The organism is Microbispora sp. CA-135349, assembly GCF_050947365.1.
Lineage (GTDB): Bacteria > Actinomycetota > Actinomycetes > Streptosporangiales > Streptosporangiaceae > Microbispora.
The window spans coordinates 6893210-6948869 of the sequence record NZ_CP192001.1 but is presented as its reverse complement, the minus strand read 5'-3'; the positions used below and the strand labels follow the sequence as shown (position 1 = coordinate 6948869).

Annotated in this window: 52 protein-coding genes and 1 pseudogene (2 of these 53 cut by a window edge); 20 read left to right on the top strand and 33 right to left on the bottom strand. The window is 72.0% G+C overall.

Going from position 1 to position 55660, the window contains the following annotated elements:
- Positions 1 to 1521: the 5' portion of a serine/threonine-protein kinase gene (locus tag ACQPZZ_RS31970; RefSeq protein ID WP_432925218.1), read on the bottom strand. The gene continues 837 nt to the left of window position 1, outside the view; only the first 1521 of its 2358 coding nucleotides appear in the window; the start codon lies at positions 1519 to 1521; the stop codon falls past the left edge of the window.
- 72 nt (positions 1522 to 1593) lie between these two features.
- Positions 1594 to 2241 carry a pyridoxamine 5'-phosphate oxidase family protein gene (locus tag ACQPZZ_RS31965; protein WP_432925216.1) on the bottom strand — a complete coding sequence of 216 codons (648 nt, stop codon included), beginning with the start codon at positions 2239 to 2241 and terminating at the stop codon, positions 1594 to 1596.
- 67 nt (positions 2242 to 2308) lie between these two features.
- On the opposite strand from ACQPZZ_RS31965, the gene ACQPZZ_RS31960 reads away from it, so the two are divergent.
- On the top strand, positions 2309 to 3742 hold the full coding sequence (locus ACQPZZ_RS31960; protein WP_432925214.1) for a PLP-dependent aminotransferase family protein: 1434 nt from the start codon (positions 2309 to 2311) through the stop codon (positions 3740 to 3742).
- Here the strand turns inward: ACQPZZ_RS31960 and ACQPZZ_RS31955 are convergent.
- The 3 genes from ACQPZZ_RS31955 to ACQPZZ_RS31945 form a co-directional block, all read right to left on the bottom strand.
- Positions 3720 to 4259: a hypothetical protein gene (locus ACQPZZ_RS31955; RefSeq protein ID WP_363645865.1), complete on the bottom strand. Its 540-nt coding sequence runs from the start codon at positions 4257 to 4259 to the stop codon at positions 3720 to 3722. The genes ACQPZZ_RS31960 and ACQPZZ_RS31955 overlap by 23 nt on opposite strands.
- Positions 4260 to 4456: 197 nt before the next feature.
- The gene (locus ACQPZZ_RS31950) at positions 4457 to 6121 is read right to left on the bottom strand and encodes a sigma factor-like helix-turn-helix DNA-binding protein (RefSeq protein ID WP_432925212.1); all 1665 of its coding nucleotides are present in this window, start codon (positions 6119 to 6121) and stop codon (positions 4457 to 4459) included.
- A gap of 147 nt (positions 6122 to 6268) precedes the next feature.
- Positions 6269 to 8077, bottom strand: coding sequence for a substrate-binding domain-containing protein (locus ACQPZZ_RS31945; protein ID WP_432925210.1), 1809 nt, complete (start codon positions 8075 to 8077; stop codon positions 6269 to 6271).
- Between the two features lie 132 nt (positions 8078 to 8209).
- Here ACQPZZ_RS31945 and ACQPZZ_RS31940 point away from each other — a divergent pair, with 132 nt between their 5' ends.
- On the top strand, positions 8210 to 9019 hold the full coding sequence (locus tag ACQPZZ_RS31940) for a TrmH family RNA methyltransferase (protein ID WP_432925208.1): 810 nt from the start codon (positions 8210 to 8212) through the stop codon (positions 9017 to 9019).
- Here the strand turns inward: ACQPZZ_RS31940 and ACQPZZ_RS31935 are convergent.
- The 5 genes from ACQPZZ_RS31935 to ACQPZZ_RS31915 form a co-directional block, all read right to left on the bottom strand.
- Entirely contained in the window at positions 9006 to 9872 is an 867-nt protein-coding gene (locus ACQPZZ_RS31935; RefSeq protein ID WP_432925206.1) for a D-alanyl-D-alanine carboxypeptidase family protein, read from the bottom strand. The two genes, ACQPZZ_RS31940 and ACQPZZ_RS31935, sit on opposite strands and share 14 nt — an antisense overlap.
- The gene (locus ACQPZZ_RS31930) at positions 9865 to 10401 is read right to left on the bottom strand and encodes a DedA family protein (protein WP_432925204.1); all 537 of its coding nucleotides are present in this window, start codon (positions 10399 to 10401) and stop codon (positions 9865 to 9867) included. The genes ACQPZZ_RS31935 and ACQPZZ_RS31930 overlap by 8 nt, the downstream gene beginning before the upstream one ends.
- Before the next feature lie 265 nt (positions 10402 to 10666).
- On the bottom strand, positions 10667 to 14026 hold the full coding sequence (locus ACQPZZ_RS31925) for a BTAD domain-containing putative transcriptional regulator (protein WP_432925202.1): 3360 nt from the start codon (positions 14024 to 14026) through the stop codon (positions 10667 to 10669).
- A 170-nt stretch (positions 14027 to 14196) separates the two neighbouring features.
- The gene (locus tag ACQPZZ_RS31920; RefSeq protein ID WP_432925200.1) at positions 14197 to 15282 is read right to left on the bottom strand and encodes a lysylphosphatidylglycerol synthase domain-containing protein; all 1086 of its coding nucleotides are present in this window, start codon (positions 15280 to 15282) and stop codon (positions 14197 to 14199) included.
- 88 nt (positions 15283 to 15370) lie between these two features.
- Entirely contained in the window at positions 15371 to 16168 is a 798-nt protein-coding gene (locus ACQPZZ_RS31915) for a PIG-L deacetylase family protein (RefSeq protein ID WP_432925198.1), read from the bottom strand.
- Positions 16169 to 16329: 161 nt separating this feature from the next.
- Here ACQPZZ_RS31915 and ACQPZZ_RS31910 point away from each other — a divergent pair, with 161 nt between their 5' ends.
- Complete coding sequence (locus ACQPZZ_RS31910) at positions 16330 to 17460, top strand: glycosyltransferase family 4 protein (RefSeq protein WP_432925196.1); 1131 nt, start codon at positions 16330 to 16332, stop codon at positions 17458 to 17460.
- A 285-nt stretch (positions 17461 to 17745) separates the two neighbouring features.
- On the opposite strand, the gene cysS is transcribed toward ACQPZZ_RS31910, so the two are convergent.
- Positions 17746 to 19101, bottom strand: a complete 1356-nt coding sequence (cysS, locus tag ACQPZZ_RS31905; RefSeq protein WP_432925194.1) for a cysteine--tRNA ligase — start codon at positions 19099 to 19101, stop codon at positions 17746 to 17748.
- Positions 19102 to 19227: 126 nt separating this feature from the next.
- Between cysS and ACQPZZ_RS31900 the strand changes: the two genes are divergently transcribed.
- Positions 19228 to 19971: a DUF427 domain-containing protein gene (locus ACQPZZ_RS31900; protein WP_432925193.1), complete on the top strand. Its 744-nt coding sequence runs from the start codon at positions 19228 to 19230 to the stop codon at positions 19969 to 19971.
- A gap of 15 nt (positions 19972 to 19986) precedes the next feature.
- On the opposite strand, the gene ACQPZZ_RS31895 is transcribed toward ACQPZZ_RS31900, so the two are convergent.
- From ACQPZZ_RS31895 to ACQPZZ_RS31885, 3 genes are read right to left on the bottom strand one after another with little or no spacing between them, the layout of a single operon-like run.
- Positions 19987 to 20409, bottom strand: coding sequence for a type II toxin-antitoxin system VapC family toxin (locus ACQPZZ_RS31895; protein WP_432925191.1), 423 nt, complete (start codon positions 20407 to 20409; stop codon positions 19987 to 19989).
- The gene (locus ACQPZZ_RS31890; protein ID WP_432925189.1) at positions 20409 to 20660 is read right to left on the bottom strand and encodes a type II toxin-antitoxin system Phd/YefM family antitoxin; all 252 of its coding nucleotides are present in this window, start codon (positions 20658 to 20660) and stop codon (positions 20409 to 20411) included. The genes ACQPZZ_RS31895 and ACQPZZ_RS31890 overlap by 1 nt, the downstream gene beginning before the upstream one ends.
- A gap of 55 nt (positions 20661 to 20715) precedes the next feature.
- Positions 20716 to 21006 carry a hypothetical protein gene (locus ACQPZZ_RS31885; protein WP_363645878.1) on the bottom strand — a complete coding sequence of 97 codons (291 nt, stop codon included), beginning with the start codon at positions 21004 to 21006 and terminating at the stop codon, positions 20716 to 20718.
- 242 nt (positions 21007 to 21248) lie between these two features.
- On the opposite strand from ACQPZZ_RS31885, the gene ACQPZZ_RS31880 reads away from it, so the two are divergent.
- The 5 genes and pseudogenes from ACQPZZ_RS31880 to ACQPZZ_RS31860 form a co-directional block, all read left to right on the top strand.
- The gene (locus ACQPZZ_RS31880) at positions 21249 to 22727 is read left to right on the top strand and encodes an XRE family transcriptional regulator (RefSeq protein WP_363645879.1); all 1479 of its coding nucleotides are present in this window, start codon (positions 21249 to 21251) and stop codon (positions 22725 to 22727) included.
- A 7-nt stretch (positions 22728 to 22734) separates the two neighbouring features.
- A complete protein-coding gene (locus ACQPZZ_RS31875; protein WP_432925186.1) occupies positions 22735 to 23658 on the top strand; it encodes a phosphotransferase enzyme family protein in 924 nt (307 codons plus the stop codon).
- Between the two features lie 212 nt (positions 23659 to 23870).
- Positions 23871 to 24074: a cold-shock protein gene (locus tag ACQPZZ_RS31870; RefSeq protein WP_030511616.1), complete on the top strand. Its 204-nt coding sequence runs from the start codon at positions 23871 to 23873 to the stop codon at positions 24072 to 24074.
- 136 nt (positions 24075 to 24210) lie between these two features.
- Positions 24211 to 25881 carry an alpha-amylase family protein gene (locus ACQPZZ_RS31865; RefSeq protein WP_432925185.1) on the top strand — a complete coding sequence of 557 codons (1671 nt, stop codon included), beginning with the start codon at positions 24211 to 24213 and terminating at the stop codon, positions 25879 to 25881.
- 81 nt (positions 25882 to 25962) lie between these two features.
- Positions 25963 to 26457: pseudogene (locus ACQPZZ_RS31860) on the top strand (DUF998 domain-containing protein); the annotation flags it as partial.
- A 108-nt stretch (positions 26458 to 26565) separates the two neighbouring features.
- Here the strand turns inward: ACQPZZ_RS31860 and ACQPZZ_RS31855 are convergent.
- The 3 genes from ACQPZZ_RS31855 to ACQPZZ_RS31845 form a co-directional block, all read right to left on the bottom strand.
- A complete protein-coding gene (locus ACQPZZ_RS31855) occupies positions 26566 to 27600 on the bottom strand; it encodes a hypothetical protein (protein WP_432934703.1) in 1035 nt (344 codons plus the stop codon).
- Between the two features lie 57 nt (positions 27601 to 27657).
- Complete coding sequence (locus tag ACQPZZ_RS31850) at positions 27658 to 29040, bottom strand: dihydrolipoyl dehydrogenase family protein (protein WP_432934618.1); 1383 nt, start codon at positions 29038 to 29040, stop codon at positions 27658 to 27660.
- 103 nt (positions 29041 to 29143) lie between these two features.
- Positions 29144 to 30121 (bottom strand): malate dehydrogenase, encoded by a 978-nt coding sequence (locus ACQPZZ_RS31845; protein WP_363645883.1) that lies wholly within the window; start codon positions 30119 to 30121, stop codon positions 29144 to 29146.
- Positions 30122 to 30479: 358 nt separating this feature from the next.
- On the opposite strand from ACQPZZ_RS31845, the gene ACQPZZ_RS31840 reads away from it, so the two are divergent.
- A complete protein-coding gene (locus ACQPZZ_RS31840) occupies positions 30480 to 32324 on the top strand; it encodes a glycoside hydrolase family 6 protein (protein WP_432925182.1) in 1845 nt (614 codons plus the stop codon).
- Positions 32325 to 32417: 93 nt separating this feature from the next.
- On the opposite strand, the gene ACQPZZ_RS31835 is transcribed toward ACQPZZ_RS31840, so the two are convergent.
- The 6 genes from ACQPZZ_RS31835 to ACQPZZ_RS31810 form a co-directional block, all read right to left on the bottom strand.
- The gene (locus ACQPZZ_RS31835) at positions 32418 to 32594 is read right to left on the bottom strand and encodes a hypothetical protein (protein ID WP_169986612.1); all 177 of its coding nucleotides are present in this window, start codon (positions 32592 to 32594) and stop codon (positions 32418 to 32420) included.
- A 252-nt stretch (positions 32595 to 32846) separates the two neighbouring features.
- Complete coding sequence (gene dapD / locus ACQPZZ_RS31830) at positions 32847 to 33815, bottom strand: 2,3,4,5-tetrahydropyridine-2,6-dicarboxylate N-succinyltransferase (RefSeq protein ID WP_432925180.1); 969 nt, start codon at positions 33813 to 33815, stop codon at positions 32847 to 32849.
- 19 nt (positions 33816 to 33834) lie between these two features.
- Positions 33835 to 34503: a response regulator gene (locus ACQPZZ_RS31825; protein ID WP_432925178.1), complete on the bottom strand. Its 669-nt coding sequence runs from the start codon at positions 34501 to 34503 to the stop codon at positions 33835 to 33837.
- A gap of 20 nt (positions 34504 to 34523) precedes the next feature.
- Positions 34524 to 35654: a sensor histidine kinase gene (locus ACQPZZ_RS31820; protein ID WP_432925176.1), complete on the bottom strand. Its 1131-nt coding sequence runs from the start codon at positions 35652 to 35654 to the stop codon at positions 34524 to 34526.
- A gap of 119 nt (positions 35655 to 35773) precedes the next feature.
- A complete protein-coding gene (locus ACQPZZ_RS31815; protein ID WP_432925174.1) occupies positions 35774 to 35974 on the bottom strand; it encodes a DUF397 domain-containing protein in 201 nt (66 codons plus the stop codon).
- Positions 35967 to 36281 carry a Scr1 family TA system antitoxin-like transcriptional regulator gene (locus ACQPZZ_RS31810; protein WP_432934616.1) on the bottom strand — a complete coding sequence of 105 codons (315 nt, stop codon included), beginning with the start codon at positions 36279 to 36281 and terminating at the stop codon, positions 35967 to 35969. Before ACQPZZ_RS31810 ends, ACQPZZ_RS31815 begins: the two co-directional genes overlap by 8 nt.
- A gap of 256 nt (positions 36282 to 36537) precedes the next feature.
- Between ACQPZZ_RS31810 and ACQPZZ_RS31805 the strand changes: the two genes are divergently transcribed.
- The 6 genes from ACQPZZ_RS31805 to egtD all read left to right on the top strand — a co-directional run bounded on the left by ACQPZZ_RS31805 (position 36538) and on the right by egtD (position 41921).
- Entirely contained in the window at positions 36538 to 36864 is a 327-nt protein-coding gene (locus tag ACQPZZ_RS31805; protein ID WP_357016969.1) for a helix-turn-helix domain-containing protein, read from the top strand.
- A 181-nt stretch (positions 36865 to 37045) separates the two neighbouring features.
- Positions 37046 to 37705 carry a hypothetical protein gene (locus ACQPZZ_RS31800; RefSeq protein ID WP_432925172.1) on the top strand — a complete coding sequence of 220 codons (660 nt, stop codon included), beginning with the start codon at positions 37046 to 37048 and terminating at the stop codon, positions 37703 to 37705.
- A gap of 108 nt (positions 37706 to 37813) precedes the next feature.
- Positions 37814 to 38938: an ergothioneine biosynthesis glutamate--cysteine ligase EgtA gene (gene egtA / locus ACQPZZ_RS31795; protein ID WP_432925170.1), complete on the top strand. Its 1125-nt coding sequence runs from the start codon at positions 37814 to 37816 to the stop codon at positions 38936 to 38938.
- Positions 38935 to 40239 carry an ergothioneine biosynthesis protein EgtB gene (gene egtB, locus ACQPZZ_RS31790; protein ID WP_432925168.1) on the top strand — a complete coding sequence of 435 codons (1305 nt, stop codon included), beginning with the start codon at positions 38935 to 38937 and terminating at the stop codon, positions 40237 to 40239. The genes egtA and egtB overlap by 4 nt, the downstream gene beginning before the upstream one ends.
- Positions 40240 to 40242: 3 nt before the next feature.
- Complete coding sequence (egtC, locus tag ACQPZZ_RS31785; RefSeq protein WP_432925166.1) at positions 40243 to 40944, top strand: ergothioneine biosynthesis protein EgtC; 702 nt, start codon at positions 40243 to 40245, stop codon at positions 40942 to 40944.
- An 11-nt stretch (positions 40945 to 40955) separates the two neighbouring features.
- Entirely contained in the window at positions 40956 to 41921 is a 966-nt protein-coding gene (gene egtD / locus ACQPZZ_RS31780) for an L-histidine N(alpha)-methyltransferase (protein WP_432925164.1), read from the top strand.
- Here the strand turns inward: egtD and ACQPZZ_RS31775 are convergent.
- From ACQPZZ_RS31775 to ACQPZZ_RS31765, 3 genes are all read right to left on the bottom strand, one after another.
- Positions 41911 to 43257: a sensor histidine kinase gene (locus tag ACQPZZ_RS31775; protein WP_432925162.1), complete on the bottom strand. Its 1347-nt coding sequence runs from the start codon at positions 43255 to 43257 to the stop codon at positions 41911 to 41913. The two genes, egtD and ACQPZZ_RS31775, sit on opposite strands and share 11 nt — an antisense overlap.
- Positions 43258 to 43499: 242 nt before the next feature.
- Positions 43500 to 45890, bottom strand: coding sequence for an FtsX-like permease family protein (locus ACQPZZ_RS31770; RefSeq protein WP_432925160.1), 2391 nt, complete (start codon positions 45888 to 45890; stop codon positions 43500 to 43502).
- Positions 45884 to 46684, bottom strand: a complete 801-nt coding sequence (locus tag ACQPZZ_RS31765; RefSeq protein ID WP_432925158.1) for an ABC transporter ATP-binding protein — start codon at positions 46682 to 46684, stop codon at positions 45884 to 45886. The genes ACQPZZ_RS31770 and ACQPZZ_RS31765 overlap by 7 nt, the downstream gene beginning before the upstream one ends.
- Positions 46685 to 46794: 110 nt before the next feature.
- Here ACQPZZ_RS31765 and ACQPZZ_RS31760 point away from each other — a divergent pair, with 110 nt between their 5' ends.
- A complete protein-coding gene (locus tag ACQPZZ_RS31760; RefSeq protein WP_432925156.1) occupies positions 46795 to 48066 on the top strand; it encodes a sensor histidine kinase in 1272 nt (423 codons plus the stop codon).
- Positions 48054 to 48701, top strand: a complete 648-nt coding sequence (locus ACQPZZ_RS31755) for a response regulator (RefSeq protein ID WP_432925154.1) — start codon at positions 48054 to 48056, stop codon at positions 48699 to 48701. The genes ACQPZZ_RS31760 and ACQPZZ_RS31755 overlap by 13 nt, the downstream gene beginning before the upstream one ends.
- 107 nt (positions 48702 to 48808) lie before the next feature.
- On the opposite strand, the gene ACQPZZ_RS31750 is transcribed toward ACQPZZ_RS31755, so the two are convergent.
- Together ACQPZZ_RS31750 and ACQPZZ_RS31745 are read right to left on the bottom strand one after the other, a co-directional pair.
- The gene (locus tag ACQPZZ_RS31750; RefSeq protein WP_432925152.1) at positions 48809 to 49207 is read right to left on the bottom strand and encodes a PPOX class F420-dependent oxidoreductase; all 399 of its coding nucleotides are present in this window, start codon (positions 49205 to 49207) and stop codon (positions 48809 to 48811) included.
- An 18-nt stretch (positions 49208 to 49225) separates the two neighbouring features.
- Complete coding sequence (locus tag ACQPZZ_RS31745) at positions 49226 to 49885, bottom strand: DedA family protein (RefSeq protein WP_432925150.1); 660 nt, start codon at positions 49883 to 49885, stop codon at positions 49226 to 49228.
- Between the two features lie 266 nt (positions 49886 to 50151).
- Between ACQPZZ_RS31745 and ACQPZZ_RS31740 the strand changes: the two genes are divergently transcribed.
- Positions 50152 to 50376 (top strand): hypothetical protein, encoded by a 225-nt coding sequence (locus tag ACQPZZ_RS31740; protein WP_432925148.1) that lies wholly within the window; start codon positions 50152 to 50154, stop codon positions 50374 to 50376.
- Here ACQPZZ_RS31740 and ACQPZZ_RS31735 read toward each other — a convergent pair.
- The 5 genes from ACQPZZ_RS31735 to ACQPZZ_RS31715 form a co-directional block, all read right to left on the bottom strand.
- Entirely contained in the window at positions 50363 to 50893 is a 531-nt protein-coding gene (locus ACQPZZ_RS31735) for a DUF6789 family protein (RefSeq protein ID WP_432925146.1), read from the bottom strand. The two genes, ACQPZZ_RS31740 and ACQPZZ_RS31735, sit on opposite strands and share 14 nt — an antisense overlap.
- A 167-nt stretch (positions 50894 to 51060) precedes the next feature.
- On the bottom strand, positions 51061 to 51609 hold the full coding sequence (locus ACQPZZ_RS31730; protein ID WP_432925144.1) for a hypothetical protein: 549 nt from the start codon (positions 51607 to 51609) through the stop codon (positions 51061 to 51063).
- Positions 51610 to 51794: 185 nt separating this feature from the next.
- Complete coding sequence (locus ACQPZZ_RS31725) at positions 51795 to 52370, bottom strand: nuclear transport factor 2 family protein (protein WP_432925142.1); 576 nt, start codon at positions 52368 to 52370, stop codon at positions 51795 to 51797.
- Between the two features lie 159 nt (positions 52371 to 52529).
- Positions 52530 to 53483 (bottom strand): glycosyltransferase, encoded by a 954-nt coding sequence (locus ACQPZZ_RS31720; protein WP_432925140.1) that lies wholly within the window; start codon positions 53481 to 53483, stop codon positions 52530 to 52532.
- 76 nt (positions 53484 to 53559) lie between these two features.
- Positions 53560 to 54138, bottom strand: coding sequence for a D-glycero-alpha-D-manno-heptose-1,7-bisphosphate 7-phosphatase (locus tag ACQPZZ_RS31715; protein WP_432925138.1), 579 nt, complete (start codon positions 54136 to 54138; stop codon positions 53560 to 53562).
- 186 nt (positions 54139 to 54324) lie between these two features.
- On the opposite strand from ACQPZZ_RS31715, the gene ACQPZZ_RS31710 reads away from it, so the two are divergent.
- Positions 54325 to 55660 carry the 5' portion of a carbamoyltransferase family protein gene (locus tag ACQPZZ_RS31710; protein ID WP_432925136.1) on the top strand. The gene runs 305 nt beyond the window's last position, so 1336 of the gene's 1641 nt are visible here — the first part of the coding sequence; its start codon is at positions 54325 to 54327; its stop codon lies beyond the right edge, outside the window.

Here is a 55660-nt window from a genome sequence, read left to right as displayed (position 1 = left end):
GCTGGTCCTGACGGTGACCGTTCCGGTGCCGGTCGCGCCGTCCGTACCGGCTCCGGCCCGGTACGACAGCCCGCCGACACCGACGTCGGCGACCTTGAGGACCGAGGCGGAGGGCGACGGCGTCGGCGAGGGTGTGGGAGAAGGCGTGGCCCTGGGAGTCGAGGGGGGCGTCGGAGGGGGCGTCGGCGCGGACTCCGGGGTCGACGCCGCCGGGGACGGGCTCCGCACGGGCGCCTTCGCGGACGCCCGCGTGGGGGACGCCGTGGGTGATGCCGCAGGGGATGCCGCGGGAGATGCCGCAGGGGATGCCGCGGGAGATGCCGCGGGGGACGCGTGCGGGCTCTCCTGCCGCGTCTCCTCCGGTGCCGCGGAGGGAGCTTCGGCAGGGCTCTCCTCCGGGCCGGCCGGCGCCGCCGACGCGGCGGCGGGCACACCCGTGTTGCCGGGTCCCGTGTTCCCCGGGCCCGTGTCCTGCGACGCCGCGACGGTGCGGGTCCCGGCCGAGCCGAGGGCGTAGGCGCCGATGCCGCCGCCCGCGACCACCACGAGCACGGCCCCGGCGGTGAGCAGGACACCCCTGCTTCGCACCGACCGCAGCGCCGTGCCGAACAGCGAGGTGCCGGTCTCGACGGGACGCACCCGGCCCAGCGGGAACGTCGCGGCCAGGGTGGCGGCGAGCGCGGCCAGCCTGCGGCGGCCCCGCTCCTCCCACGCCGGGCCGTACGCCGCCACGGCGGCCCGCTCCAGTTCGGAGACGAACGCGGCGGCGCTCGCCGGCCTCAGCGCGGGGTCCTTCGCCATGCCGCGCGCGACCAGGTGCCGCAGCGGCTCGGGGACCTCCTCGACCGGTACGGGCGCCGTCATGTGCATGTGCCGCAGCACGGTGTGCCGGGTCGCCCGATACGGCCGGCGCCCGGTCAGGCACTCGAAGAAGACCGTGGTCGCGGCGTACACGTCGGACGCCGGCGTGGCGGCCGTGCCCGTCCACTGCTCGGGGGCCATGTACGGCGGGGTGCCGGCGGGGGCGCCGGGGGCTCCGCCGGCCCGCACGGCGATGCCGAAGTCGGCGAGCTTGCTCGTCCCGTCGGCGGCGACCAGCACGTTCTCGGGCTTGTAGTCGCGGTGGACGACGCCGGTGGCGTGCGCCGCCGCCAGGCCGAGCAGGGAGCCCTTCAGGACGGCGAGCGCGGCCTCGGGACCCGTCGGGCCCTGCTCGCGCAGCAGCGCCCGCAGGGTGGGGCCTTCGACCAGTTCCATGACGATCGCGGCGTACCGCCCGGTCTCCAGGTACTCGTAGAGCCGCACCACGTGCGGGTCGTCCAGCTCGACGAGCAGGCGGGCCTCCTGCCGGAAACGGGCGACGAACGCCTCGTCCCGGCGGAGATCCTCCGACAGGTACTTGATCGCGACCGTGGCGCCGGACTGCTCGTGAACGGCGAGGACGACGCGGCCGCCGCCTCCCGCACCCAGTTCACGCGTCACCGTGTAACCGGGCACATTCCAGTGCTCGGCGGAACTCATGAGGCCTCCCAGATCGAATAGGTCGGCCGCAGTGTCCGTGAAACCGCTTGCAATCCGCTTACACCAGCGCGTTCATGAGAGCGGCTGACGGTCCCTGACGTGGGCGGGGACCGGGATGCCGGGCGTGAGGCGAGGGTCGGGCTCCGGGGCGCCCCATGCCACGGTGAGCGGCAGCACGCCCGCCCAGACGGGCAGGTCGTAGTCCTCCTCGTCGTCCTTCGGCGGCCCCTGCCTGACCTTCACCGACGCCTCCTCCAAAGACAGGGCGACCACGGCGGTGGCGGCCGTCTCCTTGCGGTCCGGCGGGCGTACGACGTCCCACTGCCCGGGGGCGAGCTGCTCGGTGATCGCCCGCAGCCCGGCGAGCCTTTCGCCGGGGTCGTCCACCGTCCGCGCGAGGCCGTAGACCATGGCGGACCGGTAGTTCACCGAGTGGTGGAACGCCGAGCGCGCCAGCACGACGCCGTCGAGGTGGGTCACGGTGACGCAGACCGGGCCGCCGAGTGCCGCCCGGAGCGAGGTCGCGCCGGTGGAGCCGTGCAGGTAGAGCGTGTCACCGATCCGCCCGTAGCCGGTGGGGATCACCATGGGAGACCCGCCGGCCAGCACGCCGAGGTGACAGACGAGACCGGCGTCCAGGATCGCGTACAGGTCGGCGCGGTCGGTGCGAGCCCGTTCCTTCGAGCGATTCAGGGTGGTGCGGGCGGTTGTGGAGAGCATGTCCGTTACGTTAGGTCGAAGTGGACCGGTGGAACACGTCCACTCAGGACCCGTACCGGGAGACCACTTGCGTCCGACTGTCGATGTGCCGCTCACGGTGAACCGCGAATGCGCGGTGCCGCTCGCCGTCCAGGTGGCCGGCCAGTTGCGGGACGCCATGCGCGCCGGCGGGCTCAGGGCGGGGGAGCGGCTGCCGTCCACGCGGGGACTCGCCGCCCTGCTGGGGGTCAGCAGGACCGTCGTGACCGACGCCTACCAGCAGTTGTACGCCGAGGGGTGGCTGGACGGGCGGCACGGTTCCGGCACCTACGTGGCGGACGGCACGCTGCCGCACGAGAACGGACAGGCGCGGGCCGTCGGCGCTCCCGTCAGCGTTCCCGCCGGCGCTCCCTTCAGCGCACCCCTCAGCGCTCCCCGGCGCGCGCACCGGGAGGCGGCGCCCCGCGGAGTGGTGGACCTGCGGCCCGGCCGCCCGTGGGTGTCCGGGTATGACGAGACGGCCTGGCGGCGGGCCTGGCGCTCGGCCGGCGACCTCCCGCTGAACGCGTTCCCCGACCCCTACGGCCACCCGGAGCTGCGCGAACTGCTGGCCGAGCACCTGCGCAGGGCCAGGGCCGTGCCGGTGGGCGCGGGGAACGTCATGGTCACCCGGGGCACCGGCAACGGCCTCGACCTGATCGCGGCCACGCTGCTGCGCCCGGGAGACCGGGCCGGGGTGGAGGAGCCCGGCTGGCGGGCCGCCCGGCGGATCTTCGCCTCCCGGGGGGCGGAGGTCGTGCCCTGTCCGGTGGACGAGCAGGGTGTGATCGTCGAGGCGCTCCCCGACGACCTGCGGGTGCTCTACACCACGCCCGCGCACCAGTTCCCGGTCGGCGGCAGGCTGCCGATCCCGCGCAGGGAGCGGCTGCTCGCCTGGGCGCGCAGGACCGGCGCGATCGTCGTCGAGGACGACTACGACGCCGAGTTCCGCTACGACGTCGCGCCGCTGCCCGCGCTCTACGGGCTCGACCCCGGGCGGGTGGTGCTGCTCGGCACACTGTCGAAGTCGCTCGGCCCCGACGTCGGGCTCGGCTGGCTGGTCGCCCCCGCCGACCTGCTCGACGCCGTCGCCGAACGCCGGATGTACGTCGCCGACCGCACGTCGGGGCCGGTCCAGCGGGCCGTGACGACCCTGCTCGAACGCGGCGACCTCGACCGGCACCTGCGCAGGATGCGGCTGGAGTACGCCCGCAGGAGGGCGGCCATCGTCGAGGCGCTCGGGCCGTACGTGCGGGGCGACACGGCCGGGCTCCACGTCATGGTCACCCTGCCCGCCGGCGTGGTCCCCGGCCTCGTACGGCGGGCCGGGGAACGCGGCGTGCTCCTGGACACCACCGAGGCCCACCATCACGGGCCGACTCGGGTGCACGGCCTCGTGCTGGGTTACGGCTCGGCCTCCCGGGCCGACGTGCGGCGCGGGTGCGCGGTGATCCGGGAGCTCATGCCTGCTGAAGGAGCCTGAGCTCGCTCCTCGGCAGGGGAACCTCCAGGTTGAGCGCCTCCTCGCCGATGATGCGGGCGATGTCGATCGACCCCGGGTCGCCCTCCCTGGTGCCGGGCACCTGGGAGTGGCCGAAGTGCCCGCCCCGTGCCCACAGCCGTTTGCTGCGCTCGGCGGTCAGGGAGTGCGGATAGGGCAGCGGAGGCCCGGCCGGCCAGCGGCGCGGCACCTCCCAGGAGTCGAGCCAGGCCAGGATGTCGTCCAGGCCGTCGAGTTTGGTGTCGGTGAACGGTTCCCTCGCCGAGCCGATGACTTGGATCTGCACGCAGACCCGTCCGTTCCTGCCCCGATCCGCGGCGAGCCCGCCGCCCGCCCGGGTGGGCGGAAGCAACTGAACGATCTCCCCGGTCACCGGGTTCCACACCAGGTGGGAGGGCCGGCGGAGCTGGATCAGCCGCTGGGCGACGGACCTGGCCGAGACCCCTTGGGGATCGGCGGGCCAGATGAACCAGACGGTCCTCGGGGCTCCTCCGAGCATCGTTCCGGAGTCCCCGGGGGAGGGAAGTCGGCTTGCGCCGGGCAGCCATGCTTGGGCCACAATGCCCCCTCAAATCCTCGGTCGCGTGGTTTATCTCCTTTCGAGCTTTCGCTGACACCTGACGACGCCTGATTGTTACTCCTCGGTGCCGATCATCCAACGACCGTGTAACAAACGGTGGTTCTGTGACAGGTGCGTCAGGGAGAGGGAGCGGCCGCGGCGTCCGCGGCAGTAGGCGGGCCGTCGGACCCGCGCGGATGATCGGGACTGGGCGGCTCCGTGGCGTCCGAGGTGGCGTCCGAGGTGGGCTCGGGCGCCGGGTCGGCGTCGCCGTCCCCCTCCCGGCCGTCCCAGGCGACCCGGCACGAGGGCCGGCCGGCCGAGGACCGGAAGGTCACCACGCCCGTGCCCGGGACCCCGGGGTCGACGACGGAGAGCGTGACCCGGCCGCTCGCTCCCGCGCGGAGTCGGCCGTGCCGGGGGGAGACCGCGATCCCGCCCGAGGTGACGGCCGTCCACTCGATCACGGCGTTGCGCGCGGCCAGCGTGACCGACGAGGCCGTGGCCCCGCCCAGATCTCCGGGGCACAGCGCCGTCAGCGCCGGCCTGGGCGCGGGTCGCGTACGGGGGGGAGACGGCCGCGACCGCCCTGAGGGTGCGGGGGTGTGGGGCGGGGCGGTCGCGGCCGTTTGGGGGGAATCGTCCTGTGGGGCTGTCGTGTCGTCGGCGGGCGTCGGGGTGGCCTGGTCGCTCTCCTCCGGACCGAGCACGGGATCGCCGAGCACCGGATCGCCGGGGACCGGGTCCGCGGGCGTGGCCGTCGGGGATACGCGGATCGCCTTCAGAGGCTCGGCCTGGTCCTGCCCGGAGACCAGCGCGAGCCCGCCTGCCGTGGCGAACACGCAGGTGGCGGCGAGCATCACGGGGGCGGCCCGCAGCGGCCGGGAGCGGGCCCGACCGCGCCGCGCCCGCCTTCCGGCGGTCTTTCCGGTGGTCCCCCTTCCGGCGGTTCCCCTTCCAGCGGTCACAGGGAAGCCGCGCCGGTCGAGGAGGGCGGTGGCGCCGTCGCGCCGGTCGGCGTGGAGCGCGGCCTCGATCACCCGGCGGCGCAGTGAGAGCGGGGGGAAGGCGACAGGGATCATGTCGAGCAACCGCTCCGCCGACACGTGCCTGCCCCGGCCCTCGCGGCAGACCTCACAGGCCGCGATGTGCCCGCTGAGCCGCTTGCGCAGGGCGGAACCGAGAGGGCCGTCCCGCCAGGTGGAGCCCATGCCGTGGTCGACCAGCGCCGACAGCCCGGGGCAGTGGGCCCGGGCGACCCTGGCCAGCACGAGGGCCGAGGCGGCGTTCTCCAGGTGGTCGCGGGCCCGGGTGAGCCGCGCCGACACCTGCCGGGAGGTGAGGCCGAGGACCGATCCGACCTCGGCCGCCGTCAGCCCGTGCCGTACGGCGAGTTCGAGCACCTCGCGCTCGTGGCCGCCGAGTTCGCCCAGCGCCTCTCCCACCAGTGCGGCGAGCGGGGGGTCGGCGGACTCCTCCACCGCGATGACCGGCCCCGATCCCTCCTGAGCAGCCCTTTCTTGAGCGGCACTGTGGAACCGGGTCAGCGCGTACACCCAGGCCCGCAGCCGCGCTGGCTCCTTCAAGCGGTCCGCGCAGCAGGACGCGGCGACGAGCGCGCCGTGCACCGCCCGCGCCGCGGCGTCGAGGTCGCCCAGCAGCGAGTACGCGTAGTCGCTCAGCCTGTCGGCGTAGGCGTCGTACAGCGCGGCCGGGGCCTGGGCGTCGGTGCCGCCCCCGCGCCGCAGCGCCTCCAGCAGTCGATGGTCGTCGGCTCGCCCGACGCCGGGCCATGCGGGCAACGAACATTCCTCCCCGTGTGACGGAACCTGGTCTCGCCGGTCCCCACACGAGTGGGACGCCGTCCCCTCTGGCGTCGTTTACGGGTCGCACCGTCCTGCCCGGCAGCCATGCCCAACCGGCATGACCTGGGAAAACAGTTACTCCTGTTACTGCAGTCGACGCGCGATGCCCTTGAGGAAGATGTTGCGGATCTCCAGGACCGTCTGCGGGAAGTAGGCGGCGCCGCCGGTCGCCTTGGCGATGGAGGTCATCTGCGCCCGGTCCTCGTCCTTCTGGGTGTTGAACGAGATGATCAGAATGCTCACGGGCCGCTTCGGGTCGTAGGCGTCCTTGAGCTTGCGCAGGATGTCGGTGTTGGAGATGCCGCCGTTCGGGTCGTCGTTGCCGACGCCGTCGGTGAACAGCAGGATCGTGTTGACCTTGTCGGACTCGTACTCCTTGGTCATCTTCTGGTAGGCGGCCCAGAGGCTGTCGTTCAGGCCGGTGTTGCCCGTGGGGATGGCCTTCGCCCGGCTCAGCGCCCGAGAGATCAGTTCGCGACGGGTCACCCCGTTGACCTGCTGGGCCAGCGGCCCGATCTGCACGACGGGCTTCCAGTCGACGCCTTCGCCGCGCAGGTTGTCGGAGAAGGCCCACAGGCCCATCTCGGCCTTGTCCGGGAAGAGCTTCAGGCCCTCGACGGTGAGGTCGCTGATCGCGCGCATCCGGGTGACGCCGGTCTTGTCGGCGGGCAGCGCCATGGTCCCCGAGATGTCGATGAGGGAGAGCAGCCTGGTGCCGAGCTTGATCTGGTGCCACGCCTGGGAGAGGCGGGCGACGGTCGCCGCGTCCGGCAGCGGGATCGCGTCCGGCTTCCCGGCGTTCACGCCGTTGTCGGGCTTCAGCAGGCTGCCGCCCTTGCCATCGGGCGTGCGGAAACCGAAGTCCTGGACGGTCTTCCTGCCGTTCGGCGAGGTCATCTCGGTCGCGAGGGCCTGGGCGGCCTTGCGTGCCGCGGCGTCCTTCGCCGTGACGACGATCGGGTAGTCGAGGCTCACCGTGCCCTCGGCGGGATAGAGCGCGACCGCCGGGTTCGAGGGGGTCGTCGTCGTGTTGTACGACCACACGGCCTGCTCGGACGTCACGCCGACCGGGATGCGGGCGGCGGCCTTGGTCAGCGTGGCGAACATGCTGTCGGGGGTCGACACGGTGGATTCCGACAACTGGCGCAGCACGCCGACGAGCGTCTCCTCGCTGCCGCCTCCCTGCTTCAGCACGGCGGCCCCGGCCAGCAGCGCGCCGAGGCCGGCGGCGTTCTGCGTGGGGTCGAGCGCGAGCACGCGCACCTTCCGCGCCAGGCCGTCGGGATTGGCGGCGTTCGCCGCGCTCATCAGGCCGGTCCAGCTCGGGCTGAAGGCCGACTGGAGCTTGTCCGCGCCGGTCCTGGAGGCGGCCAGCACGACCGGGCTGCTGGCGGCGCTTCCGGCGGGCTCCGGCGCGTTCTTGACGCCGCTCAGCCACAGGCTGGAGTCGGGGATCCACAGGTCGGGATCCAGCTTGCCGCGGGTGGGGCCGGTGCCCGCCATCGCGTTCGCGACGTCGGCCGACTCGGCGGCCTTGACCGTGACGGCGACGCACTTGCCGTCGACGGCCCTGCCCGACTTGCCGAACCTGGTGGCGATCTTCTGCACGGCCGGGTGGATGTCGGGTGAGGCGACGACCGAGAGCTTGACCTTCTCGCCGGCGCAGCCCGGGCTCTTGTTCACCACGACGTACGCCGCCACGCCGAGGAGCACGGCCAGGGCGACCGCTCCGGCCAGCGGGACGAGCACCGTCCCCCGCCCGGCCCGCCGCCGCGGCGGCGGCGGCTGGTACTGAGGCTGGTGCTGAGGGTCGAAGCCGCCATCGAGTTCGTCTGTGCGGTGCCGTCCGCCCACGGTGCCCTCTCCGATGTCGACTGTCCGTAACAACTGCATAAAACAGGTTTACGGAACCATACTGGCAAGTCAGAGCAGGGTAAAACGCCGGTTTTGGTGCGGTTATGACGAGAAGTCATGGCTTGCCACTGACATGCGCGGGCGTCCCGCGCAGGCCGTACCCTTGGCCCCGTGGTCATTCCGGTCGAGGACGCCGCCGATCCGCGCCTGTCGGATTACGTGCGGCTGCGCGACGTCGATCTGCGCAAGAGCGTCGAGAGCGAACGCGGGCTGTTCGTGGCCGAGGGCGAGAAGGTCATCAGGCGGGCGATCGGCGCCGGTCACCCGGTGCGGTCGGTGCTGACCACGGCCAAGTGGCTCGACGTGCTCTCCGACGTCGTCGGGGAGGCCACCGTCTACCTGGTGTCCGACGAGGTGATGGAGGGCATCACCGGCTTCCAGGTGCACCGGGGCGCGCTCGCGGCGATGGAGCGCACCCCGCTTCCCGCGGTCGGCGAACTCCTCACGGCCGCGGGGCCGCGGATCCTGGTCCTGGAGGACCTGGTCGACCACGGCAACGTGGGGGCGATCTTCCGCTGTGCGGCGGCGCTCGGCGTCGGTGCGATCGTCCTGTCGCCGCGCTGCGCCGACCCCCTCTACCGCAGGGCCGTCAAGGTGTCGATGGGGGCGGTGTTCGCGATCCCGTACGCCCGGATGACCGACTGGCACGGCGGCCTGGCGGAGCTCAGGGCGGCCGGGTTCCGCCTGCTGGCGCTCACGCCGGACCAGTCGGCCGTGCCGCTGGACAAGGCCCCGTTGTCCGGCCGGGTCGCGCTGATGCTCGGCTCGGAGGGCGACGGGCTGTCGTCCCACTGGCTGCACGAGGCCGACCAGCCCGTCTGCATTCCGATGAGCTCCCGGGCGATGGATCTCGGCGTCGACTCCCTGAACGTGGTGGCCGCGGCCGCGATCGCCTGCCACGGCCTGCTCAGGGGAGTGTGACCTCCGCGCCGGCGCTCGCGCCGGTGTCCTGACCGGCCCAGTCGAGCAGCTTGCGCGCGGTGGCGAACCTGGCCTTGTCGCTGCGCTCGCCCAGCACGACCCCCACGTACGTGCGCCCGCCCCGAGGGGCGGCGAACGACAGGCAGTAGCCGGCCTGCTTGGTGAAGCCGGTCTTCAGCCCCACCGCCCCGTCGTCCAGCAGATCGTTGGTGTTGCGCCACACGTGGCCCCGGTGGAGGGCCGACTTCCGGACCACTCGTGTGGGCGTCCCCGCGATCGTCGCGATCACGGGGTCGCGCAGCGCGGCCACGGCCAGCGTCGCCTGGTCGCGGGCGGTCGAGTAGGCCTTCGACGGCAGCCCGTCGGGATTGGCGTAGCGGGTGTCGCGCAGGCCGAGAGCCCGCGCCGCGTCGTTCATCTTGCCGACGAACTTCGCCGTCCCCGGGCCGTACCGCTCGGCCAGGGCGTGGGCGGCGTCGGCTCCCGAGGGGAGCATGAGCCCGTAGAGCAGGTCGCGCACCGTGACGCGCTCGCCCGCCCGCAGGCCCGCCGTCGTGGCCCCGCCGGCCGCGGCGTGCCGTACGTCGGCCTTGGTCACGGTCAGCACGTCGTCCAGCCGGGCCTGCCGCCGGACCACGTAGGCGGTCATGATTTTGGTCAGGCTCGCGATCGGCACCCGGCGCGTCTCACGCTTGGCGAACTGGACCGTTCCGTCCGCGGCGTCCACCAGGTAGGCCTCACGGGCCGTGACCGACGGTGTTTCGGCGGCCCCAGACACGGCCTGAGCGGGCGCGGCCGCGGTCCCTGCCGTCACGAGGGCGGCGGCCAGCGCGATGAGTACCCCGTTACGCATCCCGCCATGATCGCACGGCTTCGGACGCGGCCGGTGCGCCCTTGTCCCGGCCCCTGTTCCGGCGGCGCCGTACGAGGAGGGCGACGGCCAGGGCCACGGCGACGGCGACGGCGACGGCCAGCGCGGGGGACCGGGCCGCCAGCGACAGCCAGGCCCACAGGAGCGAGTAGAGGCCGAAGGAGGCCACCGGCACCCAGGTCAGGCAGCCGAGCGCGCTGGCCACCAGATACCAGCGGTAGTTCACCCGCAGCGCTCCGGCGACCCAGGGCAGCGTGTGCCGCAGGCCCGGCACCCAGAAGCAGCCGTACACGGCGAGCGCCCCCCACCGGCGCACCACGTTCTCCACGCGCTCGATCCGCTCCCGGCCGATCTTGCGGCCCATCCGCGAGCGGTAGAGCGCCTCGCCGAGCCTGCGGCCGACCCAGTAGTAGACCTGGAACGCGCCGAACAGGGCGACCGCGCCGACCGCGACGACCAGCCACAGAGGGAGGCCGAAGACGGAGGCGGCCGTAGGGTCGGGGATCCGCACGCGCTCTCACCTCCGGGGCGGTCATGGGTGCGATCTTTAGGTAAGCCTCACCTCACCCTAGCGCCCCCGATCGCGCGGATTGCAAGCGAATGTCAACCAGTGGTCAATCCGTCCCTCGTATACCTGAGGGACGTGAGGCGAGGGGTTCGCGATGAAGACAGGGGCCTTCGCGAACCTTGCCTCTCCGTTCGCCTCCGGCAAACCCCATCTCCGTTCGCCTCCGGCAAACCCTGCCTCCCTCCGCCTCCGGCGGGCGCGGCCTCCTTCACCCGCCTGCGAGGGTCTCGCGGGCCTCAGCGATCCAGCGGGGCACGCCCACCCGCTCGGCCACGGCCAGCGCCTTCTCGTAGTGCTCCCCCGCCGGCAGGCCGAGCCGTACGGCGAGGTCGCCGAGCGTCTTCGCCACCGGCCACAGGGCGACCACGCCGGTGCCGGCCCCGGCGATGCGGTCGTGGAACGGCGCCAGCTTCTCGTACGCCTCCCGCATCCGGCCCTCGTCCTCCAGCAGGATCCCCGCGAGGGCCCGCCAGATGAGGGCGAGCTCGTAGAGGAAGTCCGTGCGGACCGGCTCCCGGGTCGCGGCCACCACCCGGGCGTCCCCGAGGTGACCGGCCGAGGCGAGCGCCACGGCGTAGGCGTCCGGCGTCCACTTCGCGCCGCGCTGGTGGGCCTCGCCCAGCGGCTCGGCCATCTCGGCGGCCCGCCCGTCCACGAGGTGCAGGCAGAACGTGGCGATCAGCGGCAGGTCCTGCCGGCCTTCGAGCATGCCGGCCCGCGCGGTCAGCCGCGCCGCGTTCCGGTAGGCCCGCTCGGCCCCCGCGTAGTCACCGGTGATCATCAACCGCTGCCCGGCGTACCACGCGCCCACGGCGGCGGGGGCGGGCAGGTCGTACCGCCGTCCGAGGCGCTCGGCCTGCGCCAGGTGCTCGTCGGCCTCGGCGAAGTCGCCGCGGGCCGCCGCGCACTCCAGCAGCACGAGGTGCGCCAGCGTCTGCACCGCGATCTGGCCGGACTCGGCGCCGACCCGCAGCAGCTCACGGCCGATGGTCTCGCGCTCGTCGACCTGCGTCAGCGTGTACGACTGCCGCAGCCGGCCGCTCAGCGCCATCGCCAGCAGCGCGGGGTCGCCGCTCGACCTGGCCAGTTCCTCGGCCTCCAGCGACGCCTGGTAGCCGCGCTCGGTGGCCGATCCCTCCAGCTCCAGGGCCAGCGTCGCGAGCAGGCTGGCCCGCAGGGACTGCTCGCCCTCCGGCAGCTCGACCAGCGCCTTCTCCGTGACGTCGACGATCTCCCACGCCGTGCGCGTGAAGTCGCGGGCGATGCCCTTGTGCGGCACCGCGAGCGCCGCCGCGACCCGGGCGGTCAGCTCCAGGTCGCCGAGCGGCAGCGCGACCGACATCGCCTCCCCCCGGTGCGCGCGGGCGGCGGTCATGTCCCCGCCCAGTGCCAGCGCCCTGATCATTCGCAGCTGCAGCTCCAGCCGGTCGCGTACCGGTCCCCGGCCCCCGTGCGCACGGCCTGTCTGCGCCCGGTCGAAGGCGGCGATGGCCTTCTGCCAGAGCGTCGCGGCCTCCCGGTGGGCGAACCTGCGCTCGGCCTGCTCGGCCGCCAGCCCGGCGTACCGTACGGCTTTCGCGGCGGTCTCCACCGTGCCCGCCGCGTCGTAGTGGTGCGCCAGCGCGGCCACGTCGTTCGGGCTGCGCTGCTCGATCACCGAGGCGACCGCGCCGTGCAGGCGCGAGCGGCGCAGCCGGGAGGCGTCGGAGTAGAGCGTGTCCCTGACCAGGTCGTGGTCGAACCTGAGCATGCCGGGGCCCGGCTCGGTCACCAGCCCGGCGAGCAGCGCCGCCTCGACCGCGTCCACCACGGCGTCCTCGTCGCCGGACACGTCGAGCAGGACGTCCACGTCCACGTCGCGGCCGATCACTGCGGCCTGCAGCAGCACCTGCTGGGCCCGCTCAGGCAGCCGGGCGATCCGCCGCCGCAACACCTCGCGCACGCCCGAGGGCACCTCGGAGATGTCCGCCTCGGCCTCGACCAGCCTCGCCGTCTCCTTGACGAAGAACGGGTTGCCCCCGGCCCGCTCGACGATCGTGCTGACGACCTCGTCGTCCACCTCGCGCACACAGGTCGCCCGGACGAGTTCGGCCACCGCCGCGTCGTCGAGGCCGCCGAGCCCGACGCGTACGGGGTCGAGCCGGGCCAGCGCGGCCAGCACGTCCTGCTGCTGGTCGTTCAGCTCGCCGTCGCGGCAGGTCACCACCACCAGCACGCGACTGGCCGCGAGCAGGCTGGGCAGCGCGCGCAGCAGGGCCAGCGTCTGGTCGTCGGCCCAGTGCAGGTCCTCCAGGAGGATCAGCAGCGGGGCCTCGCGTGCCACGGCCGACAGGTAGCCGCCGACGGCCCGATGCAGCCGGAAGCCGCCGGACGCGTCGTCGTCGGCGGTGTCGGGCGCGGTGTCGTCGAGCAGCGGCGCGAGCAGCGCGGCGTACTCGCCCGCGCCGCCCCGGGCGACGAGGGCGCGCAACACCTCCACCCAGGCCCAGCCGGGCGGGGTCGCCGTGCTGTCGGGGCAGCCTCCGGTCGCCCCTATCCAGCCCTCGCGCTCCAGCCGGTCGAACAGCCGGCGCACCAGCGTCGTCTTCCCCGCGCCGGGATCGCCGCTGACCACGGCGACGGTGAACCGGCCCGCCTGGGCGCGCGGCACCGCGGCGGCGAGCGTGGACAACTCGGCGTCGCGGCCGACGAACGGCTCGGGCTCCAGCGGCGGCGCGTCGCCGGTGGCGACCGGCCGCGGCGGCCACGACGCGGTGATCTCGGCGGGCCTGCGGGCCGGGAGCACGAGGTCGAGCCCGGGGTCCTGGGCGAGGATGTCCGACTCCAGCTTGCGCAGCGCGGGACCGGGGTCGATGCCCAGCTCGTCGGACAGGATCGTGCGGGCCCGGCGCAGCGCGGCCAGGGCGTCGCCCTGCCGTCCGCACCGGTACAGGCCGAGCGCGAGCAGCCGCCAGCCCTCCTCGCGAAGGGCGTGCTCGGTGGTCAGCGCCTCCAGGTCGGGCACGGTCTCGGCGTGCAGGCCCATCCGCAGCCCGGCGTCGGCGTGCCGCTCCCTGGCCACGAGGCGCAGCTCGCTCAGCCGCGCCACCTCCGCCTCCGCCCAGGGCTGGTCGGCGAAGTCCGAGTACGGCGTGCCGTGCCACAGCGCGAGGGCCGCGTCCAGCCGGGCCCGGGCGGCCTGCGGGCTGTCCTCCAGCCGTTCCCCGGCCGAGCGGACCATCGCCTCGAAGCGCAGCGCGTCCACCTGTTCGGGAGCGGCGCGCAGCGCGTACCCCGACGCGACGGTCACGAGCAGGCGGTTGGGCCCGCCACGCGGGCGGTTCGGCTCCAGCACCCGGCGCAGACGTGAGATGTAGACCTGTAACCCCGACTGGGCGCCCTTGGCCGTGTCGTCGTCCCACAGGTCGAACAACAGCGTGTCCACGGGCACGACCTGACCACGCGCCACGAGCAGACGGGCCAGCACCGCCCGCTGCCGCAGCCCGCCGAGGTCGAGCTCGTCGGTGTCGCCGTGCGCCCCCACCGGCCCGAGGACCCGGAACGTCACCGGGCTCATCGGGGAGCTCATCGGATGCTCCTTCGTTTCCGATCGCCGTGCCTGCCGGCCACCACTTGCCGATCCATTTCAGGCGCAACCGTATGCGCGCCCGCGAAGGGGCACAAGGCATTCATGAACCCGGACACCCTCACCTTCTCGCTCCGCGAGTGTAGGAGATCAGCGGGGCGACCCGCAGTCGATCAGCGGACGCGGGTGCGGTGCGGGGAGGCGGCCGATCCCGGGGCGGCGGCCGCGGCGCGGGTCTCCCGCCTGCGCAGCAGGGCCCATCCGCCGAGTGCGAGCCCGCCCCACGGGATCTCGATGGTGTACGTCCAGAAGCCGAACAGGACGGCCGCCGCGGTCGCGCCGCCCGCGGGCATGCCGAACGCCCCGATCAGCAGCGTGGCGACGCCGCCCTCCATGATCCCCGCTCCGCTGGGCGTGACGAGGGCGGTGGTGAGGACGCGGCTGAGCGCGAAGACGGCGACGGTCTCGGCCGGTCCCGGGTACGAGCCGGTGGCGACCAGGCAGGCGGCCATGATCAGGCACTGCAGGACGAGGAAGGCGACCATCCCGAGCGACAGGCCCGCCCATCGGCTGTGGATGATGTCGGCCGTGTCCCTGCGCAGTCGTTCGATCGCCGCCGACGCCGCGTGCTCGGCCGGGCGGAACCGCCGGGGCGCGAGCCGTGCGAGCCCGTCGAGAGCACGGCCGAGGGCGGCGGCGGCGCGGTCCCAGTACAGCGCCGTGGCGACGACGGCGACGAGGACGAGGATCGAGACAGCTCCGACCCAGCCCGCCTTGGCGACCGTGGGGTTGGTGGCCTTGCCCGCGATCAGCAGCCCCAGGATCCCCACGGCGGGCAGGATGAATCGGAACAGCGAGTTCCAGATGCCGGTGACCAGGGTGTAGACGACGATCGGCCGGTTGGCGAAGCCCCAGCCGCGGGTCATGCCGAACGTCAGGGCCACGCCCGCCGCCCCGCCGAACGGCAGCAGGTTGCTGACCGCGCTTCCCGCCGCGTTGAGCGTGAGAGCCTGCATGTGAGTGAGGCCGGGCAGCGCCGAGGTCATCACGAACGTGTACGCCCACAGGCTCGCCAGCCACAGGACGGTCATCAGCGCGATCATCTGCCACCCGAGACCGCCGAACTGGTGGCCGATCTCCGTCCAGCTCACGGTGGCGCCGGTCAGCGTGTGCACGATCTGCGGCAGGTAGAGCACCAGTGCCGCGGCCAGTCCGAGCGACACCGCGGACAGCGTGATCTGCAGCCACTTCCTGTTCACCCGCGCATGCCCCCAGTCCGGTGTCGGTCCCCTCCAGTCTGCCGTGCCGCGGGGACCCCGGACTCCTCCTGACGGAGGATCACGCCCCTTAGGGGTTGTCGAACGGATGCCGCAGGCGCGCGCCGCGGGGCAGGCCGCGGCGCACGAACCATTCGGTGCCGAAGACGAAGCGGTAGGCGAAACCGGGGATCTTCAGCATCGCGCCGAGCGTGCGGTCGCCGTCGCCGCCGGTGGCCTGGGTGGCGTGGGCCGCCATCGCCGCCCGCTTGGCCTTGGCGTACTTGCGCACGTTGACCCGATGGGTGATCGCGTCCCGGGGCGAGTAGGCGCGCTCGAAGCTGCGCACGTCGATGGCCGGGTAGAACCGGGAGGCCAGCCGTACGCCCTTGAGCAGCAGGTCGCGGTCGACCGTCGCCTCCAGCACGATGGGTGTCCCGGCGATCTCGGCGGCCCGGCCGCCGACCCGGTAGACCTGCACGTGATCGGGGTGGCCGTAGCCGCCGGCCGGGTCGTAGATCGTGAGCAGGTCGGCCGTCTCCTCCTTGAGCACCGAGGCCAGCCGCTGGGCCGCCTCCTCGATGTCGGCGTCGATGAAGGCGTCGTCCGGCCGGTCGTCGGCCACACCGCCGTCGATCGCCAGGCCGGAGTCGCCGTAGCCGAGCAGCACGACCCGGGCGCAGCCCAGGGCCGCGGCCGAGCGGTGCAGCTCGTCCATCCGGGCTCTGGCCAGCTCCTCGCCGTGGGGGAGGTCGGCGAGGCCGCGCTCACCGGCGGTCGCGACGACGAGCACGACGCGGTGCCCCTCGTCCGCCAGCATGGCCATGGTCCCGGCGGTCAGCAGCGCCTCGTCGTCGGGATGGGCGTGGAAGAACACCGCCGTCCTCATCGCGCCCCACGGAACGTCGTCATCGCGTGCTCCACTCGTCTGCGCCACCGCGGCTGCCATGGCGCCGGTCCCCGACATGATCCCACGTGGTCCGTGCCGGACCGCGCCGCCCTCCCCGTGAGCGGTTTGATGGGCGTGGCGCACTCTGTCAGGCTGACCCGGTGAGGATTCTTCACGTCAGCGACTGCTATCTGCCGCGGCTCGGGGGAATCGAGGTGCAGGTCGCCGACCTCGTCAGGGCGCAGCGCGAAGCGGGCCACGCGGTCGAGGTGGTGACGGCGACGCCGGGGGAGCGGCTGCCCGGCGTGCACCGGGTGGTGGCGAACCTCCCGTTCGACCTGCCGGTCCACCCGCGCGGCACGGCCCATCTGCTCCGGATCATGACGAGCGGGCGGTTCGACGTGGTGCACGTCCACACGGGGGCGGTCTCGCCGTTCGCGTGGATGGGGGTGCGCGCGGCGGTCCGGGCCGGGCTGCCGGTGGTCGCGACCGTGCACAGCATGTGGGATCCGGTCACCCGGGGCGTCTACCGGGCGCTGCAGGGGGCGTTCGAGTGGCGGCGCTGGGGCCTGGTCCTCACCGCGGTCAGCGAGGCCGCCGCGCGTCCCATCCGCGCCGTGGCCGGGCCGCGCGTGCCCGTCCAGGTGGTGTCGAACGGCCTCGACGTGACCTCGTGGCGGCCCGAGCCCGATTCGGTACGGCACGGTTCGGTACGGCACGGTTCGGTACGGCACGGTTCCGGGCGGGACGCCGTCCACGTGGTGGCGGTCGGCAGGCTGGCACCGCGCAAGCAGCCGTTTCGGCTGCTCAAACTGCTGGAGGCGGCGCGCGAACGGGTGCCGGGCGACATACCGATGCGCGCGACGATCGTGGGCGACGGTCCGGCCCGCGGGCGGATGGAGCGTCACCTGCGGGCGCACCGGATGGGCTGGGTCTCACTCCCCGGCAGGTACAGCCGGGAGCAGATCAAGGACCTGCTGGCCGAGGCCGACGTGTTCGTGGCGCCGGCCCCGCGCGAGTCGTTCGGCCTGGCCGCGCTGGAGGCCCGCGCGGCCGGCGTGCCGGTGGTCGCGCGGGCGCAGAGCGGCGTGGCCGACTTCGTCAGGCCGGGCAAGGAGGGCCTGCTGGGCCGCACGTTCGACGACCTCGTCGCCTCGGTCGTGCGGCTGGCCCGCGACTCCGCCCTGCGGGAGTCGATCGCCGAGCACAACCGGGAGACCGAGCCGGTCCGGTGCTCCTGGCCCGCCGTGCTCGAGGGCTTCGCCCGCTGCTACGAGCTGGCCAAGCACTAGCTCGGCTAGTAGGGGAGGACCCTTCCCGAGGGGGTGCGCAGGTCGATCGGTGCGGGAACTCTCGGCGGCCGCGGTCGCGGCACGATCTGCACCTTCTTCATCGGGGCCCTCCTTTCGGCGGTGTCCGTCAGCTGGTGCCGTCATGATTCCCATGAATCGGCCAGAATTATCCTCCGTGCGTCAGTTCTTGTTCTTGTAACATGCGCTCCTCCGTCACCCGGGTGTCGCGGCCGGCGCCGGCCCCGGCGGAGGTGTGAGCGTTCACGCGGGCCGGGCGATCAAGATCTATCTGATAAGCGCGGCGTGCTCGATTTGGCGCCGTTTCGCGAGCGCGATCTCGATGTGCCGCTCCATGATCCGTGCGCGTTCGTGATCCCCCTGCCTGGCGCTGACAGCGGCGAGATTACGCACGACCCGGAGTACGGCCCCCGCGACTTCCTGCAGTTGTGTTTCCCGCTGCCAGGTATCGCTGAGCGGATCGAGGCCGAGGACATTCAGCATGGCCCGGGCAGACCGGCATTTCCCGGCCGCCCGCTCGCGGTCTCCGGACGCCAGTGCGGCGTTGCCCTCGGCCACCGCGCCGTGGACGGCCGACAGGGCCTGCGGCACGTTCAGGTCGTTGTCCATGGCCGCGCTGAACTGCGGAGGAAGGGGCGCGGCGGAGTCGGAGGCCACCCGCAGCACGAACCTCTCGACCCGCCGATACGCCGCCGCCGCCTCGTCCAGGGCGGCGGGGCTGAATTCCATCGGCGACCGGTAATGAGCCGCCGTCAGGTAATAGCGGAGTTCGGCCGGTCGTACGCGGTCGAGCAGGGCCGGGACGGCGAGCGGGTTGCGCGGATGTTTACGTATCTTCTCGCCGCGGTGCGTGACCGGCCCGTTGTGCAGCCAGAAGCGTGCGAAGGAATCTCCGGCGGCCCGCGACTGGGCCATCTCGTTCTCATGGTGGGGAAATATGAGATTCGCCCCGCCGCCGTGGATGTCGAATTCCGTGCCCAGATATCTGCGTGCCATCGCGGAACATTCCAGGTGCCATCCCGGGCGCCCCTCGCCCCAGGGCGAGTGCCACACCGGCTCGCCGGGTTTCGCGCTCTTCCACAATGCGAAATCGCGCGGATCGCGTTTGCCGCGCTCGTTTTCCTCGGTCGCCCGCAGGCGCCCGGCCTGCTGCCGTGAAAGGGATCCGTAATTCGGGTAGGAGCCGACCGAGAAATAGACGTCGCCGTCGGACTCGTAGGCGTGCCCGGAGGCGACGAGCTGCTCCACCATCTCGATCATCTCCGGGATGTGTCCCGTCGCGCGGGGCTCCACGCTGGGCGGAAGGCAGCCCAGGGCGGTGTAGGTGCGCACGAAGGCACGGTGGACGGGATCGGTGATCCGCCACCAGGGAATCCCCTCGGACACGGACCTGTGAATTATCTTGTCCTCGATGTCGGTGACGTTCCGGCAGAGCACGACTTCGTATCCGCTGCTTTTCAGCCAGCGGTGCAGAATGTCGAAATTGACCTGCGATCTGAGCTGCCCCACATGTGGCGGCACGACGACGGTGGGACCGCAGAGATAAATCGACACCATTCCGGGAATTCGGGGGACGAAATCGCGGACGGCGCGGCGATGCGTATCGTAAAGGCGAAGACCCACCTAGCCGAGGGTAAGCGACTTATCCGCTCGCTGTCGATAGCACGGGCCGACTCGGCGTCGCACACCGGGAAAAGGCGAATGTGAGGCCGGGGAATAAGGACGATCCGCCCGCCGGTTGGCGCAGGCATGGAGCCGACGAAACGGGGCCGCGTCCGGGTGGAGACGACGGCCAGGCGCGTGCGTGTCTATGCCGAGGGCCGGGCGGTGGCCGACACCACCCGGGCCCTGCTGGTCTGGGAGGGTCCCTACTATCCGACGTACTACTTCCCGCTCGACGACGTGCGTGTGGAGGAGCTGAAGGCCACCGGGCAGAAGCGGCACTCGCCCAGCAGGGGCGACGCGGAGGTCCACGACGTGGCGGGCCGGCCGGGCGCCGCCCTGGTCTACGGGGACGACGCGCCGCTGGAGGAGATCCGGGGCCACGTCCGCTTCGACTGGGACGCGATGGACAACTGGTTCGAGGAGGACGAGGAGGTCGTCGTGCACGCCCGCGACCCGTACACGCGGGTGGACATCCTGGCCAGCTCGCGCCACGTCCGGGTGGAGGTGGACGGCGTCACGGTCGCCGACTCGCGCAACCCGCGCATGCTGTTCGAGACCGGTCTGCCCCCGCGGTACTACCTGCCCAAGACCGACGTACGGCTGGACCTGTTGCGCCCGTCCGACACCGTGACCCACTGCCCGTACAAGGGCACCGCGGTGTACTGGTCGGTGGGCGACGACGAGTCCGGCAAGGACCTCGTCTGGTCCTATCCCATGCCGCTTCCGGAGTCGCAGAAGATCGCCGGGTTGGTCGCCTTCTACGACGAGAAGGTGGACGTGTACGTCGACGGCGTCCTCCAGGACCGCCCGAAGTCGAAGTTCGCCTGACCCTCGCCGCACCGGTCAGAGGGCGACCTCGAACGGATTGAGCACGGACACACCCGTCCCCTCGAAATCCTTGACGTTCCGGCTGACCAGGGTCCAGCCGTGCACCCTGGCCGTCGCGGCGATCAAACCGTCCGCCGTCGGCAGGGTCCGTACGGCGTTCAGCCGCCCCCACTCCTCGGCGACCGCGGAGGTGACGGGGACGATGCGATCGCCGAACTGCCGCTGTAGCGCGTGCAGCCAGCGTTCCAGCACCGCCGCCTGCGCGGGGTCGCTGTGCCTGCGTAGCTCGAGGCCGCAACGGATCTCGCCCACGGTCAAGCTGCTCAGGTAGAGCGTGGGTCCGTGGGCCGCGCCGATCCAGTCCCTGACCGAGACGCTTCCGTTCCGCTTGCGCGCCTCCGACACCACGTTCGTGTCGAGCAGGTAGCCGATGGTCATCAGCCGAGATCCACCTCTCGCGGCAGGTCCTGGTTCCGAGGGAACTCGATGTCGTCGTCCCAGTCGGGGTCCGCGAGGAGGAAACGGGCGAAGTCGGGGGCGTCTCCTTTGAGGCGGCGGTATTCGGCGATGTCGATGACCACCGCGACCTCTTCTCCATGCCGTGTGACGACCTGGGGGCCTTCGTCCAGTGCGCGGCGGACGACCTCGCTGAACCGCTGCTTCGCCTCTTGTACCTGCCAGGCGGTCATAGCGATGCTCCTGTCTAGTCTGTCTAGATAGGACTATAACCGCCTGGCGCGTGATTCAGCGGCGGATGACGTGGAGGACGCTGGCGATGCGCTCGGCCGCGGTGACCACGTCGGAGGCGTGCCCGATCCGGCCGGCCCAGGACAGCCAGTACCACCATTCGCCGTCACCGGCGCTGGATGCCAGGACGTCCTCGGCCATCGTGGGCGCCATGGGGTTGATCACGCGCAGACGCGGGTAAAGGCCGGCCGGCGCCGTCACGCGTACCTGGAAGGAGTGGGCCTCCAGCTGGGCGGCGAGCCGCTCCAGGTGGTCCATCGCCTCGCTGCGGTCTGCCGTCGTCGTCATCGTCAGCCTCCGGGGGAACGTCACGACCTATCACCGGAAAGGGTGAACCCGCAACGACCCACCGGCAATGATGAGGAATTCCCGAAACCGTGCAACAGGCAGGGAACTCACCCGGATTCCGTGGAACAGACACGAGTTCGCGGACACGAAGGCATAACAGTCGCGGGAGGTTGTGTGCCTGCGTGTTTACCGTGGGGAAACAACCGTAAACGGGGACCGCTTCACCAGTGGAGGGCGTGCACATGGCCCGCGGAGAGCACTCACCCGCTTGCGCGCGTCGCTGGCGCGAACAGGCACAGGTCCGGCAGTGGACGCTCTGGCAGACCGTCCAGGCGATTCACGGGTGCTGCGGCGTCAGCCTGCTGAAGGCCCACCGGCTCGGCCGGGGGTGGTCGGCGCGACAGGCGATCGAGGAGCTGGAGCACCTGTGCGAGCAGCAGAACCTCGGTCATCCGCGGGCGAGCATCGATCTGCTGAACGCCTGGGAGAACAACCGGGCGCGCCCGCGCCCGCAGACGATCGACCTGCTGGCCCGGCTCTACCGGGCCAACGCCGTACGGCTCGGCCTGGCCGCCGACTACTGCGAGGACCCGGGCGGGCAGAAGATCGTGGTGGTGGGGCCGGGGCAGACCGGTGAGCAGGCCCGGACCGAGGACCCCGCCGCCGACGACGCGGAGCGCAGGGCGCTGTTCCACCAGGCGATGCTGATGGGCCCGCCGAGCGGCCGGTTCTTCGCGGAGGTCGAGGGCGTGCGCCACGACCTCGACCGCACGCTGGCCGCGGGCACGGTGAGCGAGGACCAGCTCGACCGGCTGGACGAGCAGGTGCTGCGCTACCGCAGGGAGTACATGACGACCCCGCCGACGCCGATGCTCTGCCGGGTCATGCTGGAGATCTCCGACGTGCGCCGGCTGAGCGCCGCCCGTCAGCCGGCGTCGGTGCAGCGCCGCCTGCTCACCGCGACCACGATGCTCACGCTGCTCGCCGCCGACGCGCTGATGAAGCTGGGCGACACCCGCCAGGCGCACGCCTGGTACGGCACCGCCCGCGCCGCCTCCGACGATGTCGGCGACCTGCGGTTGCGGGCGCTGGTGCGGGCCCAGCAGACCATGCTTCTGTACTACTACGGCGACCTCAACGAGACCGTGCGGCTGGCCCGCGAGGCGCGGATGCTGGCAGGCTCGGCACCCAGTTCGCCGGCGGCGCTGGCGGCGGCGGCCGAGGCCCGGGCACTGGCCAGGATGGGAGACGGCAAGGCCGCGAGGATCGCCCTCGCCGAGGCCGAGCAGATCTTCGCCCGCATGCGCGGCATGAGCCAGGACGACCTGGCTTTCGTCTTCACGGAAAAGCGGATGAAGTTCTACCGCACCGGCACGCTCATCGAGCTGGGGGACGCCCAGCAGGTGCAGGGCATCGACGGGTTCCCTCCGGGCTTCCACACCATCGACCCGGCGCTGATCCTGCTCGACCAGGCGAGCCACCTGGCCAGGAACGGCGATCACGAGGGGGCCTGCCGGCTCGCCGCGGACGCGCTGGGGCAGGTGCCCGCCGAGCACCGCACCTCGATCGTCGTCACCCGGGCCAGGGCCCTGCTGGCCGACGCCGACCCCGCGCTGCCCGCCGTACGGCGTCTGCGGCGGGTGTTGTCGGAGTCGTCGCCCACGCTCGCCCTCAGCGGGCTGTTCCCCGCCGCGGACCTGTCCGCCACCCAGAACGCCTGAAACCGCCATGAAGACCATGGAAGCGGCGTCGCTGGCCGAGGAGGCGTTCGGGATCCTGCGTGAGGTCTGCGCGAAGATCGGGCTGGACGCGCGGGGCGCGCGGCTCCTTCGATTGCGCAGCAACGCCGTCTTCAAGCTGCGGGGGGACACGGCGCGCGGGGAGACGGTGGTGCGGATCGCGACCGCGCCGGACGCGCTGACCCGGCTGCCGGTGGTCGTGGCGGTCGCCCGGTGGCTCGCCGACCGGGGCTTTCCGACCGTGCGGCCAGCCGACGAGATCGCCGATCAGCCGATGGTGCACGACGGCCGGGTGATCACCTTCTGGCGGTACGTCCCCTCCCGGGGCCGCCCGACGACCCGGCAGCTCGGCCGGGTGCTGCGCAGCCTGCATCGTGAGCCGGTGCCGCCGGTGGGGCTGCGGACGCTCACCGACCCGCTCGCCGAGGTGCGGCACGCGGTGGAGCATCGGGCCGAGGTGCTGACCGCCGGCCAGCGGTCCTGGCTGAGCGACCGCATCGAGGAGCTCACCGGGCGCTGGCGCGACCTGGACACCGGCTCGCCGGTGCTGCTGCACGGCGACGCCTGGATCGACAACCTGCTGCGCTGCCAGGACGGGCACGTGGTGCTGTGCGACTGGGACGGCGTGGCCGTCGGGCCGCGCGAGTGGGACCTGGTGCACACCTACCACGGGCAGCGCCGCTTCGGCCTGTCGGCGGCCGACGTGGACGAGTTCGCCCGCGCGTACGGCTCGGACCTGCGGCTGTGGCCCGGCTACGGCACGCTCATGGAGGTGCGGGACATGTACGCCGTGGGCATCCACATCCGTAACGCCTCCGGTGACCCGTTCTCCCGGCAGGAGCTGCCGCGGCGGCTCGACTCGCTCACGCGCGGTGACGGACATGCTCGCTGGTATATGGCGGCACCGGCATAGCCTCGGGTAATCGCGGGTACTCTCCGTACAGGCTGCGGGTGTCGCAGTGGACAATTCCTGAAAACATGGTTTGTAAAAAGCGCACCCGGGTCATCCCGGCGGCGGATATGCGCGCACTTCCAGCGTCTCACGCGGTCGCGCGACCGATCCGCTACGCAGCCTCATGCTCTCGACCTGGGAACATGGTGGGGCTTTCCAAGAAGGAGAAGCAGTTGTCTGAAGGCACTGTCAAGTGGTTCAACGCCGAAAAGGGCTTCGGTTTCATCGCTCCGGACGACGGCACCGCTGACGTGTTCGTTCATTATTCGGCGATCACCTCGAACGGTTACCGGACGCTGGACCAGAACCAGAGAGTCAGCTACGTGACCGTTCAGGGCAACAAGGGACCGCAGGCCGAACAGGTCACGCCGCTGTAGGACGTGACTCACGGTGACGTCGCGGCCGTGACGGGCCGCGCGAGCGGTACCGCGCCGGCCCGCGCCGCTCCGGCGGCGCGGGCCGGATGTTTTGCCGTTCCTTTGCCGGGCAGCGGGAACGGTCATGAGATTGAGCATGACCTCCGATCTGTGGTGGAAGAACGCGGTCGTGTACTGCCTCGACATCGAGACATTCGCCGACGGCAACGGCGACGGGATCGGCGACTTCAGGGGGGCGATCCAGCGCATCGACCACCTGGACCGGATGGGCGTGACGTGCATCTGGCTGATGCCGTTCTTCCCGACGCCGGACAAGGACGACGGCTACGACATCACCGACTTCTACAACGTCGACCCGCGACTGGGCACGCTCGGCGACTTCGTCGAGTTCATGCGGGTGGCCAGGGACCGCGGCATCAGGGTCATCGCCGATCTCGTGGTCAATCACACCTCCGACCAGCATCCCTGGTTCAAGGAGGCGCGCTCCAGCCGGGACTCCCGCTATCGCGACTGGTACATCTGGTCCGACAAGCCGGAGCCCGACGATCCCAAGGGCGTCGTGTTCCCCGACAAGGAGGACAGCCTCTGGGAGTACGACGAGAAGACCGAGCAGTACTACTACCACCGGTTCTACCGGTTCCAGCCCGACCTGAACACCGCCAACCCCGAGGTGCAGGACGAGATCTCCCGGATCCTCGGATTCTGGATGGAGCTGGGCCTTTCCGGCTTCCGGGTGGACGCCGTGCCGTTCCTCGTCGAGCAGGTCACCGACAGCGGCGACCTGCCCGATCCGCACGAGTTCTTCGCCTGCCTGCGGGCCTTCCTCAGCCGCCGCGACGGCAGCGCCATCCTCCTCGGCGAGGTCAACCTGCCGTACGACGACCTGGTGCGCTACTTCGGAAACGATCTCGGTGACGAGATCACCATGTGCTTCGACTTCATCACCATGCAGCGGACGTACCTGTCGCTGGCCCGCGAGGACGCCGGCCCGCTGGCCGCCGCCCTGCGGGAGCGCCCCAAGGCGCCCAAGGACTCCCAGTGGGCGACGTTCATCCGCAACCACGACGAGCTCACGCTCGACAAGCTGAACGACGCCGAGCGCGAGGAGATCTTCCAGGCCTTCGGCCCGGACAAGAACATGCAGCTGTTCGGCCGGGGCCTGCGCCGGCGCCTGCCCACGATGCTGGGCGGCGACATCGAGCGGATCAAGATGGTCTACAGCCTGCTGTTCTCCCTGCCGGGCACCCCGGTGCTCTTCTACGGCGAGGAGATCGGCATGGGGGAGAACCTGGAGCTGGAGGGCCGCCAGGCCGTCCGCACGCCCATGCAGTGGACCCCGCACCGCAACGGCGGCTTCAGCGACGCCGACCCCTCGAAGGTGCGGATCCCCATGCCCACCGGGGACTACGGCCCCGAGAAGATCAACGTCAGCGCGCAGGAACGCGACCCCGACTCGCTGCTGTCGTGGATCACCCGGCTGATCCGGCACTACCGCGACTGCCCGGAGTTCGCGTGGGGCGAGTACACCGTGCTCGACACCGGCGTGGACGCCGTGTTCGCCCACCGGGCCGACTGCGACGGCGAGACGGTCGTGGCCGTGCACAACCTTGGCGAGACCGAGGCCGAGGTGGAGATCACGCTGGACGGGCTCGACTCGTCCAAGGTGCTGACCGACCTGCTGGTGGACGGCACGGTCGAGATCTCCGACTCCGGCCGGGCGCGCTTCCCCATGGGCAGGTACGGCTGCCGCTGGTTCCGCGCCTCCACCCCCGAGACGGCCCCGGCCGATTCCGCCGACGCCTCCTGAGATCCCTAGGGGTTCCCTCAGGGGCGGCTCGGGTGGATCTCCGATGGGCCGCCGCCCTCCCCGCGGCCACAGTGATGAGTCATGGGGATGGTCTTGGGATACGCGCTGGTGGCGACCGGCGCCGCCGCGATGCTCGCGTTACATCTGGTGGCGGGGCTCGACCCGCTCACGGCGACGATCAGTCAGTATTTCTACACGCCGCACGGCTGGCTGCTGCCGGTCTCGCTGACGTCGATCGCCGTGGGCTCGGCCGTGCTGGCCATGCGGCTGGACCGGATGAACCGGCTGGACCGGCGTGCGGCGCTGTTGGTGGGCATGTGGAGCGCCTGCCTGCTGCTGGTGGCCGGGTTCCCGACCGACCCGCAGGGGCTGCCGCTGTCGCTCTCCGGCAACATTCACCGCTATGCGGCCTTCGCGGCCTTCGCCAGCCTGCCGTTGGCCGGGCTGCTCGTCGCCCGGGCCACCCGCTCGCGCCTGGTGCGCGTGCTGTGCACCGTCGCACTCGGCTCGCTGCTCCTCGTGGTCCTGCCGTACGCCTTCCGGATGCTGAATCTCGACCCCGGGACGGTGCCGGCCGGGCTCACCCAGCGCCTCACCGTCGTCTCCGAGGTGGCGGCGCTGGTGGCCATGTCCGTAGCGGCGGCAGGGTCGATGGCAGGGGTGACGGTGAGGTCGGTGGCAGGATCAGCCGCCGCAGCTCTGGTAGGTGAAGGTGCCGGCCCGGACCTTGTAGGAGTCACGCACCCGGGTTCCGCCCGTGCGGGTGTCGACCCTGAGGATGGTCACGCGGTCGACCTTCGCCGAGCGGATGAGGTGGAGCGTCACCTCGTGTTCCCCGGTCCAGTCGATCATCTCCACCGAGGCGTCCGACGGCAGGGAGAAGCGGACGGAGCCTCCCGTCTGGTCGGTCGTGGCGTCGTAGAAGCGCAGCCGCGCCTTCTTGCCGGCCGCGGTGACGAACGCGACCGTGCGGCCGTCGGAGGACAGCCCCCACGGGAGGTTGACGGCGACCGTCTCGGGCGGGACGACGCGGGCCAGCTCGCCGCCCGTGGTGTCGTAGACGGCCAGTTCGGTGGTGTTCTCGTCGGTGCCCTGGTCCACGAGGACGGCTGAGCCGTCGCCGCTGAAGCCCCTGAACGTGCCGAACGGCGCAAGCGCGCCGGTTTCGCGCGCCCCCGGGACGTCGAAGATCCGGGCCCGGCTGCTGCCGTCCTTCACGCCGTAGCCGAGGATCAGGCGGGCGCCGTCCTGGGAGAGCCGTATCCACGCCTCGTTCATGCCGACGCCGCGCGGGAGAAGCTTCTTCGGCATGACGTGCACAGGACCCATGGCGTGCGCAGAGCCGTGGAACTCGCGCACCACCAGGCGGTGGTCGGACTTACGGAAGTAGGCCACGGACTCGCCGTCGCCGCTGACCGAGAGCGGTGCCTGCATCTCCTTGACCGGCTTGCCCTTGGCGTTCAGCGGCGCCACCATCGCGTCCTTCAGCGCCACCCGCTCGCCGTCGAGCAGGTCCAGCCGCCAGGTGTGGCAGGGGATGGAGCCCAAGTCCTTGACCGTGCAGGCGTCGACCGAGGCGTACCGGATCGAGTGGTGGGCCGAGTGCCGCGCGGTGCCCGCCTGGGAGGCCGCGGCGGGCACGGCCGCGGCGGAGATCGTGAGCGCGGGCAGGGCGAGACCGATCAGCACCGATGAGATCGGCCAGGTGGGGTGCCGCATGACTTTCCCCTTTCTAGGAGGTCATGCATTGGACCCGCCCGGGGCGTCACCGGTTCGTCACAACTCCATTGCGTACGCCGCTCCGTCGAGCGTCTCGAGCGCGTCCTCGATCGCCCGGTGGAAGGTCGGGTAGGCGAACATCGTGTGCCGCAGCCGCCCCGTCGGTATCTCGTTCTGCACCGCCACCACGAGTGCGCCGAGCACCTCCCCGCCGGCCGGGCCGGCGCTCGTGGCGCCGACCAGCACGCCGCGCCGCGCGTCCTCCACCAGCTTGACGAAGCCCTCGTGCCCGGCCCCGTGGATCCAGCCGCGGGCCGACTCGTCGACGGAGGCGAAGCCGACCCGCACGTCGAGCCCGGCCTCCCGGGCCTCCCGCTCCGTCAGGCCGACCGAGCCCACCTCGGGGTCGGTGAACGTGACCCGGGGCACCGCCCGGTAGTCGGCGGCCGGGCCGCCCTCGCCGAGGATGTCGCGGGCCGCGATCCTGCCCTGGTAGACGGCGACGTGGGTGTAGGCGCCCCGGCCGGTCACGTCGCCGACCGCCCACACGCCGTCGGCGGCCCGCATCCGGTCGTCCACGGTGACGAACCCGGCGCTCTCGTCGAGGCCGGCGTCGCCGGCGCCGATCGCGGCCAGGTCGGCTCTGCGCCCGGTGGCGACCAGCAGTCGCGTGGCGCGGAGGGTCCGGCCGTCCTCCAGCCCGAGGGTGAAGCCGCCGTCGTCGTGCCGCACCCGCTCGGCCGCGACGCCGGTGTACGTCTCGAGGCCCTCGCCGGCGAACACCCGCGCCAGAAGCACGCCCGCCTCGGGCTCCTCCTGCGGCAGCAGGCGGTCGGCGGTCTCCACGACCGACACCCGCGTGCCGAACCGGGCGAACACCTGGGCGAGTTCGCAGCCGACGGCTCCGCCGCCGAGCACGATCAGCGACTCGGGCACCTGCCGCGCCGCGACCGCGTCGCGGTTCGTCCAGTACGGCGTGCCCTCCAGCCCGTCGATCGGGGGGACGGCGGGGCTGGTCCCGGTGGCGAGGACGATCCCGCGCCGGGCCCGCAGCACCCGGCCGCCCACGGTCACCTCCCGCGGCCCGGTGATCCGTCCGCGGCCGCGGACGAGGTCGACGCCGGCACTCTCGAAGTGCTCCGCCCTGGCGTCGTCGCTCCAGTCGTCGGTGCCCTCGCCGGTGATCCGGTCGATCACCGGGGCCCATCGCGGGGACACCCGGACCGAGCCCGCCATGCCGGGCACCCGCCGCGCCTCGGCCAGCAGTCCCGCGGCACGCACCATCATCTTGGAGGGGACGCAGCCCCAGTAGGCGCACTCGCCCCCGATCAGCCCGGCCTCCACCGCGGCGACGCTGAGTCCGGCCTCCGCGAGCCGTCCCGCGACGTCCTCTCCGCCGGGTCCCAGGCCGAGCACCACCACGTCGTACATCGCGTCCATGCCCGTCAACTGCCCAGGCAGGCGAGGCCGTACCGTACGGGCGGAAGCCCGGGAAAACGCGAGGGGCGGGCCGGTGACCGGCCCGCCCCTCGCGCGAGAGCTCTCAGATGAGACCGAGCGCGCGTACGGCGTCCCGCTCCTCGACCAGCTCGTTCACCGAGGCGTCGATGCGCTCCCGCGAGAACGCGTCGATCTCCAGGCCCTGGACGATCTCCCAGCGGCCGTTCCTGGACACCACCGGGAAGGACGAGATGAGGCCCTCCGGCACGCCGTAGGAGCCGTCGGACGGGATGGCGGCCGAGGTCCAGTCGCCCTCGGGCGTGCCGTTCACCCAGTCGTACACGTGGTCGATCGCCGCGTTGGCCGCGGACGCCGCCGACGACGCGCCGCGCGCCTCGATGATGGCGGCGCCGCGCTTGGCGACGGTCGGGATGAAGGTGTCGCGCAGCCACTCCTGCTCGACCTGCTCGGCCGCGATCTTGCCACCGACCTCGGCGTGGAAGAGGTCCGGGTACTGCGTGGCGGAGTGGTTGCCCCAGATCGTCATCTTCTTGATCTCGGTCACCGGCACGTTCAGCTTGTTCGCGAGCTGCGAGAGCGCGCGGTTGTGGTCGAGACGGGTCATCGCGGTGAACCGCTCGGCCGGCACGTCGGGAGCCGAGGCCTGCGCGATGAGCGCGTTGGTGTTGGCCGGGTTGCCCACGACGAGCACGCGGATGTCGTCGGCCGCGTGGTCGTTGATGGCCTTGCCCTGCGGGCCGAAGATGCCGCCGTTGGCCTCCAGCAGATCGCCGCGCTCCATGCCCTTCGTACGCGGGCGGGCGCCGACGAGCAGCGCGACGTTGGCGCCGTCGAAGGCCTTGGCCGGGTCGTCGGAGATCTCGATGCCCCGCAGCAGCGGGAACGCACAGTCGTCGAGCTCCATCGCGGTGCCCTCGGCCGCCTTCACGGCCTGCGGGATCTCCAGAAGGCTGAGCTTCACCGGGGTGTCCGCCCCGAGGAGCTGGCCCGAGGCGATGCGGAAGAGCAGCGCGTAACCGATCTGGCCGGCCGCGCCGGTGACGGTCACTTTGACGGTCATGACGATCCCCATTCGCGATTTGTGTGACTCACGGATGCTACCCGCCGGGCCGTATCCCCTCGTGAGCAGGTAGGGGTGGTGTCGTCGCGCGTCGCTCGGCGGGGGAGTGGTTCAGATCCGACATCCGGGCCCTGGCCACGCTTTTCACCTATGAATGGGTGAAACTTTCAAGTAACAGGCAGGCGACTTCGGTCGTAACACGGCGATGGATGCCCTGATGGGACGGCGGGTGCACGCCGGCCGGTCCCGCCGCGGCGGTGCGGCCCTTGACGGGTCCCTGTACGGCGCCGGGGGTGGTGCCTATGGTTCGTGGGAGCGCTCCCAAGCGCAGGTATTCATCGCCAGGAGGACCTTCCCAATGAGATCCACCCCCCGACCGGGAGCCGTGGGCTCCACGGTGCGCCGCGGCCTGGTCGCGGCGGCCGTGCTCGCCCTCGGCGCCACGGCGGCCGTCGCCACCGCCACATCGGCGAGTGCCGCGGTCGCCTGCAAGGTCAACTACAGTGCCAGCGAATGGCAGGGCGGCATGTCCGCCAACCTGACCATTCAGAACCTGGGTGACGCCCTCAACAACTGGACGCTCACCTTCACCTTCCCCAACAGCAGCCAGAAGGTCAGCCAGGGCTGGTCGGGCAACTGGAGCCAGTCCGGCAGCAACGTGACCGTGACGGCCATGGACTGGAACAAGTCCCTGGCCAACGGCGGCTCGACGAGCATCGGCTTCAACGGATCCTGGAGCGGCAGCAACCCCGCGCCGACCGACTTCAAGATCAACGGCGTGGCCTGCAACGGCACGACCCCGGTGTCGCCGTCTCCGCCGATCTCCCCGTCTCCTCAGGTCTCCCCTTCCTCGCAGGTCTCCCCGTCGCCGGGAACCTCTCCGTCGGCGTCCCCGTCGCCGGCTGTTTCTCCGTCGTCCTCGCCGCCGCCGCCCGGTGAGCACGTGGACAACCCGTACGTCGGCGCCACGGGCTACGTGAACCCGGACTGGTCGGCCAGCGCGAAGTCCGAGCCGGGCGGCTCGCGGGTGGCCAACATCTCCACGGCGGTCTGGCTGGACCGCATCGCCGCGATCACCTCCGGCTCGGCCGGCAACAACAGCAAGGGCCTGCGTGACCACCTCGATGAGGCGGTCAAGCAGGACGCGGCCAATGGCGACACGCCTCTCACGATCCAGGTCGTCATCTACGACCTGCCGAACCGCGACTGCTCGGCGCTCGCCTCCAACGGTGAGCTGAAGATCGCGCAGAACGGCCTCGCGCGGTACAAGTCCGAGTACATCGACGTGATCGCCGGGATCATGGCGGACTCGAAGTACTCCAACCTCCGCATCGTGACGATCATCGAGCCCGACTCGCTGCCGAACCTGATCACCAACGTGAACGCGTTCCAGGCGTGCCAGGAGGCCCAGTCCTCGGGCGCCTACGTCCAGGGTGTCCAGTACGCGCTGAACAAGCTGCACGCGATCAAGAACGTCTACACCTACGTGGACGCGGCCCACCACGCCTGGCTCGGCTGGGACAACAACTTCCAGCCGATGGTGAACCTCTTCCACCAGGTCGCGACCGGCACCACCGCGGGCGTGAACAGCATCGACGGTTTCATCGTGAACACCGCCAACTTCGGCGCGACGGTCGAGCCGTACTTCACCATCAACAGCACGCCGGGCGGCCAGTCGGTGCGCCAGTCCAAGTGGGTCGACTGGAACTGGTACGTGGACGAGCAGTCCTTCGCGGTCGGTCTGCGCAACGCCCTGGTGGCGAAGGGCTTCCCGAACACCATCGGCATGCTGATCGACACCTCCCGCAACGGCTGGGGCGGCTCGGCCCGTCCGACCAAGGCGAGCACGGCGACCAACCCGGACACCTTCGTCAACGAGTCCCGCATCGACCGCCGGATCCACGCCGGCAACTGGTGCAACCAGTCCGGTGCCGGTATGGGTGAGCGCCCGAAGGCGAACCCCACCGCCGGTCTCGACGCCTACGTCTGGATCAAGCCTCCGGGTGAGTCCGACGGCTCCAGCTCCGCCATCGACAACGACGAGGGCAAGGGCTTCGACCGGATGTGTGACCCGACCTACACGGGTAACTCGCTGAACGGCAACAACATGTCCGGTGCTCTCGGCGGCGCCCCGGTCTCGGGCCACTGGTTCTCCGCCCAGTTCCAGCAGCTCATGCAGAACGCCTACCCGCCGCTCTCGTAACCCGAGGAACCGCGTAGGCGCACAAGAAGGCGGGCCCCGTCGCGATCGCGACGGGGCCCGCCCCTTTTCGTCCCCTTCGTGTGCACAGGCCGGTCAGGTGTAGTGACCCGACCTGCTGCTCCGCGTGAGCTTGAGCACGACCGACACGATCAGTGCGATCGCGCCGATGATCAGAACCCACTTCAGCGCGCCGAAGATGAGCCCGATGACGGAACCGAGAAGGAAGAACCCGACGATGACGGCTGCGGCGATGAGGAGAATGCGTCCCATACCTTCACCGTACGGGCCGCCCTACCGCCGTTCACAGGGCCGAAGGCCAAGTTCAGGGCAGACTCAGGGTCATCTCAGGGTCTGGCGTCTCCAGTGCCCCTCCCGCCAATCTTTGCCCCGTCGCGTCGCCCAGAGCGGCACCTCGCTGCGTTGTCGTCGTCGGCCGTAGGCTCCGCTACGACCTCCTCCTCCGCCTTGCGATGCACCACTCTGGACACCGCTCCTTCCGGGCAAACCTTGTCGGTCACGGCACTAGTCGTTGGAGTGCAGCTCCGCGTTGAGCTCGATGCCCCTGCCGTCTCGGGAGACCGCCTCGACCGCCCCGGTCGTCGAGTTGCGGCGCAGCAGCAGACCCGACTTGCCCGACAGTTCCTTCGCCTTAACGACCGTCCCGTCCGGCAGCGTGACCTTGGTGCCCGCCGTGACGTACAGCCCGGCCTCCACCACGCAGTCGTCGCCGAGCGAGATGCCGACGCCGGAGTTGGCTCCGAGCAGGCACCGCTCGCCGATCGAGATGACCTCCTTGCCGCCGCCGGACAGCGTGCCCATGATCGAGGCGCCGCCGCCCACGTCGGACCCGTCGCCCACGACGACCCCTGCGGAGATGCGGCCCTCCACCATCGAGGCGCCGAGCGTGCCGGCGTTGTAGTTGATGAAGCCCTCGTGCATGACCGTGGTGCCGCTCGCCAGGTGGGCGCCGAGCCGTACGCGGTCGGCGTCGGCGACCCGCACCCCGGAGGGCAGCACGTAGTCGACCATGCGCGGGAACTTGTCCACGCCGTAGACGGTCACCGGGCCACGGGCCCGCAGGCGCAGCCGCACCTCTTCGAAGCCCTCCACCTTGCACGGGCCGTGGCTGGTCCACACCACGTTGGCCAGCAGCCCGAAGATCCCGTCGAGGTTGACCGTACGCGGCCGGACCAGGCGGTGGGACAGCAGGTGCAGGCGCAGGTACACGTCGTGCGCGTCGGCCGGCGGGGCCGACAGGTCGGCGATGCCGGTGCGCACGGCCACGACCTCGACGCCCCTGGCGGGGTCGGGGCCCACCAGTTCCGCCATGCCCTCGCCGAGGTCCTCGCCCGCGATCGGCTCGGTGCCCACGGCCGGGGGCTCGCCCAGTGCGGGGAAGGGGAACCAGGTGTCCAGCACGGTGCCGTCGGCGGCGATCGTGGCGAGGCCGATCCCGTACGCACCCGAGGTGGTGGAGTCGATAGCTGTCATGTGCACCTACGGTACCGGCTCAGGACGAGGGATCCCCGGGGCGGATCATGCCCGACTCGTAGGCGTACCGGACGGCCTGAGCGCGGTCGCGTAGGCCGAGCTTGGCCAGCAGGCGGTTCATGTGCGTGCTCACCGTCGCCTCGCCGATCGACAGCGTGCTCGCGATCTCGCCGTTCGACAGTCCCCGCGCCACCAGGCGCAGCACCTGCTCCTCCCGCGCGGTGAGGTCCCTCTCCGGCGGCGGCGCGGCGGGCTGGGCGCGGCGGTAGGCGTCGACGACCCGGCCGGTTACGGCGGGGTCGAGCAGCACCTCGCCACGGGCGGCGCTGCGGATCGCGGCGAACAGGTGCTCGGGCGGCGAGACCTTGAGCAGGAAGCCGCCGACCCCGGTGCGCAGGGCGTGATCGAGGTTCTCGTCGGTGTCGTAGGTCGTCAGCATGATCACGCGCGGCGGTGCGGGCGCGGACAGGATCCGCCGGGCCGCCTCCAGGCCGTCGAGCCGCGGCATCGCGATGTCGAGCAGCACGACGTCGGGCCGCAGGCTCCGGGCCAGCTCCACGGCGCGCTCGCCGTCGGACGCCTCGCCCAGCACGTCGAGATCCGGCTGGGTGCCGATCACCAGCCGTAGCCCGGCCCGGACCATCGCCTGGTCGTCGGCGATCAGGATGCCGATCTGATGGCCGTTCACAGCGTCTCTCACAGCGTCTTTCACAGGGGGAGCACCGCCCGGACGCCGAAACCGCCCGAGGCGAGCGGTCCCGCGGTGAGCGTGCCGTGGAACAGCGCGGCCCGCTCCCGCATGCCGATGAGCCCGTGCCCGCCTCCGGCGCCGCGCGCCCGCGTCCTGCCCTGGCGCGGGCCGTCGTCGACGATCTCCAGGTGGAGCTCCCCGGGGCGGTGCTCCACGGTGACCGTCGCCCGCGTCGGGCCGGCGTGCTTGAGCGCGTTGGTCAGCGCCTCCTGCACGATGCGGTAGGCCGACAGGTCGAGTCCGGCGGGCAGCGGCACCGGATCCCCGCGCACTTCCAGGGTCACGTCGAGCCCCGCCGCCCTGACCTGGTCGAGCAGGTCGTCCAGCCGGTCGAGGCCGGCCTGCGGGCCCGAGTCGGCGCTCGGGCCGCGCAGCAGGCCGAGCATCCGGCGCAACTCGTCCACGGCGCCGCGGCCCGTCTCCTCGATCGACGCGAGCACCTGCCGCTCGCGTTCCTGGTCCTCGCGCAGCATGAGCCGTACGCCGCCGGTCTGCATGGTCATCACGCTGACGCTGTGGGCGACGATGTCGTGCAGTTCGCGGGCGATGCGGGCGCGCTCCTCCGACACCGCCTCGCGGGCCAGCAGTTCGCCGCGTTCGGCGGCCTGCGCGGCGATCACGCGGTGCCGCCGTACGGCCAGGCCGGCTCCGGCCGCGATCGCGGACATCACCACCGCCACGGCGATGTCGCCCCACCCGGCCGGCGGGGACGAGGCCGCCAGCATGGAGACGACGTACGCACCGCTCGCGACCATGCCGGTCACGGCCTTCACACTGCCCGGCCGTACCTCCGACAGCAGGGTGAACAGCAGCACGAGCTCGGTGTAGAACTGCCAGGCCGCCGCCATCTGGGGGGCCAGGACGAACAGCAGGACGTTGAGGGCGGAGTAGACGCACAGGATCGCGAAGGGGGCGTGTCGCCGGAACAGCACCCCGACGGCGGTGACGACCCCGGCGGCGATCCAGAGGGGAAGGTGTTCGCGGGACGGACCCATCGAGCGCCCGCCGATCTCCTCGGCGATCGCGAACAGGCCCACGGCCACCGCGACGAGCCAGTCGACGAGAGTGGGGGAACGGCGGTGGAGCATGACGCAGACAGTAGCCGCCATCCGGTCAGTTATTGACGCCCATTATGTGACAAAAGGGGCACACCACTCCCGGTGCGGCCCGGTCGCCGAGGGCGACGGGTCCCGGGGTGCCTGCGCGATCAGTCGTCGAACTCGCCGTTCTTCACGCCCGCGATGAAGGCGCTCCATTCGCTCGGGGTGAAGGCCAGGACCGGGCCCGAGCGGTCCTTGCTGTCCCGCACGGCCACCAGCCCCGGCACGTTCGTCGCCACCTCGACGCAATTGTTCCCGCTGCCGCTGAAGCTGCTTTTACGCCAGATAGCCATCGACAGGTCAGTCATGAGACAGATTGTCCTTGGCGTCGGAGATCAGCTTCAAGCTCTCTTCCGTCGGCAAGGCTGCATCGCATATCTGCTCGAAGGCTGACCTGTAGCGGTCCACGTGATCGGTGCTCTCGACGTAGACATCACCTGCGGTGCCCTCGACGTAGGCGACGTCCGGATCTTCTTCCTCGGCGAAGGAGAGCACGGTGAACGCGCCCTCCAGGCCCGCGTGTTCTCCGGCGGAGTAGGGCAGGATCCGGATCGTCACATTAGGCCGACGTGCACTGGTCGAGCGTCCGCGTCGGTCGTGTCCGCCCTGGTGCATGGAGGCGCACGTCGACGAGCCTCCCGGTGAGCGCATCCACAACGCCTGGCTGCAGTCCATCGAGTTGCGGCCCGGCACTCCATCGGCTTCCGTCACAGATCGTGACCCAAGGCCAAGGGAGGCATCTCCTTCCTGACGCGCAGGATGGCGGCACTTCCTCTTCGCGCGAGGACGTGGGCAGGACGAATTGGTACCGCCAAGCGATCCCTCTCGCCGAAGACCGGTACGCGACCTATCTGAAGGAAAAGACGGAGCCATGAGCAGCACACACAGTTACGATCGCGAAGGCTTCCTCTCGGCATTCTTTCCTGACGCGGCTGACCGCGCGGAGGTCGAGGAGGGCGCTCAGGCCCTCGTCAACGTCAGCCGAGCCCACCGCTTGGCCGAGATGCGCAAGCGCCTGGGACTGACGCAGGCCGAGGTCGCCGAGCGGATGAACGTGCGCCAGGAGCGTGTCTCGGCCATCGAACGCGCCAAGGTCGACGCCAGTGAGCTGAGAACCCTGGCCGCCTACATCAGAGCTTTGGGTGGGCGAATGGAGATCGTCGCCGACTTCGGCGGCGAACGTCTCGTGGTCGGCTGAAGTTTGGCCACGTCGGGACCTCCTCGCTGCCCGCTCGCATGTACGGGTCTTGCGACCGGGTGAACTATCCCCGGCAACGTCGGCGGGGGATGCCGGGAGCGGGAAATCCGCCTGTAGGTGGACAAGGGGTCAAAGCGCGCTTTGACGACCGCGCGGGGGACCGCTTCGTACGGTCCTCCGCATGCTTACCAACGCGAACACCTTCCGCCGCGTCGCGGCGGGCACGAGCCTCATCCTCGCCCCGCTGTGCCTGCTCCTCGGCATGGCCGCCGATCCGTCCGAGCCCGGGGTCGACGACCCCCTGGCGTACGCGCACAACCCGGGCGCCGTGGGCGTCAGCGCGACGCTCCTCCACTACGCGTGGATCCTGTGGGTGCCCGGCGTCATCGGCCTCGTCCACCTCGTACGCAGGAAGGGCGTGGTGCTCGCCAACATCGCGGGCGTGGTCGCGGTCCTCGGCCTCATCAACTTCTCGGCGCTGATGATCTCGGACTTCTTCGACATCGTGGCGTTCCGGATGCTGCCGGTCGACCAGGCGGAGAAGCTCATGCAGGACGCGGCGCAGCCCGCGATGACCATCGCCTGGCAGATGCCCGGCATGATCGGGTCGTTCCTCGGCCTCATCCTCGTGGCCGTCGCGTACGCCTGGGGTGGCCAGGCCGGGTGGTGGTTCCCGGCCGGCGTGCTCGTCGGCATCCTCGTCTGGCTGTTCGGCGCGAGCGCGTGGAACCTCGTGCTGGGCCTCGGCGGCCCGGTCATCCTGCTGGTGGTCTTCGGCATCGTCGGCGTCTCCATGATCCGCATGCGCGACGAGGAATGGGCGACCTCCGCCTCCGCGTGACCTGTGTTAACGCACTGTTTCAGTGGGTTTCAGGTTGAAAGGGGACATTGCGGGGAAAGTTGACTCGGCACGACCGAGTCACGTAAACCTCGGCCTGATGGGGGGCGAATGACCGACGTGCACGGGTACGCCCGGAACTGCTTCCGCGGGGTCACCTCCGACCGGCTGGGCGTCGAGCTGGAGTTCCTGGTCTTCGACGCGGAGGACCCGGCGCTGCACGTCCCCATCGCCCGGACCGCCGAAGCGCTCCCCGTGCTCCCCGGGGGCAGCCGGGTGACGTTCGAACCGGGCGGGCAGCTCGAACTGTCCGCCCCGCCGGACGTCCTGCCCGCCGCCATCGCCAAGCTCACCGCCGACGTCGACGCCGTACGGCTCGCGCTCGCCCGGGCCGGGCTGCGGCTGGGCGGCCGCGGGCTGGACGTGCTGCGCCCGCCCCTGCGGCAGTTACGAGAGCCCAGATATGAGGCGATGGACGCCTTCCTGGGCCGTCCGCACGGGCAGGCGATGATGTGCTCGACCGCGTCGATCCAGGTCAACCTGGACTTCGGCGGTGACCCCCGGGCCCGCTGGGAACGCGCCCATGTGCTCGGCCCGGTGCTGCTGGCGGCCTTCGCCAACTCACCCGCCGGTGGGTGGGCCTCCGGCCGGCAGGCCGTGTGGAGCAGGCTCGACCCGAGCAGGACCGCGCCGGTCGCACAGAACGGCGACCCGGTGAACGACTGGGCGCGCTATCTTCTCGACGCCCGTCTCATGCTGGTCCGGAAGGACGGCCGTTTCCTGCCGGTCCTGGACGGCTCGGCGTTCCGCGACTTCGCCCGCGTGGCCGGGCGTCCCCCCGCCGAGGACGACCTCGCCTACCACGCCACCACGCTCTTCCCGCCCGTACGGCCCCGGGGCTGGCTGGAGGTGCGCTACCTCGACGCGCAGGGCGCCGGGGAGTGGCCCGTGTGCGCGGCCGTCGTCCACGCGCTCGTCACCGACGACCGGGCCGCCGGGATCGCTATCGAGGCGGCCCGGCCGGTCGCCCACCGGTGGGCGGACGCCGCGCGCCTCGGCCTCGCCGACCCCGGCCTGCGCCGGTCCGCCTCCGCCTGCTTCCGCGCCGCCGCCGAGGCACTGCCCCGCCTCGGGGCCGAACCCTGGCTGGTGGCCCGGGTTCGCGCGTTCGCCTCCCGGCACATCGAATCCGGCCGATCGCCGGCCGCCGACCAGATGGAGGAGATGTACGCGTGACCGATCTCGACGCCGTCCTGGGCAACGCCGGCCCGACCGGCCTGAAGGAGCGGATCGCGGCCGAACTCGAGGCCGTGCGCGCGCGGTCGCTCACCTACACCGACGCCGACGACGACGTGCTCGTGCGCCAGCACTCGCCCCTGATGTCGCCGCTGGTGTGGGACCTCGCGCACGTGGGGAACTACGAGGAGCTGTGGGTGCTGCGCGAGGTGGGCGGCATCGAGCCGCTGCGCCCGGAGATCGACGACCTCTACGACGCGTTCAAGTATCCGCGCAAGGACAGGCCCTCGTTGCCGCTGCTCGGCCCGGCCGAGGCCAGGAAGTACATCTCCGGCGTACGCGGGCGGGTGCTCGACGTCCTCGACCTGGCGGATCTGACCGATCCCGATCCGCTGCGGTCCGGGGGCTACGTCTTCGGGCTGGTGCTGCAGCACGAGCACCAGCACGACGAGACCATGCTCGCCACGCTGCAACTGTCCCGGCGGCCCGGCCTGGTCCGCGACGGCGCGCTGCCGCAGGGCCGGCCCGCCGGTGACTCGGAGGTCCACATTCCCGCCGGCGTCTTCACGATGGGCACCGACACCGTGGCCTGGGCGTACGACAACGAGCGGCCGGCGCACCGGTTGTACCTGCCCGGCTACTGGATCGACCGCCATCCCGTCACGAACGCGGCGTACATGGAGTTCGTCGAGGACGGCGGCTACCGCGACCCGCGCTGGTGGCTGCCGCAGGGCCGGGAGTGGGCCGAGCGCAACGGCGTCGAGGCCCCGCTGTTCTGGACGCGCGACGGCGACACCTGGTGGCGGGTCCGCTTCGGCCGGGAGGAGCCCGTGCCGCCGGACGAGCCGGTGCAGCACGTCTCGTGGTACGAGGCCGACGCGTACGCCCGGTGGGCGGGCAAGCGCCTGCCGACCGAGGCCGAGTGGGAGAAGGCGTGCGGGGGCCGCGGATATCCCTGGGGCGACGCGGATCCGGGCCCCGGTCAGGCCAACCTCGGCCACCGGGCCGCCCGGCCGGCGCCCGTGGGGGCGTACCCGGACGGAGCGAGCCCCTACGGCGTCGAGCAGCTCATCGGGGACGTGTGGGAGTGGACCGACTCCTGGTTCCAGCCCTATCCCGGCTACCGGTGCTTCCCTTACGAGGAGTACAGCAAGGTCTTCTTCGGGGAGACCTACCGGGTGCTGCGCGGCGGGTCGTGGGCCACGCATCCCTCCGCCGTCCGCACGACCTTCCGCAACTGGGACTATCCGATCCGGCGGCAGATCTTCGCCGGGTTCCGCTGCGCCCGCTCGGAGGAGTAGGCCGTGTGCCGTCACGCGGCGTGGCTGGGCCCGGTGCGGCCGGCGGCCTCGCTCATCGACGACCCGGAGCACGGGCTGCTGCGCCAGTCGTACGCGCCGCGCATGCAGAAGTACGGCACCGTGAACGCCGACGGGTTCGGCTTCGGCTGGTACGACGGCTCCAGGCCCGTGCGCTACCGCCGTACGGTGCCGATCTGGGCGGACGCCAACATGCCCGGCCTCGCCGCGGTGGCGCGGTCGTCGTGCCTGATCGCCGCGGTCAGGTCGGCCACGGTCGGCATGCCGATCGAGGAGACGGCCACGGCTCCGTTCGCCGACGGCCGGTGGCTGCTCAGCCACAACGGCCGGGTCAGGCGCGAGGCGCTGCGCCCGCTCGCGGCCGATCCGGAGAGCATGTGCGACTCGGCCTGGCTCGCGTCGGCGGTGTTCGCCCGGCTCCGTGACGGGGTGCCGCTCACCGACACCCTGCCGGCCGTCGTCCGCGCGGCCGCCGAGGGGGACCCGCAGGCCCGGCTCAACCTGCTGGTCACGGGCGGCACGGAGGTGGCCGCCGTCGCCTGGGGCGACACCCTGTTCACGCACCTGGAGGAGGGAGTGCTGGTCGCGAGCGAGCCGCTGGACGACCGGCCCGGCTGGCGGGCCGTGCCCGACCGCAGCCTGCTGCTCGCGTCCCCCGACGGCGTTTCCGTGACATCCATCGACTGAAAGAGGCGACCATGGTTACCGACCATCTCGGCGGCGACTACCTGCGCCAGGCTCTCGAGGACGACGTACGCGCCGGGCTCACCTCGTCACCCAAACGGCTGCCCCCGAAATGGTTCTACGACGAGGCGGGCAGCGAGCTGTTCTCCCGGATCACCCGGCTGACCGAGTATTACCCGACCCGGCGCGAGCTGGAGATCCTGCGCCGCCGCGCCGTCGACGTGGCGGGCCTCACCCGCGCCGACACGCTCGTCGAGCTGGGCTCGGGCACCAGCGAGAAGACCGTGCTCCTGCTCGACGCGCTGGCCAACGCCGGGACGCTGCGGGCCTACACGCCGGTCGACGTGGACGCCGTCACGCTGGCCGCCGCGGCGGAGCGGCTCGCCGTGCGGTATCCCGGCCTGGACGTGCGCCCGGTGCGCGCCGACTTCGAGCGGCACCTGGCGCTGCTGCCGAGGAACGGCAGGCGGCTGGTGGCCTTCCTCGGGGGCACGATCGGCAACCTTCCGCCCGCCGCGCGTGAGATGTTCTTCAAGGAACTGCGTGCCACCCTGCGGCCCGGGGACACCCTGCTGCTCGGCGCCGACCTGGTGAAGGAACCCTCCCGCCTGGTCAGGGCGTACGACGACGCGCAGGGCGTGACGGCCGCCTTCAACCGCAACGTGCTGCACGTGCTCAACCGGGAGCTCGACGCCGGCTTCGAGCCGGAGGCGTTCGAGCACGTCGCGCTGTGGGACGAGGACAACGAGTGGATCGAGATGCGGCTGCGGGCGACCCGGCCCATGGAGGTCCCGATCAGGGCGCTCGGTCTCACGGCCTCCTTCGCCGAGGGCGAGGAGATGCGCACCGAGATCAGCGCGAAGTTCCGCAGGCAGGGCGTGCTCGACGAGCTGTCCCGGGCCGGGTTCGCGGTCTGCCGTTGGTACACCGACAGCGCCGGAGACTTCGCGCTGACCCTGGCCACCGTCGTCAGTGGCTGAGGACCTGCCCGCCGCCCACGAGTGAGATGTCCGCGGGCAGCGGCAGGCGCAGGACGAAGCGGGCGCCGCGCGGGGAGTCCTCGACCTTGAGCGTTCCGTGGTGCGCGTCCGCCGTGACGCGGCACAGGGCGAGGCCGAGCCCGGTGCCCTTGGGGTCGCGGCGGCGCCCGTCCTTCAGCCGGACGAACGGCTCGAAGACCCGCTCGCGGTCCTCCGGCGCGATGCCGTCGCCGTCGTCGAGCACGGTCACGACCGCCTCGTCCCCGGCCCGCCCCACCGTGACGTCGACCCTGCTGTACGCGTGGCGCTGGGCGTTGACCAGCAGGTTGGTCAGCACGCCGCACAACTGGACCCGATTGCCGAGGACGGTCACGTCGTCCTCGACCTCGACGTGCACGGGCACGCCGTCCGTGCGGGCGGCGGCCTCCTCCCGCGCGAGCGTCCCCAGGCCGACCGGCTCGGGCTCGGCCGTCGCCGCGGTGCGGACGCGGGCGACCGTGAGCATCTCGTCGATGATCGCCTGGCACCGCTCGGTGGTGCGCACCGCCGTACGGATCGTCTCGTAGGGATCGGTGTCCTCGCGGTAGAGCAGGGCCTCCTCCAGTTGTGTGCGCAGCCCGGCGAGCGGGGTCCGCAGCTCGTGGGAGACCATCGAGGCGAAGTGCCGCTGCTGGCGCACCGAGGTGTCGAGGCGTTCGAGGAAGCCGTTGGAGGCCCGCGCGAGCTCGGCGATCTCGTCGCGCCCTGGCGGCTGGGGAACGCGCAGGCTCAGGTCGCGCACGGTGATCTCGGTCACCCTCTCGCGAATCTCCCTGACCGGACGCAGCGTGCGGCCCGCGGCGCGCCAGCTCGCCCAGGTCCATCCGGCGGTCATCAGCAGCACTCCGATCGCGATGAACAGTTCCAGCCGCCGCGAGGCCAGCAGGCCGGGCTCGGTCCTTCCCGCGTACACGGCGTGCGGCTCGCCGCCCCAGAACAGCCGGGACTGCACCGGCAGGACCCGTACGGCGGTGAGCACGACGCACCGGCCCTCGTCCGGGCATTCGATCCGGTATTGCAGGCGGTCCTGGCCCGTGGGGAAGGGGGAGGTCAGCGGGGCCCGGCCGCTCGCAGCCCGGCTGGCGGTGATCACCCGGTTGCGGGAGTCGACGAGCTGCACCAGGTCCTCGTGCGCGGCCGGTGGCTGCGGGATGCCGTTGGGGCCCATCGAGGCGATCCAGTCGGTGGCCACCCGCTGGGTGTCCATGAAGAGATGACTGTGGATGCGGTTGCGGACGGCGATGTCCAGACCGAACCCGAACACCGTGAGGACGACGAGGGAGACGACCGCGCTCATCAGGGCGGTCCGCGCCTGGATCGAGCGCGGGCGTAAAAAGGAAGGCACGAGCCGGCCCACCATGACCCCTCCCTTCGTGTCCGTTATGCAATGCTCAGGAAAAAAATGTTAATAAGGGCAATCCGGGATCCGGGCCGCCTGGGCGGGTTGGATCACAACCCTTGCGATAAGCAGGCGGAGGGTTGAACGTTTCTTTGCCTGATCATGCATCCGCCCTGGTAGACGGCCAATTTCTGGATCTTTTACCCCCTTGTACGCGTTTTACGGGAGCGCATTGAGAGAAATGGGCTCAACGTGAAAATAGTGCTGGGTGTGGTGGCGATGATGAGACAGGCGGCGACGACGGCCGCCACGGCCGGCCAGGGGATGACCAGAGGAACGGCGTCACCGGCCATCTGCGCCAGCCCGGCGCGCATCCCCAGCAGCGAGGGAACGGCGACCGCGAAGCCGAGCACGGCACCGGTCCCGGCGACGAGAGCCGCCTCCGCCGCGGTCGCCGCGATCGCCTGCCGTGGCGTCGCGCCGGTCAGGCGCAGGACCGCGACGTCGCGTACCCGCGCCGACGCCGCCATCACCTGCGTGTTGACGATGGCGAGACCGGCGTAGCCGGCCGAAACCCCGACCAGCAGAAGCGTGAACAGCCAGACGAGCCGGTCCTCCTCCGCCTGCTCGCCGGCCGCGCGGTCGGCGACGCTCACCGTCTTCGCCCCCGGGAAGACCATCCCGGCCGGCCGGGACACGTACGCCTCGGGGGTAAGCGCCGACGGGTCGTGCGCCCGGACCGTGTCCCTGGCGATCACCACCTCGGCGGGCGCGTCGCGCAGGACCGCCCCGATCCGCAGGCGCACCGTCCTGCCGTCCTCGAAGGCGAGGGGCACGACGTCCCCCTTCCGCCAGCCGTGGTCCCGGGCGGCCCACTCCGCGACCGTCATCTCGTCCCCGGCAAGGTGACCGTCGCCGAGCGCGGCGAGCGGCCTGCCGCCGTGCGCGCTGTCGTACACGGTGGTGGGCAGCGGAGCCGAGCCGGCCGCCGCCGCGAGCGCCGCGTCGGACAGGCCGGGGGCGCCGTCGGGCACGAGCACCGCCGCCGCGCCGCCGCCCGCCGCCCCCTTCACGGTGTACGCCGCGGCGGTCGTGCGCACCATTCCGGTGACGAGCACGGTGAAGCCGACCGCCAGCAGCACCGGGGCCGCCGTGGCGGCGGTGCGCCGCACGGCCGTCATCGCGCTCCGCCCGGCCAGCATGCCCACGGCCGGCCGGGAGATCGGCCACGCGAAGGCACGGACGAGCGGCGGCAGGACGACCGGCGCGAGCAGGGTGAGCCCGGCGATCAGCGCCATCGCGGCGAGCAGGACGTCGTTCACCAGGGAGTCCTCCCGGGCGGAACCGCTCGCCACCGCCAGGGCCAGACCGCCCGCGACCGCCACGACGCCCGCGATCCATCTCACCCTGGTCATCGGCGTGCCGCCCGCCGCCTGGTCGCGCAGGGCCTCCAGCGGGCGGACCCGGGCGGCGCGGCCCGAGGCGGCCAGCGCGCCGAGCAGGCCCGCCGCGATCCCGGCCGCCACGGCTCCGGCCACGGGCAGCGGGGTGAACCGCACGCCGAACGACGCGGGCTCGAAGCCCGCCGTGACGAGCACCCCGCCCACGGCGGGCGCGACGGCCACGCCCAGCAGGGCCCCGGCCGTGGCCGCGACCGCGCCGACGGCGAGCGCCTCGCCGTACACGATCAGCCGGACCTGGCGCGGGGTCGCGCCGGCCGCCCGCAACAGGCCGAACTCCCGGCGCCGCTGGTTGACCCGGAACGCGAAGGTGGACGCCACCAGGAACACCGACACGAAGCCGCCGAGCAGCGCCATCGCGGTCAGCACCTGCACGCCGATCCAGCGGGTCCGCGCGTCCGCGGCGGGTTCGGCCGCCGCCCGGTCCGGCCCCGCGAGCACCTGCCCGGCCCCTGCGCCGGGCCCGGCCCCGCGTACGGCACGCCCCACCGCGGCCCGGACGTCGGCGAGATCCGCCCGCGGTCCGACGAGCACCCCGATGACCCGCACGCCACCCCCCAGCCGGGCGGCCTCGCCGTCCGACACGTACGGGCCCGGGCCGTCGGTGAGACCGGTGACCCTGTACGGCGCCGGCCCACGCGCCGTCAGCAGCATGACGGGCGAGCCCGGCGCGAGCCCGAGCGTCCGGCCGAGCACCACCTCTCCGGCACGGACCGGCGGCCGGCCCGCCACCAGCCGGTACGGCGCCAGCGCCGCGGTGCTCCAGCCCCGGGCCTCGTGCGCGCCCGCCGGCCTGCCCCCGACGACGGCCTGGGCGTAGAAGGCGCGGTCGGGGACGGCCGCCGTGACGCCGGGCACGGATGTCAGCGCGCGGACCAGCGAGTCGACGGTTTCGGGGGACCAGGGCCGGTTCTCGGCGAATAGGCCCTCGCCCGCGGGCGCCGTCCCCGGGCTCCGGACGAGGAGAGGCGTGGCGGCGTACCGCTCGGGCACGCGCGGGCCGGCGGAGGTCAGCAGCAGCGCGGTCGCCGAGAGGATCACGGTGCCGAGGCACAGCGCGACGAGACTGCCCACGAGCCCCGTCAACCGGCCCCGAAGCAGGGGACGCAGCAGTGGGAGGGTGCTCAGCATCGCTCCTCCAGCAGGGCCATGCGGGAGGCGATCTCGGCGGCGGTCGACCGGCCCAGCTCCCCGGCGGGCCGGCCGTCCGCCAGCAGCACGACCCGGTCCGCGTACGCAGCGGCGGCGGGGTCGTGCGTGACCATGACGACGGTCTGCCCGCGAGTGTCCACGAGTCCGCGCAGGAGTTCCATGACCGCGCGGGACGCGACGCTGTCGAGCGCGCCGGTCGGCTCGTCGGCGAAGAGCACGGCGGGCCTGCTGATGAGCGAGCGGGCGATCGCGACCCGCTGACGCTCGCCGCCGGACAGCTCGGCGGGCCGGTGACCGGCCCGGTGGGCCAGACCGACCTCGGCGAGGGCGTCGCGCACCTCGGCCGGGTCGGGGCGGCGGCCGGCCAGGCGCAGGGGCAGCGCCACGTTCTCCTCGGCGGTGAGCGCGTCGATCAGGTTGTACTCCTGGAAGACGAAGCCGACGCGTTCCCGCCGCAGCAGGGTGAGCGCCTTCTCGTTCAGCGGGCCGAGGTCGGCGCCGTCGATCAGGACGGTCCCGGTCGTCGGCCGGTCGAGCCCGGCGGCGCAGTGCAGCAGTGTGGACTTGCCGGAGCCCGAGGGCCCCATCACGGCCGTGAAGGTCCCCGTGCGGAAGCCGAGGGTCACGTCGTCGAGAGCGGTCACCGCACCGGGGCCGGTGCCGTACACCACGCGGACCGCGTCGAGCAGCACCGCCTGCCCGGTCGCCTGTGTCGTGCCCTGTGTCATGTCGGTTGGGGTCGTGCCGGTCTGTGTCATGTCGGTTGGGGTCATGTCGCAAAGCCAACCGGCGGCGGCCCCGCGTGGCATTGGCGCTGGGGCGAGAACGAGAGGTATTCCCAGCACTACCGACACCGGCGCGTTCAGCGGTTAGCGTCGGTGCCGTGGCCGTCCCCCTCCGCGTCCCCGCAGCCCCCAGAGATCCCAGAGACCCCAGAGACGACGCAGCCCCCGCGGTTCCGGCGCCCCGGACCGCGCTGGACGCGCTCGCCGGGCCGCCGGGGCGCTTTCTGACCTCCGCCTGGCCCTGGCGCTCGCTGGCGTACCTGCTGGCGGGGGCCGTTCCCGGTTTCGCGTTCGCGACCGTGCTGTCGTCGGCGCGCGTGATGGGCGGCGCGACGGGTGCGATCGCCGCCGTGCTCGTGGCCGCCCTGGTGACCGCCGCCCTGCTGGCGCCCGTGGCCTGGTTCGAGCGGCGGCGGCTGCGGCTCGCGGACCGGCAGCCGGTGCGCGGACTGCCGGACGGCCGGGTGCCGGGGTGGCGGGAGGCGGGGCACGCCCTCGTGGCGCTGGTCGCGCTCGGATGGGTGGACCTGCTGGTCGCGGCGGCCGCGATCGGCGGGCCGACGGTGCTGATCCTGTCCCCGGTCGTGCAGCCGACCGGCCCCGGGAGTGAGGCCACGCTGGGGGAGACCTTCATCGGCTCGGCGGTAGGGCTGCTGCTGGTGCCCGTCGCCGCGTACACGATCACCGCGTGGGCGGGCGCCAGGGCGGCGATGGCCCGGGCGATGCTCGTGCCGCAGGAGGCCGAGATGCGCGAGATCGCGCGGTCCCGGGCGCGGCTGGTGGACGCCTTCGAGGCCGAGCGCCGCCGAATCGAGCGCGACCTGCACGACGGCGCGCAGCAGCGGCTGGTGGCCCTGTCGATGAAGCTGGGCCTGGCCGGGCTCGACCTTCCGCCGGGCTCGCCCGCGGCCCTGCGGCTGGAGGAGGCCCGCGAGCTGGCCGGGCAGGCGCTCGCGGAGTTGCGCGAGCTGATCCGCGGGGTCCACCCGCAGGTGCTCGCCGACCGCGGGCTGCCCGCCGCCGTACGCGACGTCGCAGGGAGGTCGCCGGTGCCCGCGCGGGTGGACATCGCGCTGGACCGGCGGCTTCCCGAGCGGGTGGAGGCGGCGGCCTACTACGTCGTGTGCGAGGCGCTGGCGAACGTGGCCAAGCACAGCGGGGCCGGCTCGTGCGCGGTGCGCGGCCGGTCGCGTCACGGGACGTTGGCGCTGGAGATCGCCGACGACGGGCGCGGGGGAGCGGACCCGGCACGCGGGACCGGCCTGACCGGGCTCGCCGACCGGGTGGCGGCCGTCGGCGGCACGCTCACCGTCGAGAGCCCGCACGGCGGCCCGACCACGGTCAGGGCGGAGATCCCGTGCGCGTGGTGATCGCCGAAGACTCGGTGCTGCTCCGGGAGGGCCTGGCCGGCCTGCTGGAACGGTTCGGGCACAGCGTCGCGGCCGCCGTGGGCGACGCGCCCGCGCTGATCGCGGCGGTCGCCGAGCAGGATCCGGACGTCGTCGTCGCCGACGTGCGCATGCCGCCCGGCTTCAGCGACGAGGGGCTGCGGGCCGTGCTGGAGCTGCGCGCGGTGCGGCCGTCCCTCGCGGTGCTGGTGCTCAGTCAGTACGTGGAGCAGACCTACGCGGCCGAACTGCTCGACCAGGCGGGCGCCGGGGGCGTCGGCTACCTGCTGAAGGACCGCATCGGCGACGTCACGCAGTTCGCGGGCGCGGTGACGACGGTCGCGGGCGGCGGCACGGTGATCGACGCCGAGGTCGTCAGGCAACTGCTGCACGGGCGCCGTGACCCGCTGACCCGGCTCACGCCGCGCGAGCGGGAGGTGCTCGCCCTGGTCGCGGAGGGCCGGTCCAACGCCGCGATCGCCCGCGCGTTGTTCGTCTCCGAGGCGGCCGTCGCCAAGCACATCGCGAGCATCCTGGCCAAGCTCGACCTGCCCCCGGACGCCGACGACCACCGCCGGGTGCTCGCCGTGCTCGCCTACCTGCGCAGCGCCGTGTGAGCGGGTTCGAGGGCCGGAAGGTGCGGTGGTCCCGGGCGCGGGTGGGGGCGTGAGGGAAGGTGTGCCGGGCGGCTCCGCGCGCGCTCGCCCGGCGGACGCCCCGTCCGTCAGCGGCCGGCGCTGGAGATGACCTTCTCGGGAACGACGCGCACGGTGATGCGCTGCTCTCCCGGCTGCCGGTAGGGGTAGGTGTCCACCCCGAGGTACTTCTTCGCCAGGCCGTCGATGACCGCGTCCGCGCCGTCGAGCTCCAGCTCGGCGGTGCCCGAGACGCTGACGAAGCGGAAGGCGTTCTCCGGGTCGAGCACGCTTACCGACACCCGGGGGTCGTTGCGCAGGTGCCGCTCCTTCGCCCGGCCCACGGCGGTGTTGAAGATCACTTCGTCTCCGTCGACGTCGACCCACACGACGGTGTTGTGCAGCGATCCGTCCGGCCGGATGGTCGTCACCCAGGCGTGGACCGGTTCCTTCAGCAGAGCTACGGCGTTCTCATCGAGCTTGCTCATCTGCTCCTCCTCGGTTCGTCAGCGCTGCCCCAGATCGGCGACAGACACGAGATCACATTCTTCCTCGGAGGACGAGGTGGGAAGATTCTCGGGGGAGAGCCGGGTGGCGCGTCGTTTCCGGAGCCATCTCGCGAGCTCGACGATCACGGCGACCGACAGCGCGATGCCGAGGCCGAGGAACAGGCCCTTGATCGGGTCGTTCTCGAACGCCATCCCGCCGAAGAAGCCGATCAGCCCGGAGTACACGGCCCATGAGGCCGCCGCGATCGCGTCGAAGAACGTGAACGAGCGCAGCGGATGCCGTACGGCGCCCATGGTGAGCGTGGTCGCGGTGCGCCCACCGGGGATGTACCTGGCCACGACCAGGACGAGCCCGCCCCGCTCGGCCAGCGCGTTCCGCGCCCAGGCGAACGGCCTCTTCTCCCGCAGCCTGCCCGCCGACCTGCTGCCGATCAGATAAGAGATATGGTCACCCGCGCATGCGCCGAGAGCCGCGACCACGATGACCAGGGCCAGGTTGGTCTCGCCCGACGCCGCGAACACCGCGGCGGTGATCACCGAGGTCTCGGCCGGCACGACCGGGAAGAACCCGTCGAGTAGCGCCAGGGCGAACAGCGCCACGTATAACCAGGGCGATGACATCATCTGCTGGACCAGGTCGAGGATGGCGTGCGACATCAGCGTTACTCCGATCGTCAGGGCACGGGTACACCGTGTCGCAGAAGAGCGTCGGGGACATCCGGGAGATCCCGGATCGGACGCGGGCCCATCCCTCACAGGGGTCAGGGCCGACACGCCACGAAGCTGGACGCCCAGCAGGTCACGGCGCATCGGACGATCAGCGGGTGTCACCCCCTACTTTCGTACGTGGGAGCGACGGCGTCAGGTGAGGTCGGCGTCGTGGACGCGGATCGCGGCGAGCCGCTCGCGCGCGACCTCGGCACGTGCGGGCGCTTGTGGACGAACGAGCCGAGGAGCCTCTTCAGGAGGGCGGGGGAGAGCATCGCGTTCCCCGCGGCGACCGTGCGGACCGCGGCGATCAGCTCACGCGGCGGCGTGTCCCCACCCGGGACTACGTCACCGCCTTCCTCGACGCGCATCTGAAGGGCAAGCGGCGGCCTCTGCTCGACGGGCCGTCGGCGAAGTATCCGGAAGTCAGGTTCTGGTAGCGGCGACGGGCTCGGGAGTGGGGATGACGCGCCGGACCTGCTCACGCACGCGGGGAGCGAGTTCGGCGGTCAGGGGCGCCTTCTCGGTGCGCAGCCGGTTCAGCGCGACGGCGAGCGCGGTGCCCCACATCAGATGCCCCGCGAGCAGTGCGGCCTGGCGGCCCACGCGGTCCTTCGGGACGGGCGGGTACGCGCCGATGCTCGGCGCGAGGCCCTGGTAGCCGAAGTACCACACCAGCAACCCGTACGCCGTGCCGATCGGGACGGGCACCCGCTGCCCGGCCGACAGCAGGCCGAGCACAGAGCCGCAGGTGGAGCCGAACGCGAAGTGCGCGATCGTCCCCAGCACGTTCTCGCCCTTCTTGGGCTTGTCCGCCCCGCGAAGGGTCATCCGCGCGAACCGCCGCGGCGGCGGCTCCTCCAGCAGGCCGGCCCTGTCCGCGGCCATCAGCATCGCGCTGTACACGGCCGTCGCGAGCGCGCCGCCGACGGCGCCGTTCACCAGGTTGCGCATCATGAGGACCCTTTTCCCACCCGGACCGGATCACCTGCCCTCGCGGTGCCCCGTTCTCGGTAAACAATCAAGACCCTCGCGGTGGCCTGCCCGCGGCAGCTCCGCAAATCGACAGCCCGGTGGACGTCCCCGCCCTTCTTCTCCCACGCGAGCCCATCGTGATCACCTGGTCACGATCGGCTCGAATCGTCGGAGCGGCGGCTGACGGGTGAGCCGCAGAACTCGCGGTATGCCGCGCGTAGTCCGGTCGCTTGCGGGGCCTGCCGCGCCTCCAGCGTTCTGATCACCTCGGCGGCCCGCCAGTGATGGGAAGGCACGAAGTGCGGGTCGGTGAGGGCGGCGAGCGTCATGTGCCCGGCCTCCTCGGGCTGTTCAGCGGACACGAGCGCGAGAGCCAGGTCGAGCCGTGCGGCCAAAGCCCGGCGCGGTCGTCGCGGACCGGCGGACTCCAGCCGGTCGAGCACCCCGCGCGCGTAGCGCTCGGCCGCGGGGTCGCCGATCCAGGACAAGGTCGTGGCGATGTAGGCGTCGGACTTGGCGGGGTCATAGCGGTAGTGGTGTTCGGGCCGGTCCGGGACCGGGAGCGGCGCGACGAGCCGCGCCACCCGGTTCAGCGCGTCGCGAGTCTCGCGGGCGGCGCCCAGACGCGCCCAGGCCCGGCCCTCCTGCGCGGTCGCCTGGATGTACGCCGCCGGCGACCAGAAGCCGCCGATGCTCACTGAGCGTCTTCTTGGCATCCAGAAGCCGGGAGACGTAACCGAGATGACGGCGCAGTTCGACCATCGTGAGCACCTCGCTGCCAGATCTGGGGGGCGTGGCGGCCTTCCTCAGTGTCTCCTGAACAGATCTGTGACCGAAGGATTACGCACTGCGAGAAAAGTGCGGGCGTGGCTCGTGAGGGCGGTCACCGGCCGGAGAGCCTGCGGAGGAGCCGGCGGATGGAGCCGGATCCCGTCTCGGCTCGGGCCTCCTGGTCCGGCGAGCCGGCGGCGGGCGCGGGCCCGGCCTCCCGATCGGGCACGACCATGTGGACGGGAGCGGCCGCGGAGCCGGGCTCGGTCCGTACGAGCCGGCAGCCCAGCGACATGTACGCACCCAACTGGTCGTAGTAGATGCGGCCGGTGACGAACCTGTCGTCTTCCACCGTCCACATCCCGCACCCCGTCCAGCGGACGTGGTGGCCGGTGCCGGGGATCTCGGTGCCGTCCGGGAGCGGCATTCCTCCCGCCTGGCTCCCCGACGTGACCCATTCGACGGCGATGGAGTCACCGTGCACCAGCATCGTGGTGACCTCGGTCGTCAGGTCGGGCACGATGGAGAAGAACTGGCCGAAATACCACTCGATCTGTTCGTGCCCTTCGACAATGCCGACCGGGGTCACGACGACGGCGCCCGGGTGAAAGCAGCCCAGCAGACGCCTGCTGTCGTGCGCGCACAGTGCCGCCGCGAAAACGTCATGGAGATCCCGGGGATCGGGCATGGCTCCCCCTCACCACCTGCAGCAGGGTTACCCGCAGGGATGCCGGTCGGTCTCATCGAGGGGCAAGGTTCTCCCCAGGAAACGCCGGCAACGCGACCTCATGACGTCTGATTCGCCGCGGGCATCGGGCCCCGATCGGATCGGGACCCGGCGAACGGGTCATCCCCGGACGATCGAGGTGAGCAGCGTGTCCCAGTCGGCGAGGAAACGGTCGAGGTTGTAGTGGGCCAGCGCCGCCGCGCGGGCCGCCTTGCCCGCCTGGACGGCGAGCTCGGGCTCGTTGGCGAACCGGTCGAGGGCGCGCAGCAGCGTGGGCAGTTTGGTCGAGACGACCCCGGCCTCCGGCGGCACCGCCTCCACGGCCTCGGTGGTGGCGAGCGCGACGATCGGCATGCCGATCATCATGGCCTCGATCAGCGACAGTCCGAGCGAGGTCCAGCGGTAGGGATGCAGGTACACCCGCCGCTTGGCCAGCTCGGCGTGCATGGCGGTCTGCGGCAGGTCCTCGAACGCCTCCATCTGGCCGTCCAGGCCGAGCTTGGACGGCAGGTTCGTCACCTTCATGCCGAACACGTCGAGCGGGGCCGCCGCGGCGAACGTGGGCAGCAGGTCGGTGCCCGCCACCCGCCAGCGCCTGATCGGCTCGTTGACGACCACTCCCGCGCGGGCCAGTTCGCCGGTGTAGAGGTAGCCGGGGTCGACGACCCCGTGCTCGATCACGTGGGTGGGGGCGCGGCCCGAGTCCCAGAACAGGTCGTTGAAGTGGGTGACGTGGACGATCGGGATGTCGTCCCGGTCGGCCAGCGGGTGCCGGCTCTTGGGCACGTCCCCCGCCGGGGTGTTGTGCTCGACGTAGACGCCGGGCACGTCGCGCCCCAGCCACTCGCGGGCCAGGTCGAGCTCGTGCGGCCGCTGGTAGACGACCACGTCGACGTCCTCGCCCGCCAGCCGGTCGTACGGGACCTCGCGGGCGCTGACGGGCCAGGGATAGGTGTCGGCCCGGCCCCGTCCGTCGGGACCGCGGTCGGGGGTGAGCGGCACCAGATACTCGTGCTCCCCGTGCACGAAGGACGTGGTCCACGAACCGTGGACATGCCAGACCATGATCCTCATCGCATCGCTCCCCGTCCGTCGTCCTGCAGACCTCGGAACACCGTGCCTCCTGTCACGCCTCCCCCGTCGTGGCGCGTCACCCCACTGCCCTGGTCGTGCCCGCTTCATCCTCAGCTGTCAGCTGAATTCCCGGAAGCACCAGGTCGATCGCCTCGGCGAGGTCGGACGCCACCTCGGGGGCCGCCGCGATCTCCTCGAGCAGCGTCTCCGGGGTCGGCACGAGAACGCCCCGGGCGCCGGCGGCGCGGGCCGCCTCCACGTCGCGGCCGATGTCGCCGATCACGACGCACTCATCCGGAGGAACGCCGAGCCGCCGGGCCGCGCGCAGCACGAGGCCGGGCGCGGGTTTGCGGCAGTCGCAGCCGTCGCCGTCGTCGTGCGGGCAGATCTCCCACACGTCGAACGGGCCGAGCAGGGCCTCCACCCGGTCGTTCACGGCCCGCAGGGCCTCCGGGGCGATCAGGCCCTTGGCCACCCCCGACTGGTTGGTCACGACTCCGATCGGGACGCCCTCCGCGCGGAGCCGGTCCAGAGCCTCCCGGGCTCCTGCGACGGGTTCGACGCGATCAGGATCGGAGTTGTATGGGACGTCGTAAACGAGTGTTCCGTCACGGTCGAAGAGCACCGCGGCGGGCCTGCGAGCGGAATCTTGCACGGGCGACCTCCTGTGCGAATCGCCCGCCGGGCTGCCCTCGGGACAAAGCGGCAAACACCGGCCGATGACTACGCAGAGTAGCAGTAATTGAGTGCATCCCCCACTCACGTCGACTTCTCTACAAAGGAGTGTTTAGAAGCGCTTCTCTCGGTAACCAGACCTCCACTGTGCCACGGAGGGAAACCGATGCGGTTCTTGGGGATAAATGCGATTTTTCATGATCCAGCCGCTGCGCTGGTCGTGGATGGTGAGGTGATCGCCGCAGCCGAGGAAGAGCGCTTCAGCCGCCGCAAGCACGGCAAGCGCCCGGTCCCGTTCTCCGCCTGGGAGCTGCCCGAGCTGGCCGCCGCGTGGTGCCTCGAACAGGCCGGTCTGCGGCCGGAGGACCTCGACGGAGTCGCCTACTCCTACGACCCCGAGCTCGTGGTGCCCGCGGGGCCCGGGCAGGACGGGCACTGGGAGGACCTGCGCACCACCTACGCGCGCCGCGCCCCCAACTTCCTCGCTACCGTGCTGCCCGGTCTCGACCCCGCGCAGGTGCGCTTCGTTCCCCACCACATCGCGCACGCGGCGTCCGCCGGGCTGGCCGCGCCCTACCGCGAGTCGGCGGTGCTGGTCTGCGACGGCCGGGGCGAGGCCGTCTCGCACCTGGCGGGGCACTACCGGGACGGCGAGCTGACCGTCCTCGCGAGCCAGGCGCTGCCGCACTCCCTCGGGCTGATGTACGAGGACCTCACCCAGCACCTCGGCTTCCTCCGGTCGAGCGACGAGTACAAGGTGATGGCCCTCGCCTCCTACGGCGAGCCGCGCTTCCTGCACGAGATGCGCGAGCTGATCTACGCCACGGGTGACGGCGGCTTCCGCGTCGAGCCGATCGACTGGAGCGTCTACGCCAAGGCGCTCGGCAAGGACGAGAAGTGGACGGCCGACCACGCCGACCTCGCGGCGAGCGTGCAGGTCCGGCTGGAGGAGGTGCTGCTCGACCTCGCCAGGTGGCTGCACGAGCGCACCGGCGCCCGCTGTCTCACGATGGCCGGGGGAGTGGCGCTCAACTGCGTGGCCAACAGCCGGCTCTTCGCCGAGGGCCCGTTCGAGGACGTGTGGGTGCAGCCCGCGGCGGGCGACTCCGGCACCGCGCTCGGGGGAGCGCTGCACCTCGCGCAGGCGGGCGGCGACCCCGTCGCGCCGATGCCCGGCGCCGACCTCGGGCGGGGCTGGACCGACGAGGAGCTGGGCGCCTGGCTCGACGTGGCGCGCGTGCCGTACGAGCGCCCGGCCGACCTCGCCGCGACCGTCGCCGCCGAGCTCGCGGCCGACCGTGTGATCGCCTGGTTCCAGGGACGCGCCGAGTACGGCCCCCGCGCGCTCGGCCGCCGGTCGCTGCTCGCCCACCCCGGCAGCCCACGCAACACCGAGCGGCTCAACGACGTGAAGGGCCGCGAGCAGTTCCGCCCCATCGCCCCGATGGTGCTGGCCGAACGCGCCCCCATGATCTTCGGCAGGGGCCCGACGTCGAGCCCGT

What these genes read in the sequence shown, in the direction of transcription:
- ACQPZZ_RS31925 (WP_432925202.1), bottom strand. Translation starts at nt 14,026, where the DNA reads ATGAGCTCCCCGATGAGCCCGGTGACGTTCCGGGTCCTCGGGCCGGTG.
- ACQPZZ_RS31725 (WP_432925142.1), bottom strand. Translation starts at nt 52,370, where the DNA reads ATGCCCGATCCCCGGGATCTCCATGACGTTTTCGCGGCGGCACTGTGC.
- egtA (WP_432925170.1), top strand. Translation starts at nt 37,814, where the DNA reads ATGACCGACGTGCACGGGTACGCCCGGAACTGCTTCCGCGGGGTCACC.
- ACQPZZ_RS31835 (WP_169986612.1), bottom strand. Translation starts at nt 32,594, where the DNA reads ATGGGACGCATTCTCCTCATCGCCGCAGCCGTCATCGTCGGGTTCTTC.
- ACQPZZ_RS31865 (WP_432925185.1), top strand. Translation starts at nt 24,211, where the DNA reads ATGACCTCCGATCTGTGGTGGAAGAACGCGGTCGTGTACTGCCTCGAC.
- ACQPZZ_RS31840 (WP_432925182.1), top strand. Translation starts at nt 30,480, where the DNA reads ATGAGATCCACCCCCCGACCGGGAGCCGTGGGCTCCACGGTGCGCCGC.
- ACQPZZ_RS31810 (WP_432934616.1), bottom strand. Translation starts at nt 36,281, where the DNA reads ATGCACCAGGGCGGACACGACCGACGCGGACGCTCGACCAGTGCACGT.
- ACQPZZ_RS31815 (WP_432925174.1), bottom strand. Translation starts at nt 35,974, where the DNA reads ATGACTGACCTGTCGATGGCTATCTGGCGTAAAAGCAGCTTCAGCGGC.
- ACQPZZ_RS31890 (WP_432925189.1), bottom strand. Translation starts at nt 20,660, where the DNA reads ATGACCGCCTGGCAGGTACAAGAGGCGAAGCAGCGGTTCAGCGAGGTC.
- ACQPZZ_RS31770 (WP_432925160.1), bottom strand. Translation starts at nt 45,890, where the DNA reads ATGCTGAGCACCCTCCCACTGCTGCGTCCCCTGCTTCGGGGCCGGTTG.
- ACQPZZ_RS31845 (WP_363645883.1), bottom strand. Translation starts at nt 30,121, where the DNA reads ATGACCGTCAAAGTGACCGTCACCGGCGCGGCCGGCCAGATCGGTTAC.
- ACQPZZ_RS31955 (WP_363645865.1), bottom strand. Translation starts at nt 4,259, where the DNA reads ATGCTCGGAGGAGCCCCGAGGACCGTCTGGTTCATCTGGCCCGCCGAT.
- ACQPZZ_RS31875 (WP_432925186.1), top strand. Translation starts at nt 22,735, where the DNA reads ATGAAGACCATGGAAGCGGCGTCGCTGGCCGAGGAGGCGTTCGGGATC.
- ACQPZZ_RS31880 (WP_363645879.1), top strand. Translation starts at nt 21,249, where the DNA reads ATGGCCCGCGGAGAGCACTCACCCGCTTGCGCGCGTCGCTGGCGCGAA.
- ACQPZZ_RS31850 (WP_432934618.1), bottom strand. Translation starts at nt 29,040, where the DNA reads ATGGACGCGATGTACGACGTGGTGGTGCTCGGCCTGGGACCCGGCGGA.
- ACQPZZ_RS31935 (WP_432925206.1), bottom strand. Translation starts at nt 9,872, where the DNA reads ATGCGTAACGGGGTACTCATCGCGCTGGCCGCCGCCCTCGTGACGGCA.
- ACQPZZ_RS31745 (WP_432925150.1), bottom strand. Translation starts at nt 49,885, where the DNA reads ATGTCGCACGCCATCCTCGACCTGGTCCAGCAGATGATGTCATCGCCC.
- dapD (WP_432925180.1), bottom strand. Translation starts at nt 33,815, where the DNA reads ATGACAGCTATCGACTCCACCACCTCGGGTGCGTACGGGATCGGCCTC.
- ACQPZZ_RS31900 (WP_432925193.1), top strand. Translation starts at nt 19,228, where the DNA reads ATGGAGCCGACGAAACGGGGCCGCGTCCGGGTGGAGACGACGGCCAGG.
- ACQPZZ_RS31800 (WP_432925172.1), top strand. Translation starts at nt 37,046, where the DNA reads ATGCTTACCAACGCGAACACCTTCCGCCGCGTCGCGGCGGGCACGAGC.
- ACQPZZ_RS31720 (WP_432925140.1), bottom strand. Translation starts at nt 53,483, where the DNA reads ATGAGGATCATGGTCTGGCATGTCCACGGTTCGTGGACCACGTCCTTC.
- egtD (WP_432925164.1), top strand. Translation starts at nt 40,956, where the DNA reads ATGGTTACCGACCATCTCGGCGGCGACTACCTGCGCCAGGCTCTCGAG.
- ACQPZZ_RS31805 (WP_357016969.1), top strand. Translation starts at nt 36,538, where the DNA reads ATGAGCAGCACACACAGTTACGATCGCGAAGGCTTCCTCTCGGCATTC.
- ACQPZZ_RS31855 (WP_432934703.1), bottom strand. Translation starts at nt 27,600, where the DNA reads ATGCGGCACCCCACCTGGCCGATCTCATCGGTGCTGATCGGTCTCGCC.
- ACQPZZ_RS31885 (WP_363645878.1), bottom strand. Translation starts at nt 21,006, where the DNA reads ATGACGACGACGGCAGACCGCAGCGAGGCGATGGACCACCTGGAGCGG.
- ACQPZZ_RS31820 (WP_432925176.1), bottom strand. Translation starts at nt 35,654, where the DNA reads ATGCTCCACCGCCGTTCCCCCACTCTCGTCGACTGGCTCGTCGCGGTG.
- ACQPZZ_RS31945 (WP_432925210.1), bottom strand. Translation starts at nt 8,077, where the DNA reads ATGCAGTTGTTACGGACAGTCGACATCGGAGAGGGCACCGTGGGCGGA.
- ACQPZZ_RS31915 (WP_432925198.1), bottom strand. Translation starts at nt 16,168, where the DNA reads ATGAGGACGGCGGTGTTCTTCCACGCCCATCCCGACGACGAGGCGCTG.
- ACQPZZ_RS31765 (WP_432925158.1), bottom strand. Translation starts at nt 46,684, where the DNA reads ATGACCCCAACCGACATGACACAGACCGGCACGACCCCAACCGACATG.
- ACQPZZ_RS31965 (WP_432925216.1), bottom strand. Translation starts at nt 2,241, where the DNA reads ATGCTCTCCACAACCGCCCGCACCACCCTGAATCGCTCGAAGGAACGG.
- ACQPZZ_RS31895 (WP_432925191.1), bottom strand. Translation starts at nt 20,409, where the DNA reads ATGACCATCGGCTACCTGCTCGACACGAACGTGGTGTCGGAGGCGCGC.
- ACQPZZ_RS31775 (WP_432925162.1), bottom strand. Translation starts at nt 43,257, where the DNA reads ATGAGCGCGGTCGTCTCCCTCGTCGTCCTCACGGTGTTCGGGTTCGGT.
- ACQPZZ_RS31735 (WP_432925146.1), bottom strand. Translation starts at nt 50,893, where the DNA reads ATGATGCGCAACCTGGTGAACGGCGCCGTCGGCGGCGCGCTCGCGACG.
- ACQPZZ_RS31750 (WP_432925152.1), bottom strand. Translation starts at nt 49,207, where the DNA reads ATGAGCAAGCTCGATGAGAACGCCGTAGCTCTGCTGAAGGAACCGGTC.